Source organism: Ornithinimicrobium sp. CNJ-824 (assembly GCF_001942405.1).
Classification (GTDB): domain Bacteria; phylum Actinomycetota; class Actinomycetes; order Actinomycetales; family Dermatophilaceae; genus Ornithinicoccus; species Ornithinicoccus kibberensis.
Genome location: NZ_MKKA01000016.1, coordinates 1 through 52,967, shown reverse-complemented (window position 1 = coordinate 52,967; position 52,967 = coordinate 1). Strand labels below are relative to the sequence as shown.

The 52,967-nt window shown below is 74.4% G+C and carries 49 protein-coding genes and 6 pseudogenes; 16 read left to right on the top strand and 39 right to left on the bottom strand.

What is annotated here, in order from left to right; all coding sequences use genetic code 11:
• Positions 1 to 124: 124 nt before the first annotated feature.
• Positions 125 to 913, top strand: a complete 789-nt coding sequence (locus BJF81_RS08135; protein WP_083664088.1) for a polysaccharide deacetylase family protein — start codon at positions 125 to 127, stop codon at positions 911 to 913.
• A gap of 15 nt (positions 914 to 928) precedes the next feature.
• Here the strand turns inward: BJF81_RS08135 and BJF81_RS08130 are convergent, their stop codons facing one another.
• From BJF81_RS08130 to BJF81_RS18585, 4 genes and pseudogenes are all read right to left on the bottom strand, one after another.
• On the bottom strand, positions 929 to 1,441 hold the full coding sequence (locus BJF81_RS08130; RefSeq protein WP_075957917.1) for a DUF3806 domain-containing protein: 513 nt from the start codon (positions 1,439 to 1,441) through the stop codon (positions 929 to 931).
• A 102-nt stretch (positions 1,442 to 1,543) separates the two neighbouring features.
• Positions 1,544 to 2,425: a transglycosylase family protein gene (locus tag BJF81_RS20550; protein ID WP_075957916.1), complete on the bottom strand. Its 882-nt coding sequence runs from the start codon at positions 2,423 to 2,425 to the stop codon at positions 1,544 to 1,546.
• A gap of 225 nt (positions 2,426 to 2,650) precedes the next feature.
• On the bottom strand, positions 2,651 to 4,024 hold the full coding sequence (locus BJF81_RS19430) for a PEP-utilizing enzyme (RefSeq protein WP_237770110.1): 1,374 nt from the start codon (positions 4,022 to 4,024) through the stop codon (positions 2,651 to 2,653).
• A gap of 130 nt (positions 4,025 to 4,154) precedes the next feature.
• Positions 4,155 to 4,892: pseudogene (locus tag BJF81_RS18585) on the bottom strand (PEP/pyruvate-binding domain-containing protein); the annotation flags it as partial.
• A gap of 63 nt (positions 4,893 to 4,955) precedes the next feature.
• Here BJF81_RS18585 and BJF81_RS08115 point away from each other — a divergent pair.
• The 3 genes from BJF81_RS08115 to BJF81_RS08105 all read left to right on the top strand — a co-directional run bounded on the left by BJF81_RS08115 (position 4,956) and on the right by BJF81_RS08105 (position 9,079).
• Complete coding sequence (locus BJF81_RS08115) at positions 4,956 to 6,671, top strand: NAD-dependent malic enzyme (protein ID WP_075957915.1); 1,716 nt, start codon at positions 4,956 to 4,958, stop codon at positions 6,669 to 6,671.
• A gap of 120 nt (positions 6,672 to 6,791) precedes the next feature.
• Positions 6,792 to 7,055 carry a heavy-metal-associated domain-containing protein gene (locus BJF81_RS08110; RefSeq protein WP_075957914.1) on the top strand — a complete coding sequence of 88 codons (264 nt, stop codon included), beginning with the start codon at positions 6,792 to 6,794 and terminating at the stop codon, positions 7,053 to 7,055.
• Between the two features lie 86 nt (positions 7,056 to 7,141).
• A complete protein-coding gene (locus BJF81_RS08105; protein WP_446740549.1) occupies positions 7,142 to 9,079 on the top strand; it encodes a heavy metal translocating P-type ATPase in 1,938 nt (645 codons plus the stop codon).
• Between the two features lie 173 nt (positions 9,080 to 9,252).
• Here the strand turns inward: BJF81_RS08105 and BJF81_RS08100 are convergent, their stop codons facing one another.
• Positions 9,253 to 10,461 (bottom strand): ATP-binding protein, encoded by a 1,209-nt coding sequence (locus BJF81_RS08100; RefSeq protein ID WP_075957922.1) that lies wholly within the window; start codon positions 10,459 to 10,461, stop codon positions 9,253 to 9,255.
• Positions 10,462 to 10,576: 115 nt separating this feature from the next.
• Here BJF81_RS08100 and BJF81_RS08095 point away from each other — a divergent pair, with 115 nt between their 5' ends.
• A complete protein-coding gene (locus tag BJF81_RS08095; protein ID WP_075957913.1) occupies positions 10,577 to 11,398 on the top strand; it encodes an HAD family hydrolase in 822 nt (273 codons plus the stop codon).
• A 99-nt stretch (positions 11,399 to 11,497) separates the two neighbouring features.
• On the opposite strand, the gene BJF81_RS08090 is transcribed toward BJF81_RS08095, so the two are convergent.
• From BJF81_RS08090 to BJF81_RS08070, 5 genes and pseudogenes are all read right to left on the bottom strand, one after another.
• Positions 11,498 to 11,827 carry a rhodanese-like domain-containing protein gene (locus BJF81_RS08090; protein ID WP_083664087.1) on the bottom strand — a complete coding sequence of 110 codons (330 nt, stop codon included), beginning with the start codon at positions 11,825 to 11,827 and terminating at the stop codon, positions 11,498 to 11,500.
• Positions 11,828 to 11,881: 54 nt separating this feature from the next.
• Positions 11,882 to 12,742 (bottom strand): Fpg/Nei family DNA glycosylase, encoded by an 861-nt coding sequence (locus tag BJF81_RS08085; protein WP_075957921.1) that lies wholly within the window; start codon positions 12,740 to 12,742, stop codon positions 11,882 to 11,884.
• Positions 12,743 to 12,979: 237 nt separating this feature from the next.
• A pseudogene (locus tag BJF81_RS20935) lies at positions 12,980 to 13,585 on the bottom strand (App1 family protein); the annotation flags it as partial.
• 341 nt (positions 13,586 to 13,926) lie between these two features.
• Positions 13,927 to 15,684: a peptidoglycan-binding domain-containing protein gene (locus BJF81_RS08075; RefSeq protein WP_075957911.1), complete on the bottom strand. Its 1,758-nt coding sequence runs from the start codon at positions 15,682 to 15,684 to the stop codon at positions 13,927 to 13,929.
• A gap of 316 nt (positions 15,685 to 16,000) precedes the next feature.
• Complete coding sequence (locus tag BJF81_RS08070) at positions 16,001 to 17,818, bottom strand: bifunctional metallophosphatase/5'-nucleotidase (RefSeq protein WP_075957910.1); 1,818 nt, start codon at positions 17,816 to 17,818, stop codon at positions 16,001 to 16,003.
• A 356-nt stretch (positions 17,819 to 18,174) separates the two neighbouring features.
• Between BJF81_RS08070 and BJF81_RS08065 the strand changes: the two genes are divergently transcribed.
• Positions 18,175 to 18,387, top strand: a complete 213-nt coding sequence (locus tag BJF81_RS08065; RefSeq protein ID WP_075957909.1) for a hypothetical protein — start codon at positions 18,175 to 18,177, stop codon at positions 18,385 to 18,387.
• Positions 18,388 to 18,565: 178 nt separating this feature from the next.
• Positions 18,566 to 19,594: a MerR family transcriptional regulator gene (locus BJF81_RS08060; RefSeq protein WP_075957908.1), complete on the top strand. Its 1,029-nt coding sequence runs from the start codon at positions 18,566 to 18,568 to the stop codon at positions 19,592 to 19,594.
• A gap of 34 nt (positions 19,595 to 19,628) precedes the next feature.
• On the opposite strand, the gene BJF81_RS08055 is transcribed toward BJF81_RS08060, so the two are convergent.
• From BJF81_RS08055 to BJF81_RS08025, 7 genes are all read right to left on the bottom strand, one after another.
• Positions 19,629 to 20,699 (bottom strand): NAD(P)H-binding protein, encoded by a 1,071-nt coding sequence (locus tag BJF81_RS08055; RefSeq protein WP_083664086.1) that lies wholly within the window; start codon positions 20,697 to 20,699, stop codon positions 19,629 to 19,631.
• Between the two features lie 34 nt (positions 20,700 to 20,733).
• The gene (locus BJF81_RS08050; protein WP_075957907.1) at positions 20,734 to 21,468 is read right to left on the bottom strand and encodes a CPBP family intramembrane glutamic endopeptidase; all 735 of its coding nucleotides are present in this window, start codon (positions 21,466 to 21,468) and stop codon (positions 20,734 to 20,736) included.
• 7 nt (positions 21,469 to 21,475) lie between these two features.
• Positions 21,476 to 22,450, bottom strand: a complete 975-nt coding sequence (locus BJF81_RS08045; protein ID WP_075957906.1) for an ABC transporter substrate-binding protein — start codon at positions 22,448 to 22,450, stop codon at positions 21,476 to 21,478.
• 64 nt (positions 22,451 to 22,514) lie between these two features.
• Positions 22,515 to 23,147 carry an HAD-IA family hydrolase gene (locus BJF81_RS08040; protein WP_075957905.1) on the bottom strand — a complete coding sequence of 211 codons (633 nt, stop codon included), beginning with the start codon at positions 23,145 to 23,147 and terminating at the stop codon, positions 22,515 to 22,517.
• 13 nt (positions 23,148 to 23,160) lie between these two features.
• A complete protein-coding gene (locus tag BJF81_RS08035; RefSeq protein WP_075957904.1) occupies positions 23,161 to 23,850 on the bottom strand; it encodes an ABC transporter permease in 690 nt (229 codons plus the stop codon).
• Entirely contained in the window at positions 23,847 to 24,488 is a 642-nt protein-coding gene (locus tag BJF81_RS08030; protein WP_075957903.1) for an ABC transporter permease, read from the bottom strand. Before BJF81_RS08030 ends, BJF81_RS08035 begins: the two co-directional genes overlap by 4 nt.
• On the bottom strand, positions 24,485 to 25,588 hold the full coding sequence (locus tag BJF81_RS08025; protein WP_075957902.1) for an ABC transporter ATP-binding protein: 1,104 nt from the start codon (positions 25,586 to 25,588) through the stop codon (positions 24,485 to 24,487). The genes BJF81_RS08030 and BJF81_RS08025 overlap by 4 nt, the downstream gene beginning before the upstream one ends.
• A gap of 279 nt (positions 25,589 to 25,867) precedes the next feature.
• Here BJF81_RS08025 and BJF81_RS08020 point away from each other — a divergent pair, with 279 nt between their 5' ends.
• The 3 genes and pseudogenes from BJF81_RS08020 (at position 25,868) to BJF81_RS19415 (ending at position 28,086) form a co-directional block, all read left to right on the top strand.
• Positions 25,868 to 26,575: an HAD family hydrolase gene (locus tag BJF81_RS08020; RefSeq protein ID WP_075957901.1), complete on the top strand. Its 708-nt coding sequence runs from the start codon at positions 25,868 to 25,870 to the stop codon at positions 26,573 to 26,575.
• A 31-nt stretch (positions 26,576 to 26,606) separates the two neighbouring features.
• Positions 26,607 to 27,170: pseudogene (locus tag BJF81_RS19420) on the top strand (GTP cyclohydrolase II); the annotation flags it as partial.
• A 169-nt stretch (positions 27,171 to 27,339) separates the two neighbouring features.
• On the top strand, positions 27,340 to 28,086 hold the full coding sequence (locus BJF81_RS19415) for a RibD family protein (protein ID WP_075957900.1): 747 nt from the start codon (positions 27,340 to 27,342) through the stop codon (positions 28,084 to 28,086).
• On the opposite strand, the gene BJF81_RS08005 is transcribed toward BJF81_RS19415, so the two are convergent.
• The 4 genes and pseudogenes from BJF81_RS08005 to BJF81_RS07990 form a co-directional block, all read right to left on the bottom strand.
• Positions 28,000 to 28,860 carry a hypothetical protein gene (locus tag BJF81_RS08005; RefSeq protein WP_075957899.1) on the bottom strand — a complete coding sequence of 287 codons (861 nt, stop codon included), beginning with the start codon at positions 28,858 to 28,860 and terminating at the stop codon, positions 28,000 to 28,002. The genes BJF81_RS19415 and BJF81_RS08005 overlap by 87 nt on opposite strands.
• Positions 28,857 to 30,014: a glycosyltransferase family 4 protein gene (locus tag BJF81_RS08000; RefSeq protein WP_075957898.1), complete on the bottom strand. Its 1,158-nt coding sequence runs from the start codon at positions 30,012 to 30,014 to the stop codon at positions 28,857 to 28,859. Before BJF81_RS08000 ends, BJF81_RS08005 begins: the two co-directional genes overlap by 4 nt.
• Positions 30,011 to 30,363 (bottom strand): annotated as a pseudogene (locus BJF81_RS07995) (6-pyruvoyl trahydropterin synthase family protein). Before BJF81_RS07995 ends, BJF81_RS08000 begins: the two are co-directional and overlap by 4 nt.
• 79 nt (positions 30,364 to 30,442) lie before the next feature.
• Complete coding sequence (locus BJF81_RS07990; protein ID WP_202817454.1) at positions 30,443 to 31,408, bottom strand: zinc-dependent alcohol dehydrogenase; 966 nt, start codon at positions 31,406 to 31,408, stop codon at positions 30,443 to 30,445.
• A gap of 64 nt (positions 31,409 to 31,472) precedes the next feature.
• Here BJF81_RS07990 and BJF81_RS07985 point away from each other — a divergent pair, with 64 nt between their 5' ends.
• Positions 31,473 to 32,024 (top strand): CDP-alcohol phosphatidyltransferase family protein, encoded by a 552-nt coding sequence (locus BJF81_RS07985; RefSeq protein WP_158068641.1) that lies wholly within the window; start codon positions 31,473 to 31,475, stop codon positions 32,022 to 32,024.
• A gap of 180 nt (positions 32,025 to 32,204) precedes the next feature.
• Here the strand turns inward: BJF81_RS07985 and BJF81_RS07980 are convergent, their stop codons facing one another.
• From BJF81_RS07980 to BJF81_RS07950, 8 genes and pseudogenes are all read right to left on the bottom strand, one after another.
• Positions 32,205 to 32,840, bottom strand: coding sequence for a mycothiol transferase (locus BJF81_RS07980; RefSeq protein WP_083664083.1), 636 nt, complete (start codon positions 32,838 to 32,840; stop codon positions 32,205 to 32,207).
• Positions 32,800 to 35,238, bottom strand: a complete 2,439-nt coding sequence (locus BJF81_RS07975) for a glycosyltransferase (protein ID WP_075957894.1) — start codon at positions 35,236 to 35,238, stop codon at positions 32,800 to 32,802. The genes BJF81_RS07980 and BJF81_RS07975 overlap by 41 nt, the downstream gene beginning before the upstream one ends.
• Positions 35,235 to 35,393, bottom strand: a complete 159-nt coding sequence (locus BJF81_RS17965) for a hypothetical protein (protein WP_158068640.1) — start codon at positions 35,391 to 35,393, stop codon at positions 35,235 to 35,237. The genes BJF81_RS07975 and BJF81_RS17965 overlap by 4 nt, the downstream gene beginning before the upstream one ends.
• A 188-nt stretch (positions 35,394 to 35,581) precedes the next feature.
• Positions 35,582 to 36,172 (bottom strand): annotated as a pseudogene (locus BJF81_RS21465) (WcbI family polysaccharide biosynthesis putative acetyltransferase); the annotation flags it as partial.
• The gene (locus BJF81_RS07965; protein WP_158068639.1) at positions 36,172 to 37,311 is read right to left on the bottom strand and encodes a glycosyltransferase; all 1,140 of its coding nucleotides are present in this window, start codon (positions 37,309 to 37,311) and stop codon (positions 36,172 to 36,174) included. The pseudogene BJF81_RS21465 and the gene BJF81_RS07965, both read right to left, overlap by 1 nt.
• A complete protein-coding gene (locus BJF81_RS07960; RefSeq protein WP_075957892.1) occupies positions 37,308 to 38,168 on the bottom strand; it encodes a glycosyltransferase family 2 protein in 861 nt (286 codons plus the stop codon). The genes BJF81_RS07965 and BJF81_RS07960 overlap by 4 nt, the downstream gene beginning before the upstream one ends.
• Complete coding sequence (locus BJF81_RS07955; protein WP_075957891.1) at positions 38,165 to 39,247, bottom strand: glycosyltransferase; 1,083 nt, start codon at positions 39,245 to 39,247, stop codon at positions 38,165 to 38,167. The genes BJF81_RS07960 and BJF81_RS07955 overlap by 4 nt, the downstream gene beginning before the upstream one ends.
• A complete protein-coding gene (locus BJF81_RS07950; RefSeq protein ID WP_143780736.1) occupies positions 39,244 to 40,341 on the bottom strand; it encodes a glycosyltransferase in 1,098 nt (365 codons plus the stop codon). Before BJF81_RS07950 ends, BJF81_RS07955 begins: the two co-directional genes overlap by 4 nt.
• A gap of 182 nt (positions 40,342 to 40,523) precedes the next feature.
• Here BJF81_RS07950 and BJF81_RS07945 point away from each other — a divergent pair, with 182 nt between their 5' ends.
• Positions 40,524 to 41,522 (top strand): SDR family NAD(P)-dependent oxidoreductase, encoded by a 999-nt coding sequence (locus BJF81_RS07945; protein ID WP_075957889.1) that lies wholly within the window; start codon positions 40,524 to 40,526, stop codon positions 41,520 to 41,522.
• A gap of 12 nt (positions 41,523 to 41,534) precedes the next feature.
• Here BJF81_RS07945 and BJF81_RS07940 read toward each other — a convergent pair whose 3' ends face one another.
• From BJF81_RS07940 to heR, 4 genes are all read right to left on the bottom strand, one after another.
• Positions 41,535 to 41,804: a hypothetical protein gene (locus BJF81_RS07940; RefSeq protein WP_143780735.1), complete on the bottom strand. Its 270-nt coding sequence runs from the start codon at positions 41,802 to 41,804 to the stop codon at positions 41,535 to 41,537.
• A gap of 69 nt (positions 41,805 to 41,873) precedes the next feature.
• On the bottom strand, positions 41,874 to 42,269 hold the full coding sequence (locus tag BJF81_RS16765) for a hypothetical protein (RefSeq protein WP_083664080.1): 396 nt from the start codon (positions 42,267 to 42,269) through the stop codon (positions 41,874 to 41,876).
• The gene (locus tag BJF81_RS16760) at positions 42,254 to 42,721 is read right to left on the bottom strand and encodes a hypothetical protein (protein WP_083664079.1); all 468 of its coding nucleotides are present in this window, start codon (positions 42,719 to 42,721) and stop codon (positions 42,254 to 42,256) included. Before BJF81_RS16760 ends, BJF81_RS16765 begins: the two co-directional genes overlap by 16 nt.
• Before the next feature lie 22 nt (positions 42,722 to 42,743).
• Positions 42,744 to 43,532 carry a heliorhodopsin HeR gene (heR, locus tag BJF81_RS07930; RefSeq protein ID WP_075957887.1) on the bottom strand — a complete coding sequence of 263 codons (789 nt, stop codon included), beginning with the start codon at positions 43,530 to 43,532 and terminating at the stop codon, positions 42,744 to 42,746.
• Between the two features lie 157 nt (positions 43,533 to 43,689).
• Between heR and BJF81_RS07925 the strand changes: the two are divergent.
• Both BJF81_RS07925 and BJF81_RS07920 read left to right on the top strand, forming a co-directional pair.
• A pseudogene (locus BJF81_RS07925) lies at positions 43,690 to 45,050 on the top strand (cryptochrome/photolyase family protein).
• Between the two features lie 109 nt (positions 45,051 to 45,159).
• Entirely contained in the window at positions 45,160 to 45,462 is a 303-nt protein-coding gene (locus tag BJF81_RS07920) for a putative quinol monooxygenase (RefSeq protein WP_075957886.1), read from the top strand.
• A gap of 145 nt (positions 45,463 to 45,607) precedes the next feature.
• Here the strand turns inward: BJF81_RS07920 and BJF81_RS07915 are convergent, their stop codons facing one another.
• Complete coding sequence (locus tag BJF81_RS07915; RefSeq protein WP_083664078.1) at positions 45,608 to 46,528, bottom strand: aminoglycoside phosphotransferase family protein; 921 nt, start codon at positions 46,526 to 46,528, stop codon at positions 45,608 to 45,610.
• Between the two features lie 95 nt (positions 46,529 to 46,623).
• Between BJF81_RS07915 and BJF81_RS07910 the strand changes: the two genes are divergently transcribed.
• Both BJF81_RS07910 and BJF81_RS07905 read left to right on the top strand, forming a co-directional pair.
• The gene (locus tag BJF81_RS07910) at positions 46,624 to 48,039 is read left to right on the top strand and encodes a GntP family permease (RefSeq protein WP_075957885.1); all 1,416 of its coding nucleotides are present in this window, start codon (positions 46,624 to 46,626) and stop codon (positions 48,037 to 48,039) included.
• Complete coding sequence (locus BJF81_RS07905) at positions 48,039 to 48,548, top strand: gluconokinase (protein WP_237770108.1); 510 nt, start codon at positions 48,039 to 48,041, stop codon at positions 48,546 to 48,548. Before BJF81_RS07910 ends, BJF81_RS07905 begins: the two co-directional genes overlap by 1 nt.
• A gap of 29 nt (positions 48,549 to 48,577) precedes the next feature.
• Here the strand turns inward: BJF81_RS07905 and BJF81_RS07900 are convergent, their stop codons facing one another.
• From BJF81_RS07900 to BJF81_RS07880, 5 genes are all read right to left on the bottom strand, one after another.
• Positions 48,578 to 49,261 (bottom strand): histidine phosphatase family protein, encoded by a 684-nt coding sequence (locus BJF81_RS07900; protein WP_075957884.1) that lies wholly within the window; start codon positions 49,259 to 49,261, stop codon positions 48,578 to 48,580.
• Between the two features lie 44 nt (positions 49,262 to 49,305).
• Complete coding sequence (locus BJF81_RS07895) at positions 49,306 to 49,839, bottom strand: pyridoxamine 5'-phosphate oxidase family protein (protein ID WP_075957883.1); 534 nt, start codon at positions 49,837 to 49,839, stop codon at positions 49,306 to 49,308.
• 3 nt (positions 49,840 to 49,842) lie between these two features.
• A complete protein-coding gene (locus BJF81_RS07890) occupies positions 49,843 to 50,580 on the bottom strand; it encodes a hypothetical protein (protein ID WP_075957882.1) in 738 nt (245 codons plus the stop codon).
• Positions 50,577 to 51,758: a zinc-dependent alcohol dehydrogenase gene (locus BJF81_RS07885; RefSeq protein ID WP_075957881.1), complete on the bottom strand. Its 1,182-nt coding sequence runs from the start codon at positions 51,756 to 51,758 to the stop codon at positions 50,577 to 50,579. The genes BJF81_RS07890 and BJF81_RS07885 overlap by 4 nt, the downstream gene beginning before the upstream one ends.
• 259 nt (positions 51,759 to 52,017) lie before the next feature.
• Positions 52,018 to 52,818 (bottom strand): hypothetical protein, encoded by an 801-nt coding sequence (locus BJF81_RS07880; protein WP_143780734.1) that lies wholly within the window; start codon positions 52,816 to 52,818, stop codon positions 52,018 to 52,020.
• Positions 52,819 to 52,967 lie beyond the last annotated feature (149 nt).

Below are 52,967 nucleotides of genomic sequence, written 5' to 3'. Positions count from 1 at the left end.
CGCGGCCGCCCGCTCCCAGCACGGACCGACCCACCACCCACCCCCTCCCCCTCGGACAGTCCCCGTCCCCGACCGCGACGACGACCACGGCACCGCCCACCTCCACCGGCCCCCACCTCCCCTCGTGCCCACCTCGCCTGACCGGACCACGGCACCGGCGCCCACGGCATACCCCTCCCCGTCCCCGACGGTGCGGCCCTCGCCGACGACGCCGGCGCCGACCTCCACGACGCCGTCCGTCCCGCTGCCGGACCCGTGGACGACCGTGGGCGAGTGGGCCGGGCTGGACGTCGAGGCCTTCGACACCGACCGGGCCGTCGTCGCGCTGACCTTCGACGGCGGCGCCTCGGACGCCGCGCTGGCCTCCATCCTGGGGACTCTGCGGGAGGAGGGCGTGCCGGCCACCTTCTTCGTCACCGGCGACTTCGCCCGCGCCTACCCCGGCGGCGTCACGGCGATCGCGCGGGCCGGCCACCCGGTCGGCAACCACAGCGACACGCACGTGTCCTTCCCCGACTCCACCAACGCCGAGATCCACGACGAGCTGGTGCGCGCCGACGGGGCCATCTCGGCCCTGACCGGCCGGGCGACGGCGCCGCTGTTCCGGTTCCCGTTCGGCGACCGGACGCCGTTGGACATCGAGGTGGTCAACGACGAGGGCTACGTGCCGATCCGCTGGACGGTGGACACCCTCGGGTGGCAGGGCACGAGCGGTGGCATCACGACCGACGTCGTCCGGGACCGGGTGCGGGACACCGCCCGCCCCGGCCAGGTCGTGCTCATGCACGTGGGCGCCCACCCGGAGGACGGCTCCACGCTCGACGCCGACGCGCTGCCGGGGATGATCGCCGACCTGCGGGCGCTGGGCTACGGCTTCACAACGGTGCCGCGGCTGCTGGCCGAGGGGCGGTGAGCGGAGCGGCTCCCCTCAGCGGCTGCGCACCTCCACGATGTGCCCGACGACCCCCGGCACCCAGCCGGTCTCGCGACGCATCCAGCGGACCGCCACGAGGTTGCTGGGGACCACGACGAAGTCGCCCGCGGCGACGGCCAGGTCGGTGCCGAAGACGTCGGTGACGACCTCCCAGGCCAGGTCGGTGTGCCGGTGCAGGTGCTCGCCCACGGCGATGGCGTAGCGCTCGACGACCGCGTCGTGGTCCTCCGCCTTGTCCTTCAGCCACCGGGCCAGGGCGCGGTCCAGCCCCGCGCCGATCGAGGCGAGGTCGTCGACGTCGACCCCCTCGTCCGCCAGCGCCGCGAGCCCGGCGTCGATCCCCTCGCGCTCCTCCGGGCCGAGCTTGCGCGACTCGGGGGTCAGCGGCAGGTCCTCGGTCGTGGACGCGCCCGGGTCGGGCAGGGTGCGCACCCGGGTCTCGGTGGGGTTCTTGCTCCGCTCCGACAGGTCGGAGGCGGCGCGGCGGACGCGGTCGAACAGGCCCATCTGCCCAGACTACGACCGACCCGCCCCCGCACGCTGGGTGCCGGGTCGGGGTATGCAGCGGCGTCGGGACGGGACGCGACGGCGCCGCGCGGAGGGGCCGGGTCAGCCGGTGGTGAGCTGCTGGCCCTCGATGATGAGGTCGGCGTCGGCGATGCCGTTGACGGAGACCAGGGTCTCCACGGTGGTGCCGTACTCCTGGGCCAGGGCGGCGAGGGTGTCGCCGCGCTCGACGGTGATGGTCACGCCCTCGGCGCCGTCGGCCGGGACGAGCATGACGTCGCCGGCGAAGATGAGGCGGCCGCCGTCGGCGAGGTCGTTGAGCGCGACCAGCTCGGAGACGGTGCTGCCGTGGTCGCGGGCGATGAGCGAGGTGGTCTCACCGCGGGCGATGACGTGCTCGACGACGTCCTGCGCCACCTCGACGGCCTGCGGGGCCGGGGCGGCCGGCTCGACCGGGGCCTGCTGGGCGGGGGCCTGCTGCTGGGGCGCGGCGGTCTCCGCCGGTGCCGGCGCGGCCGGGGCGGGCGCGGCCGGGGCGGCCTGGGTCTCGACCGGCTCCTGCACCGGCTCGGCGGGCTGCTCGGCCGGGGCGGGGGCCGGGGCGCTGGAGCCGCCGGCGGTCAGACCCGCCCGCACGGAGCAGACCGGCCAGGCGCCCGGGCCCTGGACGGCCAAGACGTTCTCGGCGATGGCGATCTGCTGCTCGCGGCTGGCCAGGTCGGCGCGCGGGGCGTAGTCGAGCCCGCCGAAGCCCTCCCAGGTGCTCTGGACGAACTGCAGGCCGCCGTAGAAGCCGTTGCCGGTGTTGATCGACCAGTCGCCGCCCGACTCGCAGGCCGCGACGCGGTCCCAGGTGGCGCCGTCGGCGGCCGAGGCCGGGCCCGAGGTGGCGATGCCGGCCATGGTGGCCAGGCCCGCGGCCGCGGCCACGGAGGACACGCGGAACGAGCGGGTGCGGGTGGTCGTGGTGGTGCGGTGCTTCATGCGTGGATACCTCACGGGGAACAGGGGGTCAGGGGTCTGCCGGTCGGGTGTCACGACCCGACGGCGAGAAGTGCGACGGCCACCCGGAAGTGGCACGGCTCCCAACGGTGAGGTCTCGTCCTGGGAAAGGCAAACCGCCTTCTGCCAGGAACCATCCAGACTTCCTCGTGATCGTTTCGTGATCTTTCCGTGATCTGCGGTGATCCGACGCGGTTGTGAGACCCGTCACACCGGGTCCGACGGGGCCGCCCAGACCGCGCCACGGTCCCCGTCGACGACGACCCGCAGGCCGTCGGGAAGCTCCCGCGTGCCGGTCCCGGTGCCCATCACCGCCGGGATCCCGTACTCCCGCGCCACGATCGCGGCGTGCGAGGCCATCCCGCCGTGGTCCACGACGACGGCGGCCGCCCGCTGGAACAGGGGCGTCCACCCCGGGTTGGTCGAGGCGCACACGAGCACCTCCCCGGGGCGCAGACGGCCGAACTCGGCCGGTCCCGCGACGACCCGGACCGGGCCGGTCGCCCGGCCTCCGCCCGCCGGGGTGCCGAGCGCCAGGACGTCGCCGGACGCCTCCCGCCGGGGGTAGAGGGTGGTCGTCGCGATGAGGGGGCTGCCGGCCAGCTCGTGGTAGGCCGCGCGCCGCCGGGCCGCCGCCTCCCGCAGGACACTCCGTCGCGGACCGCTCCCGGCCGGGAGCTCGTCGAGGGCGAGGAACCACACGTCCTCCGGGTCGTCCAGCGCACCGTCGGCCGCCAGGCGACGTCCCGCCTCCTGCAGCGCCCGGTGCACCGCCGGCATCGTCCTGCCCAGCTCGAAGTGGGTGTCCTCCCGCAGGGCCGTGCCGGCCGCCGCACGCTGCACCAGCTCGCCGCCCGGCGCCCGGGGCACCACCGGGGGCTCCGGAGTCCCCTCGGTCGGGAGGAGGGCGCGGACCAGGCCGAGAACGGTCGCGGGTGACCGCCCCCACGTCGGGTCGTGCACGAGGAGCAGGCTCGTGGTCTCGCGGTGGCCGTAGGCCTGGAGGAACCGCCGGAGCCGGTCGACCCACCGCTGCGCACCCGCCAGGGCCGCGACGTCCTCGACCTGCACCGGCCCGTCGCTCCCGAGCAGGTCGACGAGCCCGGGGACCGTCGCCGCCTCCCGGGCCAGGGCGGACAGCTCCTCGTTGGCCGCCCGCGTCCGCGTGGGGGCGCCGAGCAGGAGGTCGGCGACGGCTCCCCGTCGACCCGTCAGCGCGGACACGACGAGGAGGCGGCCGATCGCCACGAACCCGGCCGGCAGGTGCGCGACCCGGACGGCCGTCACCAGGTCGACGAGCTCGGCGGCCCGCCGCGGCACGGCCACGAGCTCCTCCCAGGCCAGCTCCTCCGGGTCGAGGGCGTCCAGCGCCGCCACCCCGGCCCGGTAGTCCGCCAGCCGCGGGTCCTCGACCCACACCCTCGGGTCCGACCGCAGCCCGCGCACGAGGGAACGCAGCACCCGGACCGGCGTCCGCACGGTGGGGCGCGGTGAGGCCGGGACGAACTCCTGGACGACCGCGTCCTGCTCGGGGAGGACGTCGGCGAACCGGACCACGACCCCCGCCAGGCCCCGCACCATCTCCTCCACGTGCCGGCCGACGGTCGGCCGGATCCAGGCGGTGAGCTCCAGCGGCAGCGGGCGGCGGGGGCAGGGCGGTCATCGGCCGGGCCTGCAGGACGACGAGCTCGCCGCCGGCGAACGCCCACTCCACGTCCTGCGGCCGGCCCAGGGAGGTGGCGACCGCCCGGCCGGCCCGGGCGAGCCGGGCCGCCTGCCCGTCCGTGAGCACCTGGCCGTCCCCGCCCGCCCTCCGCTCCACCACGGCCCCGTCCTCGGCGACGACGAGGTGCTCCGGGGTCACCCGTCCCGACACCACGGCCTCACCGAGCCCGCGGGCCGCGTCGACGACGACCCGGTCGCGTCGCCCGGTGACGGGGTCGGCGGTGAGGAGGACGCCGGCGGTGTCGGCCGGGACCATCCGCTGGACGACGACGGCCATCGCCACCGACCTCGGGTCGACGCCCAGCCGCTCCCGGTAGTCCACCGCGCGCTCCGACCACAGGGAGGCCCAGCACCGCCGGACGGCGTCCAGGACGGCCTCGGCACCCTCGACGTCCAGGAAGGTGTCCTGCTGCCCGGCGAAGGTGGCCCCCGGAAGGTCCTCCGCCGTCGCGCTGGAACGGACGGCGACCGGCCCGCCCCCCAGGCCCCGGTATGCCGTGCGCACGGCGCCCGCGAGGTCCTCCGGCACCGGGGCGTCCAGCACCTGGGGCGCCGACGCGGCGGCGCCCACGGCATACCGGTAGGCGTCGGTGGTGACCACGAACCCCGGCGGCACCCGCACGCCCGCCCCGAGCAGCTCCCCGAGGCCGGCCGCCTTGCCGCCCACGCGCGGCAGGTCGGCCGCACCGACCGACCCGAGGTCGAGGACGAGGCCGCCGGTCATGCCCCCGACACTAGGGGTCGGGGGGCCGTTGGCGCGGGGCGACGAAGGTGGGAAGGTGGGGTCATGAAGCGGGAGTACGAGCAGGCCACCGCCGTCGGCAACGCGCCACTGCGGATCCGGACCCGGGGACGGGCGGTGCTGTCCAACCCGATGACCAACCGGGGGACGGCCTTCACCGAGGCGGAGCGGGAGGCCCTCGAGCTCGACGGCCTGATGCCGACGGCGTTCACGACGCTGGAGAACCAGACCCAGCGGGTCTACGAGCAGTTCCGGTCGACCAAGACCATGCTCGGCAAGTTCCTCACGCTCAACGCCCTGCGCGACCGCAACGAGGTGCTCTTCTACCACCTGCTCTCCGGCCACCTGGAGGAGATGCTGCCGGTCGTCTACACCCCGACGATCGGCGAGGCGATCGAGCGCTTCAGCCACACCTACAACCGGCCGCGCGGGGTGTTCCTGTCGATCGACCACCCGGAGAAGGTCGAGCAGGGGCTGCGCAACTACGGGCTGGACGCGGAGGACGTGGACCTGGTGTGCGTCACCGACTCCGAGGGCATCCTCGGCATCGGCGACCAGGGCATCGGCGGCATCCAGATCGCCATCGGCAAGCTGTCCGTCTACACCGCCGCCGCCGGCGTCCACCCGCGACGGACCATCCCGGTCGTGCTCGACACCGGCACCGACAACCTCGGTCTGCTCTCCAGCGACATGTACCTGGGCGAGCGGCACGCCCGGGTGCGCGGCGAGCGCTACGACGAGTTCGTCGACCAGTTCGTGCAGACGGTCACCAGGCTCTTCCCGCACGCGATGATCCACTGGGAGGACATCGGCACCGCCAACGCCCACCGGATCCTGGAGCGCTACCGCGACGAGGTGTGCACCTTCAACGACGACATCCAGGGCACGGCGGCCGTCGTGCTGGCCGCCCTGCTGGCCGGCGTCGACGTCACCGGCACCAGCCTGGACGAGCAGCGCATCGTCATCTTCGGCGCCGGCAGCGCCGGCATCGGGATCGCCGACCTGGTCAAGGACCAGATGCTGCGCACCCGCACCGCCCGGACCGAGGAGGAGGCCTACAGCCACTTCTGGCCCATCGGGCTGCAGGGCCTCTACGTCGACGACGACGAGACCCTGCACGACTTCCAGCGGGTCTACGCCCGGCGCCGGGAGGAGGTGGCGGACTGGGACGTGGCCGACCCCGAGCGCATCGGCCTGCTCGACGTCATCCGCAACGTGCGGCCGACGATCCTCATCGGCACCTCCACCAAGGGCGGGGCCTTCACCCAGGAGGTCGTCGAGGAGATGGCCCGGCACAACCCCCGGCCGATCATCTTCCCGCTGTCCAACCCCACCAGCCGCGCCGAGGCCACGCCCGCCGACATCCTGCGGTGGACCGACGGCAAGGCGCTCGTGGCCACCGGGAGCCCGTTCGAGCCGGTCACCCACGACGGCATCCGGCACACCATCGCCCAGTCCAACAACGCGCTGATCTTCCCGGGGCTGGGCCTGGGCGTGGCCGCCTGCCGGGCGACCGGGATCACGCCCGGCATGATCGCCGCCGCCTCCCAGGCGCTGGCCGGGCTCGTCAACGCCTGGCGTCCGGGCGCCCCGCTGCTGCCCGGGATCGGCGACCTGCGCCTGGTGTCGGCGACGGTGGCGATCGAGGTGGCCAGGCAGGCCGCCAAGGAGGGCGTCGCTGAGCGGCCGCTCACGGACCCGGTCCAGCAGGTCTACGAACGGATGTGGCAGCCGCGCTACCCGGAGGTCGAGGCGATCTGAGGGCAGGAACGCCCCGGTCGTGCCGGACTTGACCTAGGTCAAGGAACCGGGGGCGCAACGTCCGTAGCTTGAGGTCATCAGCCCGAACGGGGACGTGACACCACACGAAAGGACGCCGTGATGACCACCGCGAGCACCGACCGGACGACCACCACCACGACCGCCACCACCCGGACCACCCTGCGCGCCGAGGGCTTCTCCTGCCCCTCCTGCGTGGCCAAGATCGAGAAGCAGGTGGGCCGCCTCGCCGGCGTGGAGGCCGTCACGGTCCACTTCGCCTCGGCCCGCATCGAGGTCGACCACGACGAGACCCGCGTGAGCGTGGACGACCTCGTCGCCGCGGTCGCCAAGGCCGGCTACACCGCCCGCCCCGCCGCCTTCTGAGGCCCGCGCGTGCACCAGATCCAGACCTGGCTGCACGGCCGGTGGGCCGTGCCCACGCTCTCCGGGTCGCGATCCTCGCCTCGCTCGTGCTGAGCCGGGTGCTGGACCTGACGGGCTGGGGCGACGTGCTCATGATCCTCGCCGCCGTCGTGGCCGGGACCCCCGTCGTGCTCAAGGCCTGGCGGGCGCTGACCGCCCGCGTCGTCGGCATCGACCTGCTCGTCTCGATCGCCGCGATCGGCGCCGTGATCATCGGCAACTACTGGGAGGCGGCCGCGGTCACCTTCCTCTTCGCCGTCGGCCACGGCCTGGAGGCCGCCACCCTCAACAAGACCCGGTCGACGCTGGCCGAGCTCGTCGCGGTCGCGCCCGACGTGGCCGTCGTGCTGCGCGACGGCGAGCAGGTCGAGGTGCCGGCCGCCCAGGTGGGCACCGGCGAGACCGTCCTCGTCAAGAACGGCACCAAGGTGCCGGTCGACGGCACCGTGTCCGGTGGCACCGGGGCCCTCGACGAGGCCTCCATCACCGGCGAGTCCATCCCGGTCGAGAAGTCGGCCGGCGACCAGGTGTTCGCCGGCACGATCGCCACCGGCGGGTTCCTCCAGGTCACCGCGACCGGCGTGGGCACGGACACGACGCTGGCCCGCATCATCCACCGGGTCGAGGAGGCCCAGGACGCCAAGGCGCGGACGCAGGCGTTCATGGACCGGTTCTCCGCCTGGTACACCCCCGCGATCATCGTGCTCGCGCTCGGCGTGGGCCTGCTGACGCAGGACGTCGTCCTCGCGCTGACCCTGCTCGTCATCGGCTGCCCCGGGGCCCTGGTCATCTCCATCCCGGTCTCGATCGTCGCCGGCATCGGCCGCGGCGCCAAGGACGGCATCCTCATCAAAGGCGGGGAGTTCCTCGAGACCTCCGCGAAGATCGACGCGGTCGCGCTGGACAAGACCGGCACCCTCACCGAGGGCCGTCCGCGGCTGACCGACGTGGTGGTCCTGGGCGACCTCGACCGCGACGACGTGCTGCAGCTGGCCGCCCGCGCCGAGGCCGGGTCGGAGCACCCCCTGGCCCGCCCGGTCCTGGAGGCCGCCGCGGCCGAGGGCCTGCGGGTCCCCGGCCTGCCCGAGCACACCGAGCCGGTGCCCGGCAAGGGCGTCGTCGCCACGCTGGCCGGCTCGCGCGTGGCCGTGGGCAACCTGGCCCTGGTCGCGGGAGAGCAGGACGTCGCCGCGACCGACGGGCCGGGGGGCGACCTCTCCCGCGCGGCTCAGGTCGTCGAGGAGCTGGCCGCCGCCGGCCGGACCCCCATGGTCGTCGCCCGCGACGGCCGCGTCCTCGGCGTCGTGGCCGTCGCCGACCGGGTCCGGGACGACGCCCCCGAGATGGTGCGTCGCCTGCACGCCTCCGGCGTGAAGAAGGTCGTCATGCTGACCGGCGACATCGAGCCGGTCGCCCGTGCCGTCGGCGCCGCCGTCGGGGTGGACGAGGTCCGTGCCGGCCTGCTGCCCGAGGACAAGCTCGAGGCGGTCGAGGACCTGCGGCGCCAGGGCTACGTCGTGGCCATGGTCGGCGACGGCGTCAACGACGCCCCTGCGCTGGCCACCGCCGACATCGGCGTGGCGATGGGTGCCGCGGGCACCGGGGTGGCCATCGAGACGGCCGACATCGCGCTCATGAAGGACGACCTGCTCAAGCTGCCCGAAGCGGTCTCGCTGGCCCGCCGCACCGTGAACAACATGCGGCAGAACATCGCGGTCGCGCTGCTGACGGTCGCCGCGCTCCTGGCCGGCGTGCTCTTCGGCGGCGTCACCATGGCGATCGGCATGCTCGTGCACGAGGTCTCGGTGCTCGTCGTCATCGTCAACGCGATGCGGCTGCTGCGCCGCCACCGCGGCACGGACGTCCGGTCGCAGGACGACCACCGCGGCCCGGGCCGCTCCGCCGGCGTGGCCCCGTCGGAGGACGACGCACCGTCGGCCGGCACCGTCAGGCAGGCACAGGCCTCGAACCCTGTCAGCGCCTGACGGTCCCGCCCGGCCCCACGGGGTGAGGTCGGGTAGGTCGGACCTCCATCGCCGGACAGGGCGATGGAGGTCCTTCCTCGCCGACCTCACCTTTGTCCGGGGTGACGGCGGAGCACCGCGAGCGGAGAGTGCTCCGCGGAGCAGCCCCATGCCACGAGCACCGTGTGGGCGGCTCAGGCCTGGGCCCGCAGGTACCTCCCGAAGTGCGGCACGGTGAACGCGATCCGGCCCCGCTCGCCGCTGTAGATCAGCCCCTTCTTGAGCAGGGCGTCCCGGGCCGGCGACAGCGACTGCGGCTTGCGGCCCAGGTGGGCGGCGATGTCGGCGGTGGCCACCGAGCCGACCTCGTCCACCTCCTGACCGGCCTCGACCTGCTGGGCGGCCAGGTCGGCCATGGCCCGCAGGTACTCCCGCTCCCCCGGCGTCGCCCGCTCGTAGCGCGAGCCGAAGAAGCCCACCGCCAGCTCCTCCTCGGCGTCGGGCGCGGCGACCCGCACGTCCTCGGCGGTGATCGGCGACCGCGGGGCCAGGTCCCAGACCTCCTTGCCGTAGGCCTGGATGAAGTAGGGGTAGCCACCGGTCGCGGCATACATCGCCTCGAGAGCGTCCTGCGCCCACTCGGCGTCCTCGTCCGCGGCGGGGTTCTGCAGCGCGCGGACCGCCTCCTCGCGGGAGAGCCGGTCGATCCGGTTGTAGCGGAACAACCGTTCGGAGTAGGACTTGCTCGCCGACAGCACCGCCGGCAGGTGCGGCAGCCCGGCCCCGACGACGATGACCGGCAGCGCCGACTGGCTCAGCTCGTGACAGGCCGCGCAGACGGCCGAGACGTCCTCGGGCGCCAGGTCCTGCATCTCGTCGATGAAGACGGCCACGCCCTTGCCGACGTCCGCGGCCAGCCCGCCCACGTCGGTGAACAGCTCGACGAGGTCGATCTCGATGTCGCCGGAGTCGGCCCGGCCGCTGATCGCGGGGACGTCGATGCCGGGGTTCCACCGGTCGCGCAGCTTGGCGCCGGGCTGGTCCTTCTGCGCGAACGCCTTGATGACACCCAGGACGTGGTCGAGCTCCTCTCCCCTGGGGTGGCCCAGCTCACGCACGGCCACGTGGAGGGCGGCGGCCATCGGCCGGCGCATGCCCTGGTCGGGCCGCGCCTCGTACTTGCCGGTCCCCCACCGCGCCCGCACCGCCGTGCTGCGCAGGGCGTTGAGCAGGACGGTCTTGCCCACGCCCCGCAGCCCGGTGAGGATCATCGAGCGCTCGGGACGGCCCCGCTGGATGCGTTCGAGCACGACCTGGAAGCGCTGGAGCTGCTCGTCGCGGCCGGCGAGCTCGGGCGGGCGCTGGCCGGCGCCGGGGGCGTAGGGGTTTCGGATCGGATCCACCATCGGACCGTATGCCTTTCTCTAGCGTGGGAGGCAGAGACACGCAGAGAGAAGCAGAGGCGACGCTCGCTCGCACCGTCTCCTCCCCTCTAGGCACCCGGCTAGAGTGGGACAGATGCGCCCAGAAGACCTCTCCCGGGTCCCGCTCGGGGAGCGCCTCACCGTCCGCCACCAGCTGGCCGACGGGCGGGCCAGCGACGTCGTGGGGCACCTCGTGGGGCGCGACGAGCAGACCCTGGTCCTCGACACGCGCCGCGGCCGGGCGGTCGTCCGGCTGACGGACGTCGTCGTGGCGCGGGTCGTCCGGGCCGTCCCGTGGCGGGTGGCCACCTTCCTCGAGCGCGCCGAGGTGGCGGTGCTCGACCTGGACGGGGTGCTGCGCGACTTCGACACCGAGGGCCACGTCGGCCGCGCCGCCGCCGAGCTGGGCACCGACCTGGAGGGCCTGCTCGAGGTTGCCTTCGGCATCGACGAGGCGATGGCCATGCTCACCGGGCGCTGCACGCACGCGGAGTGGGTGCAGGCCCTCGAGACCAGGCTGCTGGACGACGGTCACCATCCGCCCGCGGTCGAGCGGCTGATGACCGTCTGGGTCGAGGACCGGGGCACCCCGGTCGCCCCGACGACCGAGCTGGTCGACCGGCTGTCCGCGGCCGGGACGCCGGTGTTCGTCTTCACCAACGGCACCGACCGGGTGCCCGAGGAGCTGGAGCACATCGGCCTGGGCCACCTGGTGCCCGCCCTGATCAACGCCTGCGACCTGGGCGTGGCCAAGCCCGACCCCGAGGCGTATGCGGTCGCGCACGCCGAGATCGAACGTCGCCTCGGGCGCACGGTCGGCCGGGAGCAGGTGCGTTTCACCGACGACCGGCCGCACAACGTCGAGGCGGCCCGGGAGTTCGGCTGGCAGGCCCGGATCTTCACCCCGCCGTCCTGACGGGCACCGTTGTGCACGGCTGATGTGTCACAGCGGTCGCCGGGATGACCGATGTGACACAACACCTGGGTACATCGGTCGGGAGAGACGCCTCCCCCGTCAGAGGACGGTGGGCTCCCCGTCGCCCTCGGCGGCCATCGCCTTGCCCTGACGCTTCCAGGCCTGCATGCCCCCGTCGACGTTGACCACGTCGAACCCCTGCATGACCAGCCACTGCACGGTCCGGCCCGAGCGGCTGCCGGTGCGGCAGATGACGGGCAGCGACTCGTCGGTGATCGGGACCTCGTCGAGCCGCGCGGGCACGTCACCCATGGGCAGGTGGATGGCACCGGGGGCGTGCCCGGCGGCGAACTCGTCGTGCTCGCGCACGTCCACCACGAGGGCGTCGTCGGGGATCTCGTCGACGGAGACGGTGGGGATCTCGCTCATGCGGGCCATCCTCCCACCGCGACCGACCGGGCTCCACCGCAGCGGGAACCCCCGCTACCGCAGCAGCCGGGACATCCGCCGGTCGGCCAGCTCCTTGCCACCGGTCTGGCAGGTGGGGCAGTACTGCAGCGAACGGTCGGCGAAGGAGACCTCCCGCACCGTGTCCCCGCAGACGGGGCACGCCTCGCCGGTGCGCCCGTGGACGTTCATCCCGGCCCGCTTGGCGTCCTTGAGCTCGGCGGCCGGCCGCCCCTCCGCCGCCATCACCGCGGCGGTCAGCGTCGTGCGCAGCGCCTCGTAGAGCCGGGCCACCTCCTCCTCGGTGAGCGCGGCGGCGATCGCGAACGGCGACAGCCGGGCCGCGTGCAGCACCTCGTCGGAGTAGGCGTTGCCCACGCCCGCCAGCACCGACTGGTCGCGCAGCAGCCCCTTGACCTGGGTGCGCCGGCCCTCGAGGAGCGCGGCGAACTGCTCGGGCCCGAAGTCGTCGGCCAGCGGGTCCGGCCCGAGGGAGGCGATGCCGGGGACCGCGGAGGGGTCGGGCACGACATACGCCGCCAGGCCCTTGCGCGTGCCCGCCTCGGTGAGGTCGAAGCCGGAGTCGTCGTCGAGCCGGACGCGCAGGGCGATCGGGGACTTCCCGGGGCGGACGCGGGTGGCGGGGACCTGCTCGTACCACCGCAGCCAGCCCGCCCGGGCCAGGTGGAAGACCAGGTGGGTGCCGTCGACGTCCAGGTCGACAAACTTGCCGTGCCGGTGCACCCCGTCGACCGGGCGGCCCACGAGCGAGTCCGGCGGCGGGTCGAAGGTCTTGAGCACCGCGATCGAGCCCAGCTCGACGTCGGTGACGACCCGGCCGACGGCACGACCGCCGAGGAAGTCCACGAGGGCCTGCACCTCGGGCAGCTCAGGCATCCTCGCCCTCCTCCACCTCGCGTCCGGGACGGCGGCCAGCCCGCTGCCCGGGTCGGGCGTGGCCGGCCCGTCGACCTCCCGGCGGCGCTGGCGGGCCGCGACGAGCAGCTGGTGCAGGCCGTAGCCGTTGGGCGCCTTGAGCATCGGGGCCTTGGCCCGCTTGCCCAGCAGCTCGTCGGTGGCCACCGGCAGACCGCTGGAGAGCACCTGCTCGGCGGGGGTCAGCTCGCGGATGCAGATCGCCTCGACCGCGTCCGGGTGCTCGGCCGCCAGGGTGCCGTAGATGACGGGGTCGTGCTGGCCGTCATCGCCGACGAGGATCCAGCGGATGTGCGGGAACTCCTCGACCAGCCGGCGCAGCTCGCGCTCCTTGTGCTCCTGCCCGGAGCGGAACCACCCGGTGTTCGTCGGCCCCCAGTCGGTCAGCAGCATCGGGCCCACGGGGTAGTCGTGCCGCCGCAGGAAACGGGTCAGCGCCGGCGCCGTGTTCCAGGCTCCTGTGGAGAGGTAGAACAGCGGCATCCGCGGGTCCTCGGCGACCAGCGCGCGGTACATCGAGCCCATCCCGGGCACCCGCTCGCGCACCATCTCCGAGCGGACGAAGGTGTTCCAGCCGGCGATGAGGATACGTGGAAGGTGGGTGATCATCACCGTGTCGTCGATGTCGCTGACCAGCCCCACCTCGGCCCCGGGGTCGACGACGTGGACGGACACCGTGACCGAGTCGCCGTTGGGAAGGGAGACGCTCGCGTCGTGCCAGCCCGGGGCCAGCCCGTGGCCGGGCACCTCGACGTCGACGTAGCCGCCCCGGTCGCTGGTCGTGGTGACCGTGGCCCGCCCCATCCGGACGACGACCTCGGCACCGACCTCGGGGGCGGTGAGGAAGACGCGCCAGCCCCGCTGGGCGATGTCGAGCAGCGAGTCCTGCGCGTGGGTCAGGGCGGTGCGTTCGTGCGGGTCGTGGCGCGACAGGACGACCCGGGCGAACACGCGGGCCCGCTCGGTGCTGGCGTAGCCGGTGTAGCCGAACAGCCGCTGCTGCCACCCGCGCTTCACCAGGGACGACCCGACCCGGGCGCGGACGGAGTCCTCCAGCCGGGCAGCGATGTGGGGGCGCGCCATGGGGATCAGACTAGCGGCGCCCACCGTCAGGTATGCGGCGCGCGTGCGCCTCGGCGCCTGCGTCAGTCGGCCGCGGCGACGGAGGCGTCGTGCTCGGCCTCCTGCCGGGCGGCCTCCTCGGCCGCCGCCTGCTCCTCGGCGGCGCGCTCGGCCTCCCGCCGCTCGCGGGCCGCCGCGGCACCGGGCGCACCCTCGACGGTGCCGGCCTCCAGGGCGACCTGCTCGACCGCGACCCAGGTGGGACCGTCGACGACGCCGGTGACCTCCAGGCCGGCCGCCTGCTGGACCTGCCGGACCGCCTCGGCGGTCATCGGGCCGAAGCTGCCGTCGGTCTCCAGGTCGAGCAGCCGCTGGAGCAGCGCCACGGCGCCGCCGGCGTGGTCGCCGTCGGGCCGGAGGGCGCCGTCCGGGTCGGCGACCCGGTCGAGGTCGCCCTGCTCCAGCGCCACGTCCCGCACGGCGGAGGTCGGGTGGGCGGCGCGCTCGGCGGTCAGCCAGGTCAGCGGGGTGACCACGGCGGCATCCTCGGCCCGGCGGTCGGCCTGTGCCTGCAGCACGGGCACGGTCGCCTCCCACTCGGCCAGCGCGGCCGCGGTGATCGGGCCGAAGCTGCCGTCCGTCTCGACGCCGAGGAACTCCTGGAGGACCTTGACGGCCTCGCCGGTGTCCCCCTGGGCGCGGGTGGTGCGCAGGTGGGGCGTGAAGGCCGTGGTCTGCCAGTCGGCCCGCTCGGGGGGTCGGACCGTCGCGGGCAGCTCGCCCAGCTCCCAGCCGAGCAGCGCGGCGTAGGTGAAGTCGTCGGCGATGCCGGTCACGGGAAGGTCGTGCTCGGTCTGCCAGGTGATGAGCTCGGTCCGGGTGCGGTCGTCGAGCACGCCGCTGACCGGCAGCCCGAGCTGCTCCTGGAGCATCGCCACGCCGCCGCCGGACTCCCCGGGGCGCACGCGCTGCATACCCGTGGCCGGGGCCGCCGCCAACGCCGCCTGCTCGCACGCGGTGACGCGGGGCAGCTGGTGCAGCGGGGCGTACTGGCCCGGGACCACGTCGCACGGGCCCAGGTCGGGCTCGGTCACGGCGACGCCCGTCCACCACGAGGTGCGCATCTGGGCACCGTCCCAGGTGAACGAGAAGTGGATGTGGTCGGTGTGCGGGGTGCCGGTGTAGAACTGCCATCCGCGGCCGTCGCCGTGCCAGATGAGGCCGTTCCAGATGAGGTACTCCAGGCCGAACCGGTCGGCCATCTCGCCGTCGTTGTCGGTGAGCCACACGATGACCGAGTCGGCGATCTGCCGGTCGGCGGGGTCGAAGGCGTTGAGCGGCCAGTCCAGGCCGCGGCCGTCGTGGTGGAAGCTGGCGTAGTCGATGCAGGGCCGGGAGCCGAACCACGTGGGCCGGTCGTAGTGGCCGGTCACGAGCAGCGCGAAGGCGACCACCCCGGGGCGGTCGACCGGGTCGCAGGAGACCTGCTGGGCGAACGGACCGCGCTCGTCGACCTCGACCGGCAGGGCCTCGTTGACCGGCGGCTGCGGGACCACGGCCGGGTCGGCCGGGACCGGGGAGAAGACGGCCGGCCCGCCCGCGTTGCCGTTGGGCACGTAGCCGGTCGCCGTCGGTGGCGGGGAGACGGGCGCCGGAGCGGGGGCGGGCTCGGTCGTGCCCTGGTCAGCAGGCGGGACGGCGGGGTCGGCGGGTTCCACGGCCGGGTCGACCGGCTGGGCGGGGACACCGCCCTGAGGGTCGACGGGCACCGGCTCGGGGTTGGCCAGGGCCGGCGAACCCCCGAGGGCCAGGCGCCGGCGAGCAGGGCCGTCGCGCTCCACCGGGCGGCTGCGGCCACCGTGCTCCGGCGGGATCCCCCTGCTGCTGACATCGCTGCTCTGCTTCCTGTCACCACTGACGACCTGCACGAGACCCGTCACGGGGGCCCGCGTCGAGGCAACTCTATGCCGCCGTCGGCCCCCTGACCAGAGGGTTCGCACCCTCTTTGCCCTCCTGTGACCAACCAGTCACGGGGCGTGCGTCCCACCTGCCACATGGGCCCCATTCAGGGCTCCCCGGACACGGCGGACGGGCCACCCCCGAGGGGATGGCCCGTCCGTCGTCGTGCGTTACTTCGGCCGGCGGCCGCTCAGCGGGTCACAGCCCGTTGACGCGGTCCTCCGGTGCCTCGAGGTTGGGGTGGGCGTCGAGGTAGTTGACGAAGTTCGCCAGGTCCTCGGGCCCGCCGACGAGGTTGGTGCCCTCGGTGAAGGCACTGAAGCTGTCACCGCCCTCGGCGAGGAAGTTGAGCGTCGACACCTGATAGGTCGCGGTCAGGTCGATCGAGGTGCCGTTCAGCTCCATGGATCCGGGGACGACCGAGTTGGTCGAGGGGTCCCACGTGTAGGTGAACCCCTCGGACACGCCGAGCGCCAGCATGGTCCTGCTGCGGTCCGGGTTGTACTGCTGGTTCAGCACGTCCATGATCTGCTGCCCGGTCATGTCGATGGTGACGAGGTAGTTGCCGAAAGGCATCACAGCGTAGGCCTCGCGGTAGGTGATCGGGCCTTCGTCGAGGCTGGCGCGAACGCCACCGACGTTCATGAAGGCGATGTCACCACCGGCCGCCTCCTCGCCCCACCAGTGGATGGAGTCGGCGACCAGGTCGGCCATCGGGGTCTCGATGCCGCGGTCCCCGCCTGCATCACCGGTGATCGGCTCCGCCGCCGAGCCGACGGGCTGGCTGCCGACATAGTCGGCCTGGGCGGTCCAGTACTCCACTATGGCGGCGACCTCGGGGTCAGGGGTCACCTCGGCGGTGTCCACCACGTGGTTGGCGACGGTGAGGCTCTCCCGGATCACGTCCTTGGTCCTGCGATCCACCTGGAAGGTCGTCTGGCTCAGGACGCGGCCCCAGTCGCCAGGCCCGGCCACTGCACGCTGCCCACCGGAGCCATCCGGCAGCATGCAGGCAAATCCGCTGTGCGTGTGCCCGGTGAGCAGCACGTCCACCTCGGAGGAGGTTGCGGCGTTGATGTCGACGATGGGGCCGGTCAGATCCTCACAACCGGCATTGACGTCCTCCGACGTGATCGCGTCGGCGTAGACCCCGTCGTCGTAGCCTCCCTCGTGGACCAACCCGACGATGGCTTCGACCCCCCGTCTCTGGAGCTCTGCCGCGTACCTGTTCATGGCCTCGGCCTCGTCCAGGAAGGTCACGTCCGCGACGCCGCTGGGCGAAACCAGCGTGGGGGTCTCGTCGGTCACGACGCCGATGAAACCGACCTTGACACCCCTGATGTTCTCGATCGTGTACGGAGGCAGGATCGGCTCCCTGCTGTCGTTCCACACGACGTTGGCCGCCAGGTAGGGGAAGTCGGCGCCGGCGTAGGCGGTCTCCCCGAACTGCCCGAGCTCGGGGTGGTTTCCACCCTCGACCATGCGCATGAGCTCGGTGACGCCTTCGTCGAACTCGTGGTTACCGACAGCCGAAGCATCCAGACCCATGGCGTTGAGGATCTCGACCGTCGGCTCGTCCTGGAAGAGACCGGAGTCGAAGGTCGACCCTCCGATGCTGTCGCCGGACGACACCGTGAACGTCGTCCCCTCGAAGTCTCCACGCAGGTCGTTGACCAGACCGGCGAGATAGGCAGCACCACCGTAGGTTCCGAGGTAGACCTCAGTCTCGTCGTCGAGCTCCTTGTAGAGGTCCATCGGTTGCAGGTGCCCGTGGAAATCGCTGAACTGCAGGAGCTGGACGTCGACCGGCTGCTGCCCGGGGGGCGTGCCCTTCTTGCCGCTGTTGTTGCCCCGGCCCTTGTTGGGGTTGTCGGCCTTGTCGTGCCCCTTGGCCTTGCCGTGGGGGGCGGTGTGGGCCTTCTCGTTGGCCTTGTCGCTGGGCGCTGCGACCGCGGTGGCGCCGACCATGGAGGTGGCCGTCACCGCGGCGAGCGCGAGGGCGAGAGTTCGCTTCATTGCTGGATCTTCTCCCTGATGCTGTTCGTGGGGGACCGTCGCACGGTACCCCGTCCCCGAGCCACCGACGACCGTACCCGCCGACCGCCCGCTTGTCTTCCCCCTGCGTTCATCCGGGCGACACCGACGGTTCCCGGTCTGCGGCCCCAGTCATTCGACCGTCTTTAGACAAACACTTGCCAAACCTTCGTGGAGAGGTTCATTCTGAGATCACCGGGTCGACGCCGACCCCCACCCACCAGGAGGAACCCCATGAAGAAGATCGCCGGCCTCGCGACCGCCACCGCCCTCGCCCTCACCGCCCTGGCGCGCCCGCCGCCAGCGCCGCCCCCGCGGGCAAGCCCGACACCGCCTGCATGCAGGCCGGGATCGCCACCCTCAAGGAGGTGGGCCTGTTCTCCACCGTGGCCAAGGAGGGCCTGCCCATCGCGACGGCCGTCACCGCGGGCGCCACCGTCCGTGAGGGCGCCGACATCTCCGGCCTGCCCGAGGTCCTGCCCCTGTCGGTCGTCCTTGCCGACCACCGCGCCGGCGACGACAGCCTCTTCGTCTACCCCTGGTGCAACTGAAGCCTGCTACCGATCCCCGCACGGTCCGCGCCCAGGGCCCGGAGCACCATGCTCCGGGCCCCCGGTGCGTTCCGCCCCGCACGACCGACCTGACTGTCCAGCCTCCGTCCAACCCTCGGGCTAGGCTGGGGCACCACCACCCCGCAGGTCGACCCCGAACCCGAACCCAGGAGGTGCCATGACGGTCCGCTACACGGTCAAGCAGGTCAGCGGACTCACCGGCGTCGCGGCCGACCGGCTCCGCGCGTGGGAGCGTCGATACGGCGTCGTCGAGCCGGGGCGCAGCGAGTCGCGCTACCGCCTCTACGACGACGTGGACGTGGCCCGTCTCCGCAAGATGGCCGAGCTGGTCCAGGCCGGCACCCCGGCCTCCCTCGCCGCCGAGCAGGTCCGCGACCTCCGGGCCATCACCGGCCGCGACGGCACCGTCTCCCTCGTCCGCGCGGGCTCCCCCGGCCGCGGCGGCGAACGGTCCACCGGTCGCGACGGGGCCCCACGCTCCGACGACGGGCAGACTCCGGCGCCGACGTCCGAGGGCGGCGCGTCCCGCCGGGACGGATGGGTCACCCTGGACCTGTCCTCCACCGGCCTGCCCCCGGTCGAGGCGCTCATCCCGCCCGCCCGCTCCCTCGACCGCATCAGCCTGGACCGGACGCTCGACCAGGCCTTCTCCGTCGGCTCCTTCGAGCTCGTCTTCGAGCGCTGGCTGACCCCGGCGCTCGCCCGCCTGGGCAAGGCCTGGGCGGACGGCCTCATCGACGTGGGCGGCGAGCACTTCGTCAGCGCCGCCGTCCACCGGCGGCTGAGCAGGGCCTTCGAGGCGGCCGGCCCCCAGGACGGCGGCCCCGTCGTCATCATCGGCCTGCCACCCGGCGCCATGCACGAGCTGGGCTCTCTCGCCCTGGCCACCTGCCTGCGCCGCCTGGGCGCCGACGTGCGCTACCTCGGCCGGGACCTGCCGGTCACCAGCTGGACGCACGCGGTCGAGCAGCTGCGGCCGGCCGCGGTCACCGTGTCGGTCCCGGTCACCAGCGACGACGCGAGCGCCCAGGTCCTCGTCGAGGTGCTCGCCCGCACCCCGGAACCCCCGGCGATCTACGTCGGCGGCCGTGGCTGCGGGACGGACTGGCCAGAGGAGCTCGGCGTGACCCGTCTCGAGGGCGGCGTCGTCGAGGCCGCCCGGGCAATGGTCGCCGAGCTGCGCTGACCCGCCGGCCCCGGCGTCACCGCCCTTCGGGGCGTCACCGCCTCCGGGCGAGCGCCTTCCCGAGGGCGAGCAGCCCCATACCCGCACCCACGCCGGCCGCGACCTTCGGGCCGATCTCGCGGACCGGGTCCGGCGAGGCGTCGGCCATCGCCAGCCGCACCGCCTCGCGGTAGGGCGTGCGCCCACCCTCGGGCTCGCCGACCAGCTCGACGATGTCGTCCTCCTTGCACACCACCTCGTGCACGAGCGACCCGACGAGCGGCTTGGCCACCCCCGAGGCCACCGGGGTCACCAGGCCGACCCAGTGCCCCGCCAGCCACGGCGTCAGCACGGGCAGCGTGACGATGAACCGCCGGCGCATGCCGGTGACCTCGGCGAAGGCCTGCATCATCTCCTCGTAGGTCAGCACGTCGGGCCCGCCGATGTCGAAGGTCCGGTCGACGTCCGCCGGCAGGGAGGCCGCGCCGACGAGGTAGTGCAGGACGTCGTCGATCGCGATCGGCTGGATGCGGTTGTGCAGCCACTTCGGCGCGACCATGGCCGGCAGCCGACCGGTGAGGTAGCGCAGCATCTGGAAGCTCACCGACCCCTCGCCGATGACCACGGCCGCCTGCAGCACGGCGGTCGGGACGCCGGAGTCGAGCAGGATGTCCCCGACCTCGACCCGCGAGGCCAGGTGCGAGGACAGCTCGCCGTCGGGGTGCAGGCCGGAGAGGTAGACCAGCCGCGAGACGCCCGCGGCCAGCGCCGCCGAGGCGAACGTGCGGGCCATCCGCCGGTCCCGCTCCCGGAAGTCACCCTCCCCGTCCATCGAGTGGAGCAGGTAGTAGGCGACCGCCACCCCCTCCATCGCCCGGCGCACGTCGTCGGCGTCCTGGGCGTCGCCCTCGACGACCTCGACCCGGTCGGCCCAGTCCTCGGTCAGCCGGCCGGCCGAGCGGGTCAGCACGCGCACCCGGTAGCCGGCGTCGAGCAGCCGCGGCACGAGCAGGCCGCCGATGTAGCCGGTCGCCCCCGTGACGAGCGCGAGGGAGCCGGGTCCGGGCGGTCCGCCGAGCAGGTCGGCGTCGAGGTCGGTCGGGGCGGGTGCGGCGTGCTCGGTCATCGGGACTCCAGGTGGGAGGAGGGAGTATGCGGTGTCAGCGCAGCAGGGACATCAGGGGTGGCAGGAGGAGCAGCATGCCGGCGGACCAGGTGATGTGGGTGATGATCGGGGCCAGCACGCCGCCGGTGACCCGGCGCTGCAGGGAGCAGACGACCCCGATGAGCACGGCGGCGAAGACGAGGAGGGGCACGCCGACGGCGACCGTCACCACGGCATACACGACGACGTTGCCGACGACCGCCCAGTGCCGGGGCAGGGCGGCGTAGAGGGCCCCGCGGAAGAAGAGCTCCTCGGCGACCCCGTTGAAGACGGTGATGACCAGGACCACCCACAGCACCCCGGCGCGGGCGTGGTCGAGCAGGCCCTCGACGGGCTCGGCCAGCAGGGGGACCCGCGAGACGAGCAGCGCCCCGGCGAGGAAGAACGCCAGCAGCAGCACGCCCAGGGCGATGGGCTGTACGACCGGGACGACGTAGTGGGTGCCCTCGCGGGTGTTGGCGCGGCCGCGGCGCAGCGGGCCCGAGGCGAAGGCTCCCCCGGCCCACACGACCGCGAGGACCGCCGTGCCGTAGTAGAACGTCGGGTCGCCCGGGGGCAGCGACAGCGACCACCACAGCAGCACGGCGCCGACGGCCAGGGTGAGGACGACGACCACGCGGCGGCGCCGGACGACCTCCGGCGGGTCCTCGGACCGGCCGGGGACCGGCTTGACCAGCGCCGCCTCGACGAAGTCGCGGAGCTCGTCGGCGACCTCACGAACCGGGTTCACCGTCGGGTCAGAGGTTCTCGTCGAGGAACTCGCGGGCCACCTCTGCCGGGTCCTGGCCATCGGTGACGACCTGGACCATCATCTCGGTGAGGTTCTCGGTCGTCAGCGCGTCGGAGACCTCGTTGAGCGCCTCCTCCACCGTGCCGTTGACCTTCTCGGTGCTGATGAGCGGCACGACGTTCTGCGCGGCGAAGAGCGACTCGGGGTCCTCGAGCACGACGAGGTCGTTCTCCTCGATCGCCGGGTCGGTGGTGAAGATGTTGGCCACGTCGACCTGGCCGTTGACCAGCGACTGGACGGTCAGGGTGGCCCCGGCCGACAGCGAGCGGAACTGCGCGAACTCCAGCCCGTAGACCTCGCGCAGGCCGTCGACGCCGTTGGGACGTGACTCGAACTCCGGCGGCCCGCCGAGGACCAGCTCCCCGGCGTGCGGCTCGAGGTCGGCGATGGAGGTCAGCCCGAGCTCGTCGGCGGTCTCGCTGGTGACGACGAGGGAGTCCTTGTCCTCGGCCTCGCTGATCTGCAGCAGCTGCAGCCCGTCCGGCAGGTTCTCCTGCGCCTCGGCGAGGACCTCCTCGGAGGAGGTCACGGTGATCTCGGGGTTGAGGTAGGTGGCCAGGCCGCCGGTGTACTCCGGGATGAGGTCGATCGACCCGTCCTCCAGGCCGGCCATGTAGGTCTCGCGGCTGCCGATGTTGAGCGTGGTGGACACCTCGACGCCGGCGTCGGAGAGCGCGCCGGCGTAGATCTCCGCGAGCAGGACGTTCTCGGGGAAGTTGGCCGAGCCGACGACGACCTCGCCGACGTCACCACCCCCCGCAGCCGCGTCGTCGGTCGAGCCGTCGTCGTCGGTGGAGCCGCCGTCCTCGGCCGAGCCCTCGCTCTCGGGGGTCTCGGCGTCCAGCGGGTCTCCGCCGCCGCCGCAGGCGCTCAGCGGGACCAGGGCGGCGACGGTCAGGGCCAGGATCGAGCTGCGCTTCATCAGGGTTCCTCCGCGGTGGTGGATGTCGGGGACCAGCGTGCCACAGCAGGCTCCGCGCGGCTCCTCAGGCGGGGAGCCCCAGGATCCCGAGGACCTCGCGCAGGTCGGTGATCCGGCGGGCGTCGGGGGCGTCCAGCGGGATCCCGGGCGTCTCCAGCAGGACGCCGGGGATCCCGGCCGCGAGCGCCGCCGCCACGTCGCCGGGGCGGTCGCCGACGGCCAGGACGTCGGCGGCGTCGAGCCCGTGTCGGCGCAGCAGCTCCAGCGGCATCTCCGGGTCGGGCTTGCGGGCGAAGCCGTCGGGGGCGCAAACCATGTCGTCCACGTCCAGGTCGAGGGTGCGCAGCAGCTGCGTCGCGCTCTCCCGGTCGCGGTGGGTCGCGACGAGGTTGAGCCCGCCCGCCGCCGTCACCGCCGCCAGCACCTCGTGCGCCCCGGCCACGGCGGGAGGGGGGTCGGTGCGCCAGGTCTCCTTGGTCCTCTCGTATGCCGTGCGCAGCCGGGTCTCGGGGACGCCGTGCCGGCGGGCCAGCGTCTCGATCGCGTGGCCGCTGGAGACGCGGGTGAGCCCGGCGACCTCGCGCAGCTCGTCCTCGCCCACCGCGTCCTCGCCGTGGACGGCGACGGCCAGCGCCCGGTCGACGTCGGGGTAGCTGTCGACGAGGGTGCCGCCGAGGTCCCAGATGACAGATCTCATGGGGCCATTGTGGCTACCCGGCGGAGGCGTGGCGCAGCCCCGGCGAGACGGCGGCCCGCTGGACGAGCGCCAGGACCTGGTCGACGAGGAGCGCCAGGGCGGCGACGGCGATCGAGCCGCCGGCCATCATCGCGTAGTCGCGGCTGGCCTGGCCGTCGATGAGGAACCGGCCCAGCCCGCCCAGCCCCACGATCGCGGCGATGGTGGCCGTGCCGATGATCTGCAGCATCGCCGACCGCAGCCCGGACATGATGAGCGGCAGCGCGCCGGGCACCTCGACCTGGCGGAGCACCTGGGCGCCGGTCATCCCCATCCCGCGGGCTGCGTCCCGGGCCGCCGGGTCGGTGGCCTGGACGCCGGCGTAGGTGCCCGACAGGATCGGCGGGATCGCCAGGAGCACGAGGACGATGAGCGCGGGCGCCTCGTAGGCCCACTCCCCGCGCAGACGGGGCAGGAGGAGCAGCACGGCGATGAACAGCACACCGAGCGAGGGGATGGCCCGGAAGGCGCCGGTGAGGTTGACGGCCAGCCAGCGCAGCCGCCCGGTGTGCCCGACCCACAGGCCGATCGGGACGGCGACGGCCGCGGCCGCCAGGAGGGCGAGGAAGGAGTAGCGCAGGTGGGCCAGCGACTGGGCGAGGATGCCGCCCTGGCCGGTCCAGTTCGCCGGGTCCAGGAGCCACTGGAAGGTCTGGCCGATCATGCGCCCGCCCCGCTCCGCAGCCAGGGGGTCAGCACCTTGGACAGACCGGCGATCGCCGCGTCGAGGGTCACCGCTAGCACCACGCAGGCGAGCACCCCGACGACGATCGGGCCCATCGCGTTGCGGTTGAACCCGTCGGTGAACAGCATCCCCAGCTGGCTGACGCCGATGAGGGCGGCGATGGAGACGATCGAGACGTTGCTGACCGCGGCGACCCGCAGGCCCGCGGTGATGACCGGCACCGCCAGCGGCAGGTCGACCGACACGACCCGGCGCAGCTCGCCGTAGCCCATCGCGGTCGCGGCCTGACGCACGTGCCCCGGCACCGAGCCGAACCCGTCGGCGACCGTGCGGGTCAGCAGGGCGACCGTGTAGAGGGTCATCGCGACCAGCACGTTGGCGTCGTCGAGGATCCGGGTGCCCAGGATCAGCGGCAGCATGATGAACAGCGCCAGCGAGGGGATCGTGTAGAGCAGCGAGGTGCCGGCCACGACAGGGGTCTGCAGCCAGCGGCTGCGCGCGGCCAGCCACCCCAGGGGCAGGCTGACGAGCAGCCCCAGCAGCAGCGGCACCCCCGCCAGGTAGAGGTGACGCAGCGTCAGCTCGCCCAGCGTCTCCCAGGCGACGCCGCCGATCACGGGGCCTCCTCCGGGCTGCCCGGCGGGGTGGCCACGTGGCCCTCGCGACGCATCGCGGCGAGCACCTGGTCCGCGGTAACGGTGCCCACGAGGTGCCCGTCCTCGACGACCACGCCCCGCCCGCTCGGCGAGGACAGCGCCGCGTCCAGCAGCGTCCGGGCGCTCGCGCCGGCCTCGGCGACGGTGCCGAACCGCCGGACCTTCTCGGCCGGCACCGGACCGCCCCAGCCGGCGACGTCGACCCAGCCCTGCGGCATACCCTCGTCGTCGGCGACCAGCACCCAGCCGGACCCGGCCGCCACGTTCTCGCCCACGCGCACGGTCCGCTCCGGACGCACGGCCACGTCGGGGGCGGCGAAGCTCAGCGCCCGGTAGCCGCGGTCCTTGCCCACGAAGTCCGCGACGAAGTCGTCGGCCGGCTCGGCCAGCAGCTCGGCCGGGGAGGCGAACTGGGCCAGGTGCCCGCCGTAGCCCATCACCGCGATCTTGTCGCCCAGCGTGAGCGCCTCGTCGATGTCGTGGGTCACCATGACGATCGTGATGCCCAGGTCCTGCTGCAGGCGGCGGACCTCGGCCTGCAGGTCGCCGCGGACGATCGGGTCGACCGCGCTGAACGGCTCGTCCATGAGCACCACGGTGGGGTCGCCGGCGAGCGCCCGCGCCACCCCGACCCGCTGCTGCTGGCCGCCGGAGAGCTGCGCGGGGTAGCGCTTGGCCTGGTCCTGGGTGAGGCCGACCTTCTCGATCGCCTCGATCGCCGCCGCGCGCGCCTTCCCGCGGTCCCAGCCGAGCAGCCGCGGCACGGTCATGACGTTGGCCAGCACGGTGCGGTGGGGGAAGAGGCCGGCGTGCTGGATGACGTAGCCGATGTGCCGCCTCAGCTGGGCCGCCGGGCGCTGGGAGATGTCCTCGCCCTCGAGCAGGATCCGGCCGGACGTCGGCTCGACCATCCGGTTGATCATCCGCAGGCTGGTCGTCTTGCCGCAGCCGGAGGGCCCGACGAGGACGGTGATCCCGCCGCGCGGCACCTCCAGCGACAGGTCGTCGACGGCGACGGTGCCGTCGGCATACCTCTTGGTGACGTCCTCGAACCGGATCATGGGGTCAGACGCTATCGGCTGGGTCGCCCTCCGGCCTCCCGGCGTGTCGCGCACTGTGCAGCCGGCGCTCGGGCGTCTGCCACCCCCGTCCCGGCGTGTCGCGCACCGTGCAGCCGGCGCTCGGGCGTCTGCCACCCCCGTCCCGGCGTGTCGCGCACCGTGCAGCCGGCGCTGCGGCGTGTCGCGTGCTGGGGCACGGTTCTTGCACAGGCCGTCCCGGCGTGTCACGCACAGGACGTGGGCCGAGCCACCCGAGCCCGCCCGTCTAGTCTCGGCGGGGTGACGAACCCCCAGAACGACCGTGCCAGGGCCGTCGTCGACGGCGCCGACGTGCTGCTCGTCGACTTCGACGGGCCCCTCGCCCGGATCTTCCCCGGCACCACCTGGCTGGAGGTGTCGGCGGACCTGCGCCGGTATGCCGTGGAGCGCGCCGGTGCCCACCTCGCCCCGGTGCTGGGGGACGAGCCGGACCACGTGCAGGTGCTGCGGATGATCGGCGAGCACGCGCCGCAGGTCGCTGGCGACGCCGCCGACGTGGTGACCCGCATCGAGCTCGAGGCCGCGCGGACGGCCCCGCTCCAGCCGGGGGCCCTGGAGTTCCTCGACGAGGCGCTGGCCCGGTCGGCCCGTGTCTTCGTCGTCACCAACAACGACCCGGGCGTCGTTCCCGCCGTGCTCGACCGGCACGTGCCGGGGCTGACCGCCCGGCTCGACGGGGTGCACGGCCGCACGGCCGGCCGCACCGACGACCTCAAGCCCGCCCCCGACCTGCTCCTGCGGGCGCTGGCCCAGGTCACGGTGCAGCTGCCCTCCGTCTTCCTCGGCGACTCGGTCACCGACGTCCTGGCCGGCGACGCCGCCGGTGTCCCGGTCGTCGGCGTGGCCCAGGACGCGCAGCGACGCGACGACCTCCTGGCGGCCGGGGCCCGGGCCGTGGTCGCCGACCTGGGGGAGCTGCTGCATACCCCGGGGGACGGTCCGGCGTGAGCGGCCCCCGGCCTCGCGAGATACTGGCCGGATGTCGATGGATCCCGTCTCCGAGGACCGCTTCGCCATGATCGAGCGCATGGCGGACACCGTGCTGCCCACCCGGCACGGGACCTTCCGGATGACGGCCTACCGGGACGACACCGGCGAGGAGCACGTCGTCGTCAGCGTCGGCATCCACGACGACGACCCCGTGGACGCCCCGGCCCCGCTCGTGCGCGTCCACTCCGAGTGCCTCACCGGGGACGCCCTGGGCTCGCGGCGGTGCGACTGCGGCGAGCAGCTCCAGCACGCGCTGCACCTCATCGCGCAGGAGGGCCGCGGCGCGGTGGTCTACGTCCGCGGGCACGAGGGGCGCGGCATCGGCCTGGCCGAGAAGCTGCGTGCCTACGAGCTGCAGGACGCCGGGGTCGACACCGTCGACGCCAACCTGCGCCTCGGGCACCCGGCCGACGCCCGGACCTACGACCAGTCCGCCGCGATGCTCGCCGACCTCGGCGTGCGGTCGGTGCGCCTGCTGTCGTCCAACCCGGCCAAGGAGCAGGCGCTGACCGGCCTCGGCATCACCATCGAGGAGCGGCGGCCGCTCATCGTGCCGACGCGGCCGGAGAACGAGCGCTACCTGGAGACCAAGCGCGAGCGGATGGGGCACGACCGGGACGCCCTCGACGAGTGGCAGCTGCTCCTGGCCGGCCGGGTGCCTCCGACGGGGTGCTGGCCGACCGCTACGGCCCGCTGGTCGCGGGCGGCGCGCGGCGCCCCTGGTGCTGGCCCAGCTCGGGCAGAGCATCGACGGGTTCATCGCCAGCCGGACCGGCGACGCGGAGTACGTCACCGGCGACGCCGACCGCGAGCACCTCCACCGTCTGCGCGCGCTCGTGGACGCCGTCGTCGTGGGCGCCGCCACCGTGGCCGCGGACGACGCCCGGCTCACCGTCCGGGCGGTCCCCGGCGACAACCCCGTCCGCGTCGTGCTCGACCCGCGGGGCGTCCTGCCGCAGGACACCGCCACCCTCACCGACGGCGCCGCCGCGACCCTGTGGGTGGTCGGGCCGGAGGTCGAGGTCCCCGACGGGCTCGCCGACCACGTCGAGGTCGTCCGCTGGGAGGACGACGGTCCGATGGCTCCCCACCAGGTCCTGGACCTGCTCGCGGCTCGCGGGCTGACCCGGGTGCTCGTCGAGGGGGGCGGGCGCCTGGTCTCGGCGTTCGTCGAGGCGGGTGCCGTCGACCGGCTGTTCCTCACCACGGCCCCCGTGCTCATCGGGGACGGCGTCCCCGGCCTGCGGGTCGGCGGGACCGACCGGCTGGCCGACGCGCTGCGGCCGGCCGCCCGTCGGTGGGTGCTGGGCGAGGACGTCGTCACCGAGTTCGTGCTGAGGGACGGCGCGCCCGAGGGCGGGGCCACGGGGCGGGGCGTGACCTCACGCCCCCCGCTGCGCTCCGTCGGCCACGTCCCGGCCGAGGACGAGCAGGTCCACGTGGTCGACCCGGACCCGCAGGGCGCCTGACTCCATCTGCGGGGCACGTCGGGCCTGCCACTCGCGCAGCGCCTCGGCGGACGCGGGCTCCTGCCCGGCGGCGTCCCCGACCCGCTCCTGGAGCCAGCGCACCAGCAGCTCGCGGTGCCGGCCGTCCGGCCCCGGCAGGTCCCACGGCGTCCGCGCGGCCACCACCCGCAGCCCCCGTTCCTGCAGCATCCCCGTCAGGACCGTCGGGGCGTCCGGCCCGGGACGTCCGTCCCGCCGCTGGTGGTCGTCGAACGCCCGCGCCAGCACGTCGTCGACCGGGTCGGACGGCTCCCAGCGCACCTGCCCGGTGACCGACAGCGACAGCAGCGCCAGCCCTCCGGTCGCGGCGACGCAGTCCGCGAGGGCGGCCAGGTCGGCCGTCGTCAGCACGTCGAGCACGGCGTTGGCCACCACGACCGCGGCAGGGTCGGCCGGACCCCCGAGCCCTGCCACCGCCGCGGGCAGGTCCGCCAGCCCGCAGTGGATGCGGCGCGCGCCGTCGTGCCGGGGGTGGTCCAGCAGCTCCCGGTCGTGGTCGACGCAGACCCACTCCTGCTCGACCGGCAGCCGCGGCGACAGGTACCTCCGGTTCGCCCCCGTCCCGGCCCCGACGTCGACGATCCGCACCGGCCCCTGGTCGCGGCCCGGTCCGCGCAGGTGGGAGACCAGCCGCTCCAGCAGGTCGGCGGCCCCCCGGTCCCGCGCCTCCGCGTCGGCGGCCCACCGCAGGTCCAGCCAGTCGGGGCTGGCCCGCTGCGCCGGCTCGGTCGTCATCGCCCCAGTCTGGCGAGTGCGGCGTCCATCCGCTCGGCGGTCCGGTCCCATCCGCACAGCCGTCCCCGGCGCGACACCGCCGCCTCGCGCCACGCCCGTCGCAGGTCCGCGCTGGTCAGCCACTCCCGCAGCACCTCCGCCAACGGCCCCGGCCCGGTAACGTCGACGGCCGCTCCGGGAGCACCGCCCGCCGGCGGGTGCCCCGCCACGCCTGCCTCCCCCGCCAGCGCCTCGACCGCGCCCGTCCCGGCCGCCACCACCGTGGGTATGCCGTGCGCGTGCGCCTCGACCACGACCATCCCGTAGGTCTCGCTCCTCGAGGGGTGCACGAGCAGGTCGGTCGCCGCCCACGTGCGCTCCAGCGCCTCGCCGGTCATCGGCCCGGGCCAGTCGACCCGGTCGGCCAGCCCGAGCCCCTCGGCCAGCCGGAGCAGCCGGTCGAGCTGCTCGGGGTCGGGGGCGGGGCCGACGCACCGCGCGGCCCACGGCAGGTCACGCACCCGGGCCAGCGCCTCGAGCAGCACGCCGTGGTTCTTTCCCGGCGTGACCGCCCCCAGGGCCAGCAGCTGCGGACCGCGCGGCGGCGGCGTGCCCCCGGCGAGCGGGGCCGGCTCCGCGCCGGGCTCGGCGACCGCCACCTCCTCCAGCCCGTAGCGCCCCCGCAGGTCCTCCGCCGCGAAGCGGCTCGTCGCCACGACCGCGCCTGCGGCCCGCAGCGCCCGGGCCTCCGACCGGTCCATCGCCGCGGCGTCCTCCCCGCTCGCCCCGGCCCCCTCCGACAGCACGGCGTGCACGAGCACCGCCGTCGGCCGCCGGGCGGCGCACCGCTCCACGACCTCCGGCGCCGCGCACCCGACCAGCCCGTCGAGCAGCACGGGCCCGCCGCCCTCCCCGCTGTCGTGACACATCGGTCGTCGGGACGACCGATGAGTCACAGGAGCGGAGGGAGCCCCGAGCAGCACGTCCGCCAGCCCGGCCAGGTCCTCCCCCGTCGGCCGCGGCCACGACCCGGGCACCGCCTCCACGTGCACCTCGCGGCCCCGGGCCCGCCACGCGGCGGCGAGGAGCGCGTCATACCGGTCCCCGCCGCTGGGCTCCCCCGCCGGCCGCGCGGGCACGACGAAGGTCAGCGGCGCCGCGCGTCCGGGACTCACCCCGTCAGGTCCCGCCGGTAGCTCGCCCACGCGTCCGGGTGCTCCCGCAGCGTCACCGTCAGCGCCTCGAGCCCCGTGGTGTCGACGGCCTCGGCCAGCCGGTCGGCCACCCACCGGGCCATCACCTCGGTCGTGGTGAGCATCCCGGCGAACTCCGCCATCTCGTCGAGGTTGCCGTAGGCGATCCGCCCCAGCACGCCCTTGAGCGCCTCGGTCGCCGCGCCGATGTCCATCACCACCCGTGCTCGTCGAGGTCGGGCCGCTCGAAGGTCGCCTCGACGACGTAGGTCACCCCGTGCAACCCCTGCGCCGGGCCGAAGAACGGGACGGGCAGCGAGTGGGCCAGCATGACGTGGTCGCGGACGGTGAGGGTGAACAACGCGGGCTCCTAGCGGTCGGGGGTCGGGGGGTATGCCGTGCGCGCGGGCTCAGGGGTAGGACACCAGGTGGCACAGGCCGGGCGCCCCGTCGGCGAGCCTGTCCATGAGGGCGGGCAGCTCGTCCAGCGGCGTCGGCCCGGCGAGCAGCGCGTCGAGCCGTTCGTCGGCCGCGGCCCGGACCGCCACCTGCCGCCGGTCGGCGTGGTCGCGCCGGGCGGCCCGGTGCGGGCTGACCCGGCTGACCTGGCTGGCGCGGACGGAGAGCCGACGGGCGTGGAAGTCGGCGCCGAGGTCGACGGCGACGGTCCGGTCGCCGTACCAGGACAGCTCGACGACCTCCCCCTCGTCGCCGAGCAGCTCCAGCGACCGCTGCAGCCCGGCGGACGTGGCGGAGACGTGGAGGACGAGGTCGCAGTCGCCGGACGCCTCCTCCGGCGTCACGCCGACGGCGCCCAGGCCGGCCGCGAGCGCCCGCCGCTCCGGGTCCGGGTCGACGAGCTCGAGCCGGGTCAGCGGCATCCGGCCCAGCAGCGCGGTCACGCAGGCCCCGACCATGCCGCCGCCGACGACGGCGACCCGGTCGCCGTAGAGCGGCCGCCCGTCCCACAGCGCGTTGACGGCCGTCTCCAGGGTGCCGAGCAGGACGGCCCGCCGGTCCGGCAGGTCCTCGGGCAGGGGCGTGAGGGTGGAGACGGGCACGACATACCGGTCCTGGTGGGGGTGCAGGCAGAAGACGCGCCGCCCGACCCAGTCCGGCTCCCCGTCCTCGACGACGCCGACGGAGAGGTAGCCGTACTTGACCGGCCCGGGCAGGTCGCCCACCTGGAACGGCGCCCGCATCCGCTCCGCGACGGCCTCGGGCACGCCGCCGCGGTGCACGAGCAGCTCGGTGCCGCGGCTGACGGCGGACAGCCTCGCCCGCACCAGCGCCTCGCCCGGCCCCGGCGGGGCGATCTGCTCCGTGCGGACCTCGCCGTGACCCGGCGGGACCGTCCAGTACGCCCGTGCCTCCATGCCCGCCATTGTGGCCGGTCGTCGCGGGCCGCGCCGGGCGGACGCCCCCGGTAGCGTGCCGGAGGTGACCCGGCCCGCCGACCTGATCACCGCCGGACGTGGCGTGCTGGTGCTCGTCCTCGCGGTGGTCGTCCTGCGCGGGTTCGTCGACGGCGACGCGTGGGACGTGGGCGACGGTCGGGGCGCGTGGGCGTGGACGCTGGTGGCGCTGGCCGTGCCGGCCTGGGCGCTGGACGCCCTCGACGGGTATGTCGCGCGCCGGACCGGGTCGGTCACCGACCGTGGGGCGCGGCTGGACTCGGGCGTCGACGGGCTGCTCGTGCTCGTCCTGTCGGTGGCGGTCGTCCCGCTCGCGCCGTGGGCGCTGGTCGGCGGGCTGCTGCTCCCGGTCTTCCTCGCGGTGCAGGTCGTCCGTCCGGCGTGGCGGCGCCCGCTGCCGCCGCGGCCGTGGCGCCGGATCGCGGGCGGGACGACGACGGGGACGCTCGTCATCGGCATGGCACCGGTGTGGCCCGAGGTGCTGGTGCAGGTGGCGGTCGCCCTCGCGGTGGTGCTCGTGACGTGGTCGTTCGCGGTGGACGTCCGGTGGCTGGAGCGTCAGGTGGTGGGGGCGTGAGAGGCCCGTCGGCCGGGCTGCCGCGGCACGTGTCGACGTCCGGTCCTGACGCGCCGTCGGGCGAGACCCCCGGAACACCGGTGAGCCCCCGGATATTTGGGGGGTCTCGCCGCAGCAAGGGGGGTCTCACGTCAGCGCTCCGCCAGGCCCCGTGCTCCGCCGGCGCGCGTCGGCGCTCGCTCAGGTCAGCCAGGACGGCGGCGGCGACCAGTCGGGCGGCGGGTCCTCGCCGACCCGGCCGTCGAGGGCCTCCCGGATGAAGTCGGCGTGGCCGGTGTGCCGGCCGTACTCCTCGAGCAGGTCGAACAGCAGCCGGCGCAGGCTGACCGTGACGTCGTCCCCGCCGAGGGCCACGGCCCGGTCGAGCCCGCCGTCGGCGACGGCCGCCCGGAAGCGTTCCCGAGCGCGGGCGACCTCCTCGTCGTAGAGCCGGTAGAGCTCCTCGGGCGGGTCGTCGGCCGCGGTCGTGAAGGTCCAGCCGGGGTCGCCCTCCCAGTCGGCCTCGGCCCACGGGCTGCCCGGGTTGGAGCCGTCCAGCCGGAAGGTCGACCCGATCGTCTCGACGCTGGCCAGATGCTTGAGCAGCCCGCCCATGGTCAGCTGCGAGGCGCCGGTCCGGGACGCGAGCGCCGCGGCATCGAGCCCGTCGGCCTTCCAGCGGAAGGTCATCCGCATCCGGTCCAGGCTGCCGAGGAGGTGGCCCGCCTCGTCGCCCGTCAGCGGCGGCTCCCAGGGCGGGTCTTCGCTCGTACGTCCGTCGTCCACCCGACGCTGCTCAGCCGTCGGTGCGTCCGTCCTGCCTGCGTCGTCGCTCATCGTTCAGCCTCCGTTGGCGCCAGTGCTCGACCACGACGTCCCGTGGCACGGGCCTCGTCCAGTCTGCTCCCAGAGCGACCGGACGGGAACCCCTCGCGGCGAGCCGGGTGGCCGCGACGCTGACGGGTCCCGGCGGGTCCTGCGGCGTCGCGTCCCCTGCCGTCGCACCCCCCGCCGTCGCACCCCCTGCCGTCGCACCCCCCGCCATCCCGGCCACCACGGACGTCAGCTCCTCCGGCCACCGCCCCCACGGCAGCCGCAGCACCTCCACCGGCTCACGCACGACGACCTGGGCCCGTGCCCGGGCGAGGACGTCGTGCCCGGGCAGCCCGTCGTGCACCCGTGGGTCGGCCGGCACGTGCTCGCCCCCGCGCACCCACACGCCGACGTCCCCGTGGTCCAGCAGCGTCTCGACGACGACCTCCACCTGGCCCGGGGTCCAGCCCGTCGCCTCCACGAGCGCCACCACGTCGGGGCAGGGGTGCGTCCAGCCGCGGCCGCGGACGAGCGGGTGCGGCAGCAGGGGGGCCAGGCGGCCGGTCTCGGCGTTCTTCGTGCGGGCCAGGTGCTCGGCCTCCTCGCCCTCCCGGCCCTTGAGGTCGGGCCCGTCGTGCCAGGCGACGGCGTCCGGCACGTGGGCCAGGTCGGCGCCGGCGAGCCAGGCGCGCCAGGCCAGTTCCCAGTCCTCGCCGCCGTAGCCCCTGAGCCGTTCGTCGAACCCGCCCAGGACGTCCCACAGCGCCCGGTCGACCGCCATCACCGCGGAGATGATCCAGCGGAACCCGCCGTCGTCGGCCTCCGCCAGGTCGGCGGTCGCGGCGAACCCCTGCGCCAGCCACTCCGGCTCGGGCAGCTCGTCCTGCGGCGGCCACGTCACGGCGCCGTCCGGGCCGGTCAGCATGGCGTGCCGACGGTGGCCGACGGCCAGGGTGGAACCCGGTGTGCGGCAGGCCTTCTGGAGGTCCACGACGGTCCCGGTCGCCGGCACGGTGTCGCCGTCGACGAAGACGACCACCCGCCCCGCCCCGTGCCGGGCGCCCAGGTTGCGCGCCGCCCCCGCGCGGAACCCGTCGCGGCCCTGCCGGACGACCCGCACGGGCCACCGGCCGGCCGTGACGACCGTCCCGTCCCCGCCGACCTCGGCGCCGGCCCGGGTCCCGTGCACCGTCGGCGGCTCGGGCGACCCGTCGTCGGCCACGACGACCTCGAGGCCGCCGACGACCCCGTCCTGCGCGTCCAGCTGGGCCAGGATCACGTCGAGCATCGCCTGGCCGCGGTAGTACGGCACGACCACCGACACCGCCGGCCGGTCGGCGACCTCGTGCAGCAGCGCCGCCGCCTCCTCCTCGTCCGGCCCGAGCACGACGTCCTCACCCAGCCAGGTCGAGGCCGGGTCGTCGGCCGCCTCCCGCAGCGCCGCGACGAGCTCCGCGTGCGTCGGCCCGACCAGCCGGACGGCGCCGGGCATCCGGTCGGCCAGCTCGCGGGTGTAGCGCGACGCCACGACGACCGGCCGCCGGCCCGCGGCCAGCCAGCTGTTGATCGACCCGGAGGCCGACAGGTGGCGGTGCGCGGCCACGGGGATGCCGGCGGCGGCCAGCGCGGCGGGCAGGTCGGCGTCGTCGACCCACCCCGTCACCGACCACCGGGTGCCGGCCGCGGCGGCCCGGCCGGCGAGCTGGTCGACGAGGTCGTCGTGGCCGGCAGAGACCCCGCCGATGTTCACGGCGTCCAGCCCGGCCTCGGCCGCGGCGTCGACGACCTCCTCGACCCCCTTGCCGGGGTAGAGGAACCCCAGCGTGGCCACGGTCGGGGGCGAGGACGGCTCCGACCTGTCCGCGGCCGCGGCGCCACCGGCCGCACCACCGGCCGCGGCGCCACCGGCGGGACCACCCACCACGGGCAGGGGTATGACGTGGGTCCGGTCGAGCAGCGCCCGCGCCCGGGGGCCGGGGAAGGCGAGCCGCAGGACGGCCGCGAGCAGGAGCTTCTCGTGCCGGCTGGCGACCACGACGTCGTCGGCGTCGGCACAGAGGGCCGCGTAGAGCTCGCTGCGCGGACCGCGGTGGCGACCGTCGGAGGCCTGCGGCAGGTCGTGCAGGACGACGGTGAGGCGGACGGCCCCGGCGGTCGCCCGGCGCCAGGCGGCCAGGGCGTCCTCGCGGCGGGCGGCCAGCACCCGGTCGGTGACCTGGACGACGACCCGCCGGTCCCGCAGCAGGGCCGGGTCGACGTCGGACAGCAGGTCGGCGCGGACGAGGTCGGTCCTGGCCCGGGTCGCCGCCCGGATCCGCAGCCCGTGCAGGACCACCCCGTGGGCGTCCGGCCCGGCCACGACGTGGACGACCGGCGGCACGCCGGCGGTCCCGTCGGACGCGGGCGAGGGCCCGGCGCTCACTCCTCCCAGCCCCACGCGGTGAGCAGGTCGGCGTACTTGCGCATCCCGGTCTCCACGACGAGGGGGTGCTCGGCGTAGAACGCCGCGTGCTCCTCGTCCACCTCCTCGTCCGGCACGGTGCGCCCGCCGACGACCCAGGCGCTGCGGGCGTGCACCACGTCCAGGCCCAGGCGTCCAGCACCACCGGCGACAACGGCGTCTGCACCGACGCCAGCAGGACCCGCCCCGGGTCGGCCACCTGCGGGACGCCGCCCTCCCGCCGGTCCAGCACCCCGTCCTCGACGAGGTGGTCGAGCACCCGCTGGGCCAGCACGAGCAGCACCGGGTTGCCCGGGTGGTCGACCGTCCAGCCGGCCTCGGCCCCGGCCGCCTCGACGGCGTCGCTGATCACGAGCGAGCCCTGCTCGCGCTCCCGCCGCCGCAGCTCCTCCTGCCCGGCCCGGGCCCGGGCCACGACCAGCTCGTGCGACGGCTCCCACGGGCCGGACCACCCGGCGGCCCGGCCGATCCGCCGCACGTCCTGGTAGGGCACGAGCGGCGGGTCGTCGATCCCCTCCCCGCGGACGAGCACCTGCTGGGGGAAGAGCCGGCGCGAGAAGTAGTTCGGCAGCGCCACCAGCCGGGCGCCCCCCGACCGGGCGGCGACCTGGGCGGTGCCGACCGGCATACCCCGGTAGTCGTCCTGGACCGCCTGGGCGAGCACGACGTCGGCCCAGTCCAGCACCCGCTGCAGGTGCGGCAGGTCCTCCTCCTCGAGCTCGTGCACCGGGGGCACGCGGACCGTGTCGAGCGCGTCCGCCGTCCCCAGCCCCACGCGGAGCGCCTCGGCCTGGCAGTTGCCGTGGACCAGCACCCGCGGGCGTCCCGTGCCGGGCAGCTCCTCGAGCCCGTAGAACGCGCCGTAGTGCCGCCGGCGCCCCTCGTCCTGCCCCATCAGCGTCTCCTCGGATCGTCCTCCCGGGCGGCCCCGGCCCACGGCCCGTCGACCACGCGCGCACCGCCGGCCCGCTCCCGGATGACCTGACGGTAGACCTCCGTGTGCCGGGCCGCCAGCAGCCGTCGCTGGTCGAACCGGTCCTGCGAGGAGATCGTCTGCGGCCGACGGTCCCTGGCGACCTCGAGCAGGTCGTGCAGCCGGTCGACCGAGGGGGGCTCGTCGGCCCGGCCCCAGGCCAGCACCCCGCCCTGCTCGAGCAGGTGGCCGACGTCCGGGGCCAGCACCCAGGTGCCGACGTCGCGGCAGGCCTCGACCCAGCCGGAGTGGGTCGCCCAGGCGTAGGTCAGCACGGAGACGTCGATGCAGCGCAGGTAGTCCCACAGCTGCGGGTCGCTCATCCGCGGCTGCACGTGGACCTCGGCGACCGGGTCCTCCTCCAGCGTCCGCAGCGCGTCGGCCACCCGCGGGTCGTAGCGGCCGAAGTCCTCGTCGAGCAGCTCGGGATGGGCGTGCACGTGCAGCCGCGCGCCGTCCACCCGACGGACCGCCTCCCGCAGCGGGTCGATCACCGGGACCGGGTCGAGGTTGGTGCGCAGGCTCTTCAGGTGCAGCCCGACGCGGAACCCCTCGTGCCGGGGCCGGGGCGCCCCGACGAGCGGCAGCGGCACGACGTGCGGGTGGCGGACCACCTCCGGCCGCCGGCCCCACCGCCGCTCGACGACGTCGGCAGCCCCCTCGGTGAGGGTCAGCAGCGCGTCCGCCGCGGGCACGAGCACGTCGAGCTGCTCGTGGTAGCTCGTCTGGTCGCGCAGGTGCGGGTGCGAGATGTCGTGCACGGTGAGCACCAGCGGCACCCGGGTCCGGCGCAGGGCGGCCAGCCACTCCACGAGCTCCTCGACCGTCTTCGACTCGGTGCCGAAGTGCACGTGGACGACGTCGAACTCCCCGGCGTGCTCGAGCACCCAGGCGGCGTCCAGGCCCGGGTGGGGCCACCACACGCCCGGCGCGGCCCCGGGCACCGGCGGGTCCGGCAGCAGGACGAACCCCTGCCCGGCCGCCGGGTCGGGGTCGAGCAGGTGCTGGACGTAGCTGTGGTCCGACGGCACCGACAGCACCCGCACCGGGCGGGGCCTCACCGCGCCACCTCCCAGCGCCCGTCGGCGCCGACCCGCGCGAGCCCGCGCTCCTCGAACGCCGTCAGCCACCCCTCCATCGGCCACCACCCCCACCGGTCGTGGAAGACGCCGGCGTTGCGCACGACCGCCTCCAGGTGCTGCACCGGCGGGGAGGTGCTCTCGTGGTGCTGGTGGTATGCCGTCGCGCCGCCCACCCAGGTCAGGCTCCCCCCGGCCGCGGCGACGGCCTGGGCGAAGTCGGTGTCCTCACCGCCGTAGCCGACGTAGTCGGCGCAGAAGCCGCCGGCCGCCCGGAAGTCGTCGGGCGTCATCGCGAACGACAGCGACCAGAACATCCGCAGGTCGTCCTCGCGCAGCGTCTCGCCGGGCCCGAGCAGCACCCGGTCCTCGCGGTGGCGGCCGCGCTCGGCGAGCCGGTCCAGGTCCAGGCGTTCCCCGGGCTCCAGCGGCGGCAGGTAGGCCACGTCGCCGCACCAGATCGCCGGGGAGGGCGGCCGGTCGGGGCCCAGCGCGTGGGTCGCGTAGGTGCCGACGAGGTCCGGGCCGGGGATGCAGTCCACGTCGAGGAGAACGAGCAGGTCGGCGCCCAGCTCCTCCGCACGGGCCGCAGCGACGTTGCGGGCCTGCGCCAGGGGCAGGCCGAGCTCGCCGACGTCCACCGGCACGACCTCGGTCCGCCAGGGACCGGTGAGTCCCTCGACCCGGCCGGCGGTGATGTCGTCGTCGCCCATGGAGGCGATGACGTGCAGGTCCGGCAGCCGGCGGGAGAGCGTCAGGCCGGCGACCTGCCCGCGGAGGTGGTCGTGGCGGCCGGCGACGATGGTGAGCACGGCGACGCGTGCCGGTGCGGACGTCATGCCGGTCCTTCCGTCGTCCCCTGCGGCGCCCCCGTGACCTCGGCCGAGAACCGGTCGGCCAGCCCGTCCAGGTGGGCGGCCGCGGCGACCGCCCCGTCGCCGCCCCACCGCTGCCAGCCGGCGCCGCCGGTCGCCAGCGCCTCCTCCAGCAGGCCCGGCCACTCCTGCGCCGACGGCCAGCCGACCCCGGTGGCGGCGATGCCCATCCGCGCGATGGCCCGCACCGTCGCCTCCTGCTCGGCGTGCGGCCGGGGCTGGGCGAGCACGACGGCCGGGCGGCGGAGCAGGGCCACGTCGGCGACCGACCCCTGCCCGGCGTGGCAGACGACGACGTCGGCGGCGCTCAGCTCGGCGGCGAGGACCGCGCCGTCCGCGGCGGGCAGCCGGCCCCCGCGGAAGGTCCACCGCCAGCCGGGCGTGGCCCGCTGGGCCTCGGCGTACCCGCCCTGGTCGGGGTCGTCGCCACCGGTCCCCCAGAGGACGAGGACGTCGCGGGGCACGGAGGCGCCCGCGCCGGCGGGGCGCGACGGCATACCTCCCGGGTCGTCCCCGGACCCCAGGTCGAGCGCACTGATCCCCCCGACGTGCCAGGTCTTGTCGGTCCAGGCCTGCGGCCACCCGTTGTCCGGGTGGGCCTGCGCGGGCCAGGGCGCCAGCAGCGCCTCGGCGACGTCGTAGGCCAGGCGGTGGGGGCGGTCGGTGCGGTCGCCGGGCATGGCACCGACGACGACCGGCACCCCGCAGAGCCGGACGAGCAGGGTGACCTCGACGGAGACGTCGACGACGACCAAGGCCGGCCGCTCCTCCTCGATCCAGTCGGCGATCACCCGGTGCCGGGTCCGCAGCCCGGGGTGGTGGCGCGGGACCCAGTGCAGGACACCGCCTGCGGTGACGTCGGCCCCCTCCGGGTCGGTCACCGGCGGGTCGTCGTCCCGGGGCAGCGCGACCCAGGCGCCGTCCCACTCCGGCGGCCGGGGGCCCGACCCCAGGCCGACGACGTCGTGCTGCATGCGCCGGGCCACCGCGGCCGCCCGGCGGACGTGGCCGGACCCCTGGTGGTGGACGTAGTAGCCGATCACGCGATCTCCGCCACCCGCAGCGCGCGCTCGTAGACCTCCAGGTAGCCGTCCACCATCGCGGCCATCCCCAGGTGGTCCTCGGCGTAGCGGCGGCACCGCTCGCGGGGGATCTCCAGCACCCGCGGCAGGGCGGCGGCGGCCCGGCCGACCAGCCGGTCGTCGGGCACGACGAGCGCGCCGACCTCGTCGCGGACGATCTCGCGCAGCCCCCCGCGGGAGAGCCCGAGCACCGGGGTCCCGCAGGCGAGCGCCTCGGCGGCGACCAGGCCGTAGGGCTCGTCCCAGTCGGGGGTGACCAGGGCCGCCGCGCTGCCGCCGACGAGGTCGACGAGCTCGGTGTCGTGCAGGTGGCCGGCGTACTCGACGCCGTCGCCGAGCATCGGCATCAGCCGCTCCCGGGCGTAGCGGGCGTCGGACAGCGGCCCGGCGAGCACGAGCGGCATGCCCGCGGCCCGGGCGATCTGGACCGCCGTGTGCGGGGCCTTCTCCGGGGTGATCCGACCGGTCCAGACGAGCCGGTCGCCGCCGGGGCCGGGCGTCCACTCGTCGGTGTCGACGCCGTTGCGCACGACCTCGGCCTCGACGGCGTGCCGCCAGGCCCGGGCGGTGTGCGCGCTGACGGCGGTGACGTGCGGCATCCGGCCGACGCCCCGCGCGGCGGACCGGCCGGCGACCTGGAGCGCCGACTCCAGCCAGGGGGTCGGCGGGGTGTGCAGGGTCAGCACGGTCGGCACCCGCAGCGTGGGCGCCATGGCGGTGGGCAGGTAGTGCAGCGCGTGCACGTGGACGACGTCGACGTCGGTGCGCGCCGCCAGGTCGAGCATGAGCGCGAGGTAGGCGTGGTGGCGCTGCAGGTTGCCCTCGTCGGGCATCGAGACGTCGGCCCTGGCGGCCTCGCTCAGCTCGATGGTCTCCGGCTCGAGGTAGTCCACCCCGTCGATCGGCTCGCTGCCCGCCGCGGCGAAGACGCTCACCCGGTGGCCGCGGGCCACGAGGGCCCGCACGAGGTGCCAGGTCACCGACTCCAGCCCGCCGGCGAACGGCCGGGCGAGGGCGAAGCGGGTGTGCGCCACGACGACGACGTGCACCGGCACCTCCTGTCCGTGCCGCGGGCGATCGGTCCCCGACCGCCCCTGGCACGTCGACGAGGAGGTCGTCCTCGCACCCTAGGCCGGGGTGGGGGGGCCCGCCACCCTGAAGGGGTGAGGGGGGTATGACGTGCGCCACCGGTCCGCGCCCGGTCGCGGGACGGGCGACAGGCTCCTACCGTCGAGGGATGGAACCCACGTCAGCACGTCCTGTCGCCCTGGTCGCCGGCGCGTCCCGGGGGCTGGGCCTGCTCGTCGCCGAGAACCTCGCCGAGCAGGGCCACGACGTCGCGGTCTGCGCGCGCAACCTGGAGGAGACGCGGCGGGGTGCGCAGCAGGCGGAGTCGGAGGCCCGGTCGGCGCAGGGGGCGGGCGCCGGGCGGGTGGTCCCCTACGCCTGCGACGTCTCCGACCGCGAGGGGGTGCAGGCGCTGGTCCGGCAGGTCGAGCAGGACCTCGGGCCGGTCGAGGTGCTGATCCACGTCGCGGGCATCATCCAGGTGGGCCCCGCCGAGACGATGACCTTCGGGCACTTCGACGACGCCGTGGGGGTCATGCTCATGGGCCCGGTGAACACCGTCTGGTCGGTGCTGCCGGGGATGCGCGAGCGCGGCCACGGCCGGATCGGCGTGGTGACGAGCATCGGCGGGAAGGTGTCGCCACCGCACCTGCTGCCCTACGCGACGGCCAAGTTCGGCGCGGTGGGCTTCACCGAGGGGCTGTCGTCCGAGCTGCAGGGCACCGGCGTCACCGCGACGACGATCGTGCCCGGGCTCATGCGCACCGGGTCGCACGAGAACGCCCTGTTCACCGGCGACCGGGCCGCGGAGTTCGCCTGGTTCGGCCCGGCGGCCTCGCTGCCGCTGCTGACGATGGACGCGCGGCGGGCCGCCCGCAAGATGGTCGACGGCGTGCTGGCCGGTCGGCCGCACGTCGTGCTGACGCCGATGGCCAAGATCGGCATCCGGGTGCACGGCCTGATGCCGTCGACGACGGTGCGGGTGATGGGGCTGGCCAACCGGCTCCTGCCCGGCGCGCCCCCGGACCAAGACGCGTCCCGGCCGGTCAAGGGACGGGTCGCCGCCCGTCAGCTGAGCACCGGGGTCGTCGACAAGCTCACGGTGCTGGGGCAACGCGCCGCCGAGCGGCTCAACCAGCGCGGCCGGGGGGCGTCCACGACCGAGTGAGCAGCGACCCGCTCACGACGGGAACGAGAACCCGGACCACAGCAGGCCAAGGGCCAGCACGGCCGCGGCGGCGGTCGCGGTCCAGAACGCGACGCGGCCGCCCCGCACCCAGAACAGGACCAGCACCAGGAGGACGACCGCCACGGGCACGAGGAGCGCGCCACCCAGCGCCAGACCGAGGCCGTCGAACTTCTCCCCCGAGGTCTGCAGGTCGCTCCAGACCAGCATCAGCCCGGCGGCGAGGGGCGGCAGGGTGGACACTGCCGCGACGACCGAGGCCACCACGGCCCACCGCGGCGACCACCCCCGCTCCGACGGCAGGCCGGCTTCACGCCCAGGGCCGGTCACGGGTCAGGCCGCCACGCGGGTCCGGCCAGGGTCCGTTCCCTTCTTCACGATGAGCACGACGGCCAGGGCCGCGACACCGACGGCGGCCACGGCGGCGGCGAGCCCGACCGTGGTCGACTCCGGCTCGGCGGTGAGCCGACCGGCGGCCACCCAGGCCAGGCCCCACACGACGGCGGCCGCAATCCCGCCGGCGAAGATGCGCTGGCCGGTCCGGGCGAGCAGCCAGGCGGCGAGAACGACGACGACGGCGATCACGGCCGCGGTGACCAGCTCGGAGGCAGTGCCCGTCTCCGGGACGCCCAGGTCGACGAGGAAGAGCGCGACGTTGGCGCAGGTGGCCACGCAGATCCAGCCGAGGTAGAGCCCGTGCGTGGCCGACACGGTCAGGTCGCGCCCCACCCCTCGCGGGGCAGGTGGGCCGTGGCGCGCAGGACCAGGCCCAGGCTGACGACGATGCCGACCATGACGACCACGGACAGCCAGATCAGGTCGGCCTGGACGACGAGCAGCCACAGGCCGTTGAGCGCGATCGCGACACCGGCGGGGATGCGGGTGCGCGCCGACCACCGCGACCGGGCGGTCGACGGCAGCCACTGCCACACGACGTAGGCCGCCAGGCCTAGGTAGATCACCGACCAGATCGAGAACGCCGGGCCCATCGGGGCGATGAGGGTGGCGCTGTCGGAGAACAGCCCGTCGCCCTGCTGCTCCACCCCGCCACCGATGACGCCGGTCCCGAACAGGCTGCCGACGATCCAGACCACGGCCGCGACGGTCACCCACCAGCGGTCGCGCGTCAGCGTGGCCGGGGGCTCGGCGAGGTGCGGGTCCGGGGCTCGGTCGGTGTCCATGGGGCCCACGCTAGTGCGGGGCTCAACCCATGAGGGTGCCGACGAAGATCTGCCAGGCCAGCGCCGACTTCGCGGTCAGGCTGAGCACGATGTATGCGGTCTCGCCGGTGAGGTAGTCCCGGAACCGGCCGACCGGCTTGTACTGCAGCCACTGGACCAGCGCGAAGACGTTGAAGAAGAGGAACAGCGAGACGATGATCCCGTAGACGAACCCGGGCGGCTCGGCCCCGCTCGTCGACCCGGGCGCGATCGTGTAGAGCACCACCCCGATCCACGGCACGGCCCCGGCGAAGCACCCGAAGACGAACGGCAGCCACCCGCCGTCCCCGGGCTGGTGGTACTTCTCCTGCAGCCAGCCGAAGAGGATCATCGAGGCGTTCACGCCGAACAGCGCCAGCAGCGCCACCACGTCGGAGATCCCCACCAGCTGGGCGATGATGACGATCATCAACGAGCTGGACAGGGAGTACTCCACCCACCGGAAGTAGTTGTGCTCCTGCGCCAGCCCGGCCCGGTAGCGTTCGAACAGCCCCGGCGAGGCGACGAGGACGTGGAAGACCGCCGACAGCGCCAGGAACGCGGCGATCGCCAGGGCGGTCGGCACGTCCCACAGGGTGACCTGGTCCCCCGGCGGGGTCCCGGGCGGCCCGGACAGGTAGGTCGCGGTGACCGGCAGGGTGAAGTCCGTCGCCAGGACCACGACGGCCACGGCCTGCGCGGCGTGCACCACCGCGGCGATCCAGTTGAACGTCCGCAGCCGCGCGTACCGCGACGGGTCGTCCTGGGTCCTGCTGGTCTGGGTGCTGCTCACGGGCTCTCCGTCTCGTCGACCCGGTCTGGGATCCCAACGTACTGCCCGCAGCAGCAGCCCCGGGCGCCGCCCGACCCGGCGTGACCAGTCATGGCCCCTGGAGGGGCCACAGGTCGTCACGCGAGTGGGCCCGCCGGCGCCCACCTAGACTCGCGCCATGTCCAGCCTGCTCTGGCTCCGGCGTGACCTGCGCCTGGGCGACCACCCCGCCCTGCTGAGGGCGCGCGAGGACGCCGACGGCGACCTGACCGTCCTCTTCGTCGTCGACCCGGCGCTGTGGGCGAAGGTCGGGCCCGTGCGCACCGCCTGGCTGGCCGCCACCCTCAAGGCCCTCGACGAGGACCTCGACGGCCGGCTCACCCTCCGCGTCGGCGACCCGGCCGTCGTCGTGCCCGCCGTCGCCCGGGAGACCGCCGCCACCGGCGTGCACGTCACCCGGGAGACCACGCCCTACGGCGTCCGTCGAGACCAGCAGGTCCAGGACGCCCTGCCCGGCGACGTCGACTGGGTCGAGACCGGCACGCCCTACGCCGTCGGCCCCGGCCTCGTCCGCAACGGCTCCGGCGACCCGTACAAGGTGTTCACCCCGTTCTCCAAGCCTGGCGCGCGCACGGGTGGCCCGCGCCCGCGGCATACCCCGAGGGGTTGGCGCCGACCGACCTCGGACGGGACGCCGACGCGGACCGGCTCGTCGAGGAGGCGCTGGCCGCCGACGACGTGCCGCAGCTGCCACCGGCCGGCGAACGGGCGGCGCTGGCGCGGTGGGGGGAGTTCGTCGCCGACGACCTGGCCGGCTACGAGCGGGGGCGCGACCGGCCGGCGGAGGAGTCGACGAGCTTCATGTCCGCCTACATCAAGGTCGGCGCCGTCCACCCCCGGACGCTGCTGGCCGACCTGGCCGGGCAGGGCGGGGCGAGCGTCGAGCGGTTCGTGGGCGAGCTCGCGTGGCGGGAGTTCTACGCCGACGTGCTGCACCACCGGCCGCGGACCGGGTGGGCGGACCTGCGGCAGGAGCTGGCGGGGCTGCGCTACGACGACCCCGAGGACGCGATCGAGGCCTGGCAGCAGGGTCGGACCGGCTACCCGATCGTCGACGCGGGGATGCGGCAGCTGCTGGCGACGGGCTGGATGCACAACCGGGTGCGGATGATCACCGCCAGCTTCCTCACCAAGGACCTGCACGTGTGGTGGCCGGTCGGCGCGCGGTGGTTCCTGGACCGGCTCCTCGACGGCGACCTGGCGTCCAACAACCACAACTGGCAATGGGTCGCCGGCACCGGGACCGACGCCGCGCCCTACTTCCGCGTGTTCAACCCGGTGCTGCAGGGCGAGAAGTTCGACCCGCGCGGGGAGTACGTCCGTCGCTGGGTGCCCGAGCTGGCGCACCTGCCGGGCAAGGCGGTGCACCAGCCGTGGGACCACGAGGACGGCTACGCCCACGGCTACCCGCGGCGGATCGTCGACCACGCCGAGGAGCGCAAGGAGGCGCTGGCGAGGTACAAGGCGGCGAGGGGCTGAGCCGGGCGGCTGGGCCGGGGCGGTTGGGCCGGGCGGTTGGGCCGGGCGCGCCCACCGGCGTCCGCCGAGGGGGTATGCAGCCGCACCTCCTGTCCGTAGGTTGGCCACCATGACCTTCGCGAACGTGGGGACGCTCGGCGTGCAGCCGGGCAAGGCCGAGGATCTCGTGGCGATCCTGACCCGGCGCAACCCGGAGATGGAGCAGGCGGGCTGCCTGGTCTACGAGGTGGGAATGAGCCAGGAGGAGCCGGACACCGTCTGCGTCGTGGAGCTGTGGGAGTCGGCCGAGGCGCACCGGGCCTCGCTGCAGCTGCCGTCGGTGCAGGCTGCGATCGGCGAGGCCCGGCCGTTGCTGACGGGTGAGATGGGCGGCTACCGGTTCGAGGTGGCGGGGTCGCCGCTGCGGGAGTGAGGTCGGCGGCGGCTAGCCGGAGGACCTGCAGCGGGAACCGGCTCTTGGAGCGGGTAAGAACCCGCTGCAGGAGCCGGATGCCGATCGAAGTCGGACCAGGACCGGTCTCGCCCGCCCACGCGCGCCGACGGAGACGACCCCGCCCTCAGTCCGCGAAGGCCTTCGCCAGGGCGATCACCCGCGACCGGAACTCCTCCGCCCGCTCCGAGCCGCCCGTCGTCTGCACGGCGTTGAGGACCAGCCGCACGAACGTCCACGCCCGCACGCGATCAGGATCCAGCCCGGCCGTCTCTCCCACGACGGCGGCCCGCAGCTGCACGTGGGCCCGCAGGTTGCTCGCCCGCGCCAGCTCGTCCGGACGGTTCCAGACGACGGGGGCGACGGCATACGCCCACTCCCCCGCGACGGGCTTGGGGTCGATCGCGAGCCAGTCCCCACGGGCGGGGTCGAGCGGGGCGAGGACGTTGAGGTCGTGCAGGTCCTCGTGGACCAGGCGCGGGGCGGGGGCGTCGGCGAGCAGGTCGGGCAGGGCCGCGAGCGCCTGCTCGGTGAACCGGCGCGGGACGAGCGGGGTCGGCTCCGCGAGCTGATCGCGCCACCGGACCGCCCGCCCCTGCAGCGTGTCGAGCTGGGGGGTGGCCGGACGGTCGAGCCGGCCGAACAGGCCGCCGATCACCTCGCAGGCGTCGAGGAACGGGAGCGCGGTCAGGTCGCGGTCGCCGTCGAGGCGCTCCAGGAGCAGGGCGTATGCCGCGGGGTCGGCGGCCAGGAGCCGCACCGCCCCGTCCCCGTCCCACAGCCGCAGCGCCAGGTGCTCGTGCCGGGCCTCCGTGTGGGGCCAGGTGAGCTTGAGGACGGCCTGCTCCCGGCCCCGCCGCACCGGAAGCACGAGGGCGTTCTCCCCATGCCACGGGGCGCCGTCGACGGTGAGGGCCCACCGGTCGAGGTGGTCGTCCACCAGGCGCGGCAGCCGGTCGAGCCAGGTGTCGCCGTCCGGGTCGCCGGGGGCGTCCGGGGCACGGCCGGTCACGGCACGGCGGAAGCTGTCGGGGATCGGTGCTGCCATGGGGTCGTCACGTTACGGCGCGCGGGGGTTGCTGGGCGGTCCTACAGTGACTGGAGGGTCTGCTGTGGACCCTGCCCATCGACGAGGAGGTCGCCGTGGAAGCCATCGAACCGGCATACGGAGCCGGTGTCCTGCTCCTGATCGCAGCCGTGGCCGTCGCGCTGCTGCTGTTCCTCATCATGAAGGTCAAGATCCACGCCTTCGTGGCCCTCGTCGCGGTCAGCCTGCTGACGGCGGTCGCCGCGGGCATCCCACTGGCGGACGTGCCCGCGGCCCTGATGAGCGGGTTCAGCGGCACCTTGGGATCGGTCGCGCTGCTCGTGGCGTTCGGCGTGATGCTGGGCCGGCTGCTGGAGTACACCGGCGGCGCCCAGGTGCTGGCCGACACCCTCATCAACCGGTTCGGCGAGAAGCGGGCCCCGCTGGCGCTGGGCATCGCCGCCCTCATCTTCGGCTTCCCGATCTTCTTCGACGCCGGCCTGGTCGTCTTCCTGCCGATCATCTTCACGGTGGCGCGGCGCTTCGGCGGCTCCATCCTCAAGTACGGCCTGCCGACCGCCGGTGCCTTCGCCGCGATGCACGCCATCGTGCCGCCGCACCCGGGCCCGGTCGCCGCCGCCGACCTCATGGGCGGCGACATCGGCATCACGCTGCTGCTGGGCATCCCGGTGGCGATCATCGCCTGGTTCGTCGGCGCCTACCTCGTCGGCGTCTGGCTGGGCAACCGCTTCGACGTCGACATCCCCGACCTGCTCTTCGGCGAGGAGAACGCCGGTGTCGACGAGACGGCGGACGGCTCCGGCGGCAGCACCGCCGTGCGGACCAAGGTGCCGGCGTTCGGCGTGGTCCTCGGCCTGCTCCTGCTGCCCTTCCTGCTCATCGCGCTGAACACCGTCGTCGGCACCCTGCGCACCGGCGGTCAGATCGCCGAGGACGCCGCCTGGGCCAGCGGACTGCAGCTCATCGGCCAGACCCCGGTCGCGCTGCTCATCACGGTCATCGCGGCGGTCATCGTGCTCTCCCCCGGGCGGTTCACCATCCCGGCGGCCACCAAGCTCATGGACGAGGCGCTCGGCCCGATCGCGGCGATCATCCTCATCACCGGTGCCGGCGGGATGTTCGGTGGCGTGCTGCGGGCCAGCGGCATCGGCCAGGCGCTCACCGAGTCGCTGTCCGACGTCGGCCTGCCGCTCATCCTGCAGGCCTTCCTCATCGCGACCGCCCTCCGCGTGGCCCAGGGCTCGGCCACCGTGGCCCTGACCACGACCGCGGGCCTCATCTCGGCCCAGGTCGCCGCCGAGGGCCTGTCCGACGTCAAGATCGCGCTGCTGGTCTTCGCCGTCGCCGCCGGAGCCACCGTGCTCTCGCACGTCAACGACTCCGGCTTCTGGCTGGTCAGCCGGTTCTTCGGGATGGACGAGAAGACCACGCTGAAGACGTGGACGGTCATGGAGACCACGCTCGGCCTGGCCGTGTTCGTGCTCGCCGCCCTGCTGTGGCTGGTGCTCTAGTGGCCGCCCCCCGACACGTCGTGGTGATGGGCGTGACCAGCACCGGCAAGACGACCATCGGCGAGGCCGTCGCCGAACGGCTGGGCGGCGTCTTCGTCGAGGGCGACAGCTACCACCCCCGGGCCAACGTCGAGAAGATGTCGGCGGGGATCCCCCTCGACGACGACGACCGCCGGCCTTGGCTGAGGGCGCTGGCCGACCGCATCCGCGAGCTCGACGAGCAGGGCGAGGTCTCGGTCACCGGGTGCTCGGCCCTGAAGCGGATGTACCGCGACTGGCTGCGCGAGAGCGGCGCGGACATCTTCTTCCTGCACCTGCACGGCGACCAGGACGTCCTGCTGGAGCGGATGGAGAAGCGGGAGCACTTCATGCCGCCCTCCCTGCTGCAGTCGCAGTTCGACACCCTGGAGATGCTCGAGGAGGACGAGCAGGGCGCGCTCGTCGACGTCGGCGGCACGGTCGAGGAGGTCGTCGAGGAGTCGATGCGGGTCATCCGGGCCGACGACTGACGGCGTCGACCGGGGGCGGCCGGCGGGCCTCAGCCGTGCTCCTCGGCCTCCTCCGCGGCGCTCTCCCCGGTGACGTCGTGGGCGTCCTCGTCCCGCAGGCCGGTCCCGCCGAGCGGTTCGCTGTGCCAGCGGACGAGCCGCCACCCCGCGTCCGGGTCGCCCTCCAGCACCCCCAGCCCGGTGTTGCTGATCCGCAGCTCGGTCGCCCGGTCCGGGTCCATCCCCGTCGCGACCGCGGTGAACACCCGGATCGCCGCGCCGTGCCCGACGACCGCGACGGTCTCGTCCGGCCCGTGGAGCTCGGCGATGGACCGGACGGCGGCGGCATACCGCGCCAGGAAGGTGTGCCCGTCCTGACCACCCGGCATGGCGACGTCCAGCCGTCCTCGCATCCAGGCGAAGAGGGTCGCGGCGTAGCCGTGCACCGCCTCCTCGTCGGAGCGCATCTCGTAGCCGCCCGCCGGGACCTCCTCCAGGCCCATCCGCACCTGGACGGGCAGGTCCCTGGCCCGCGCGAGCGGGCCGGCGGTCAGCTGGGTGCGCGTGAGGGCGGTGACGTAGATCGCCGTGATCGGCTCGTGCCGCAGCTGCGTCGGGACCGCCTGCGCCTGGGCGCGCCCGAGCCCGGTCAGGCCTGCTCCGGGCACGGCGGTGTCGAGCGCGCCGACGACGTTGTTGGGGGTCTGGCCGTGACGGATCTGGAGGAGACGCACGGCACGACCCTAGCCAGCCGGCCCGTGCCGCCGGCGCACCCCCGTCAGGGCAGCTCCACCACGGTGGCGCCCTCGTCGTCGTCCTCCTTGCCGGTCGCTGCCTTCACGGTCCCGACGACGGTGCCGACGAGCGACTCGCCACCCCAGTACTCCGCCGTGTCGCCGTCCACGCGCAGCACGACGTTGTCCGGGTTCTCCGGCCCGCCGTCCATGAAGGCCGAGGCGCCCTTGTTCCACAGCTTCTCGACGAGGGCGCGGTCGCGCACGACCGTCGCGTGCCCGGCGAGGGAGACCCACGCCTTCATCGACGAGTAGGCCACGTTGACCTGCGGGTTGGCCTCCACGTCGCGTACGACCGCGCTGCTGTCGCGCACGAGGAAGATCACGTCGCCGTCCTCCTCGGCCACCTGCGTCGACAGCGGACGGCTGGTCAACCGCCCGTGAGAGGAGCTGGAGTCCACCGTCGTCAGCATGGCGATGTCCATGCTCTCGATGAGCTCGTGGACCTTGCGCACCTCCTCGGGGTCGTCGCTGACGTTCACCGGGTCGGCGGGGCTGCTGTCGTGGTGCTCGGTCATGTCCTACTCCTTCGGTTCGACGGTCCTGGCCTCGACCTGCTGGCTCGCGGCGTACGCAGGGTCGCGCAGCCGCGCCCACAGCGGGTGCGTCCAGGCCCCGGTGGGCGGGTGCCCGACGGGGTCGTGCCGCCGGGCGCAGTCCCGGTCGGTCCAGGTGATCTCCAGGCGGCCGCGCTCGTGCCAGGGCCGCCCGGGGGCGGCCACGAGGAGCCGGTATGCCGTGGGCGGGTCGTCCACGTCGTCGCCCCGGTCGGGGGCGGGCTCGGGCGGGCGGGCGTCGGCGGCGGGATCCAGCCGCAGCAGCAGCGGGCCGCGCTCCGTGCTCAGCGGCAGCAGCGTCGTCACGGGGCCGTGCTCGTGCCGGTCGCGCACGGTGAGCACGTGCCGGCCCACCGTCCCGGTGCCGGTGGAGGCGAGCAGGACGTCGCCGGACGCCGGCCCGTCGACCCGCAGGGCCAGCCCCTCGAGGTCCCGCCCCTCCCGCTTCCCGGTCGCCCGCGACCAGCGGACGAGGCAGGGGTGCGGGCCGGGGTCGTCGAGCAGCACGACGCCGCTGCGCCGACCGGGCGTGACCGTGATGGCGCCCGTGCCGCATACCCCGACCGGGTGGAGGGCGCGGGTCCCGCGCAGCCGCGCGGTCAGCCCGAAGCCGGCGGCGACCACCGCTCCCCCTGCCCGGCCCACCGTCTCGGCCGCCAGGTTGGCCGGTGTCGACACGCGCTCGCGATGCGCACCGGTCACGGCTGGAGGACCACCTTGATGCAGCCGTCCGCCTTGTCGTTGAACGTCTTGTACATCTCCGGCGCCTGCTCCAGCGGCACGCGGTGGGTGGCGAGGTTCTCCAGGTCGAGGACGTCCTCGGCCCCGCTGACCAGGTCGTAGAGCTCGTCGGTCCAGCGCTTGACGTGGCACTGGCCCATCCGCACCTGCACGCCCTTGTCGAAGAGCTGCATCATCGGCATCGGGTCGGCCATCCCGCCGTAGACGCCGCTGATCGAGACGGTCCCGCCGCGGCGGACCGCGTCGATCGCGGTGTGCAGCGCGGCCAGCCGGTCGACGCCGGCGGTCTCGATCGCCTTGCGGGCGATCGGCTTGGGCAGGCGCTTGGCCGCACCGACGGCGGCGCCGAGGAACGGGCTGCCGTGCGCCTCCATGCCGACGGCGTCGATGACGCTGTCCGGCCCCCGTCCGTCGGTCAGCTCGCGCAGGGCGTCGCCGACGTCCTTGACGGAGCTGAGGTCGACGACCTCCGCACCGAAGCCGCGGGCCAGCTCGTTGCGCTCGGGGACCCGGTCGACGCCGACCACGCGGATGCCCTTGTGCCGGGCCGACCGCACGGCCAGCTGCCCGACCGGGCCGAGCCCGAGCACGGCGAGGGTCCCGCCCTCGGGCACGTCGGCATACTCCAGGGCCTGCCAGGCGGTGGGCAGGATGTCGGAGAGGTAGAGCACCCGCTCGTCGGGCAGGTCGGAGTCGACCTTGATCGGCAGGAAGTCGGCGAACGGGACGCGCACCAGCTCGGCCTGCCCACCGGGGACCGCCCCGTAGAGCGAGGTGTAGCCGAACAGGCTCGCGCCCTTGCCCTGGTCGTAGTTCTGCGTGGTCTCGCACTGGGCGTACAGGCCGCGCTCGCACATCCAGCAGCGGCCGCAGGAGATGTTGAAGGGGATGACGACGCGGTCACCGACCTGCAGGTTCTCCACGGCGCTGCCGACCTGCTCGACGATCCCCATGAACTCGTGGCCGAGGATGTCGCCGGGCGTGAGGTAGGCGGCCAGCACGTTGTAGAGGTGCAGGTCCGACCCGCAGATGGCGGTGGAGGTCACGCGGATGACGGCGTCCGTCGGCTGCTCGATGACGGGGTCCGGCACGTCCTTGACCTCGACGTCCTGAAGTCCTTGCCAGGTGAGTGCTCGCATGAGGCCCACGCTAGGACGGGTATGCCGTTCCGGCACCTCGGGAGGCCGGGAGAAGCCCGCGGTCGCGTCCCATCGCGGACGTGCGCGTCGACTGGGCGAGTCAGCGACTTGCGATCCGCAACGAGGGAGTGCCCCGCGGAGCACCGCTAGCTCGGTCAGGCGAGTGGCCACCTACATGACCGTGCTGCCCGGCCGTCACGGAGGCGTTTGTCCACACCACTCGCGTCCGATGAGCTCGGCCGCGGTGGCAACGGCTTCGTCAGCTGGAGCAGTTGTCGACGTTCTCCTGGGTCATGGACCACTTCCACTCGCCGTCCTCGAGCAACATATGGGCGTCGACCGGAAGCGACAGACCCTCAGCGGACACTTCGGCGCTGACCTTGGTGGCCGGTAGAGAATCATCCGTACCGGGGATCATCAGCTCGCCCACGTCCTGAACGCTGAGGATCTTGCCCCACTCAATGACAGGGGGGCTCTCGGCGGACCTGCAGGCGACGTAGGCGTCCTCGGAAATGATCTCGCGCTGAGCACTGACCAGGGTCTCGTAATGCGCTTGCCAGTCCTTGGCGCCGAACTGCTCCACCCAGATCTTGAATGCCTCTTCAGGCGTTCCACTCTCAGGTGCCGCTTCGGAGGTGGACTGCTCCTCGTCAACGCCTTCCCAGTCGCTGGGTGCACCAACAAAGACGGAGCAGTCCTCTGGCTCCTCGGACGCAAGGAGATGCGCGTCAACCTTGATCCTCCCCTGTGCTGGGACCAGCTCCGGGTACGTGCTTCCCCCACCCACGATGGATCCCGAATCGTCTCGGCACAGCAGGCTGACCCTGGGATTCTTCAGCGCCGTGTCGAGGGTGTTCGACAGTTCAAAAGAGGCGGTGCGAGAGCCGTACTCCTCGGTGAACCTCACAGGGCTCGTCGGCATCTCGGGGAAGGGCTTGTCACTGAACCTCGATCCGCCGAGCGGGTTCCTGGGGGGAATTGAGATGCGGGCTGAGAGGATTTGCTGAGCGAGTTCGGCGTCGGGGCGCGCGGGAGCCGCCGGTCTGCCCGGCTTTTCCACTTGGGGTCGTTCCTCGTCGGGGCAGGAGTGGGTGTCAGGCGGGGGCGTAGGCGCCGGCGTACATGCCTGCCCAGGCGTCCTGCCAGGGCCAGTTGGTGGGTAGGTGCAGGTGCAGTCGTCGGGCCCGGTTGGCGATCCGGGCCGGGATC

Bases quoted from the DNA above. Each gene is read 5' to 3' on its own strand.
- BJF81_RS08130 (WP_075957917.1), bottom strand. From the start codon at position 1,441: ATGGGCCTGTTCGACCGCGTCCGCCGCGCCGCCTCCGACCTGTCGGAG.
- BJF81_RS20550 (WP_075957916.1), bottom strand. From the start codon at position 2,425: ATGAAGCACCGCACCACCACGACCACCCGCACCCGCTCGTTCCGCGTG.
- BJF81_RS19430 (WP_237770110.1), bottom strand. From the start codon at position 4,024: ATGGTGCGGGGCCTGGCGGGGGTCGTGGTCCGGTTCGCCGACGTCCTC.
- BJF81_RS08115 (WP_075957915.1), top strand. From the start codon at position 4,956: ATGAAGCGGGAGTACGAGCAGGCCACCGCCGTCGGCAACGCGCCACTG.
- BJF81_RS08110 (WP_075957914.1), top strand. From the start codon at position 6,792: ATGACCACCGCGAGCACCGACCGGACGACCACCACCACGACCGCCACC.
- BJF81_RS08095 (WP_075957913.1), top strand. From the start codon at position 10,577: ATGCGCCCAGAAGACCTCTCCCGGGTCCCGCTCGGGGAGCGCCTCACC.
- BJF81_RS08090 (WP_083664087.1), bottom strand. From the start codon at position 11,827: ATGAGCGAGATCCCCACCGTCTCCGTCGACGAGATCCCCGACGACGCC.
- BJF81_RS08085 (WP_075957921.1), bottom strand. From the start codon at position 12,742: ATGCCTGAGCTGCCCGAGGTGCAGGCCCTCGTGGACTTCCTCGGCGGT.
- BJF81_RS08070 (WP_075957910.1), bottom strand. From the start codon at position 17,818: ATGAAGCGAACTCTCGCCCTCGCGCTCGCCGCGGTGACGGCCACCTCC.
- BJF81_RS08065 (WP_075957909.1), top strand. From the start codon at position 18,175: ATGCAGGCCGGGATCGCCACCCTCAAGGAGGTGGGCCTGTTCTCCACC.
- BJF81_RS08060 (WP_075957908.1), top strand. From the start codon at position 18,566: ATGACGGTCCGCTACACGGTCAAGCAGGTCAGCGGACTCACCGGCGTC.
- BJF81_RS08055 (WP_083664086.1), bottom strand. From the start codon at position 20,699: ATGACCGAGCACGCCGCACCCGCCCCGACCGACCTCGACGCCGACCTG.
- BJF81_RS08045 (WP_075957906.1), bottom strand. From the start codon at position 22,450: ATGAAGCGCAGCTCGATCCTGGCCCTGACCGTCGCCGCCCTGGTCCCG.
- BJF81_RS08040 (WP_075957905.1), bottom strand. From the start codon at position 23,147: ATGAGATCTGTCATCTGGGACCTCGGCGGCACCCTCGTCGACAGCTAC.
- BJF81_RS08035 (WP_075957904.1), bottom strand. From the start codon at position 23,850: ATGATCGGCCAGACCTTCCAGTGGCTCCTGGACCCGGCGAACTGGACC.
- BJF81_RS08025 (WP_075957902.1), bottom strand. From the start codon at position 25,588: ATGATCCGGTTCGAGGACGTCACCAAGAGGTATGCCGACGGCACCGTC.
- BJF81_RS08005 (WP_075957899.1), bottom strand. From the start codon at position 28,860: ATGACGACCGAGCCGGCGCAGCGGGCCAGCCCCGACTGGCTGGACCTG.
- BJF81_RS07990 (WP_202817454.1), bottom strand. From the start codon at position 31,408: ATGGAGGCACGGGCGTACTGGACGGTCCCGCCGGGTCACGGCGAGGTC.
- BJF81_RS07980 (WP_083664083.1), bottom strand. From the start codon at position 32,840: ATGAGCGACGACGCAGGCAGGACGGACGCACCGACGGCTGAGCAGCGT.
- BJF81_RS07960 (WP_075957892.1), bottom strand. From the start codon at position 38,168: ATGACGTCCGCACCGGCACGCGTCGCCGTGCTCACCATCGTCGCCGGC.
- BJF81_RS07945 (WP_075957889.1), top strand. From the start codon at position 40,524: ATGGAACCCACGTCAGCACGTCCTGTCGCCCTGGTCGCCGGCGCGTCC.
- BJF81_RS16760 (WP_083664079.1), bottom strand. From the start codon at position 42,721: ATGGACACCGACCGAGCCCCGGACCCGCACCTCGCCGAGCCCCCGGCC.
- BJF81_RS07920 (WP_075957886.1), top strand. From the start codon at position 45,160: ATGACCTTCGCGAACGTGGGGACGCTCGGCGTGCAGCCGGGCAAGGCC.
- BJF81_RS07915 (WP_083664078.1), bottom strand. From the start codon at position 46,528: ATGGCAGCACCGATCCCCGACAGCTTCCGCCGTGCCGTGACCGGCCGT.
- BJF81_RS07895 (WP_075957883.1), bottom strand. From the start codon at position 49,839: ATGACCGAGCACCACGACAGCAGCCCCGCCGACCCGGTGAACGTCAGC.
- BJF81_RS07885 (WP_075957881.1), bottom strand. From the start codon at position 51,758: ATGCGAGCACTCACCTGGCAAGGACTTCAGGACGTCGAGGTCAAGGAC.